This is a genomic window from Paraburkholderia nemoris (assembly GCF_905221015.1).
In the GTDB taxonomy this organism is placed as follows: domain Bacteria; phylum Pseudomonadota; class Gammaproteobacteria; order Burkholderiales; family Burkholderiaceae; genus Paraburkholderia; species Paraburkholderia nemoris.
On sequence record NZ_CAJNBO010000007.1, the window covers coordinates 287,564 to 334,947 of the forward strand.

At 60.6% G+C, this 47,384-nt stretch carries 38 protein-coding genes, 2 tRNA genes, 1 rRNA gene and 3 pseudogenes (1 of these 44 cut by a window edge); 21 read left to right on the top strand and 23 right to left on the bottom strand.

Going from position 1 to position 47,384, the window contains the following annotated elements; all coding sequences use genetic code 11:
• On the bottom strand, nucleotides 1-890 hold the 5' portion of the coding sequence (locus tag KHO33_RS13605) for an AraC family transcriptional regulator (protein ID WP_054036937.1). The gene continues 127 nt to the left of window position 1, outside the view; 890 of the gene's 1,017 nt are visible here — the first part of the coding sequence; it begins with the start codon at nucleotides 888-890; its stop codon lies off the left edge, out of view.
• A 366-nt stretch (nucleotides 891-1,256) separates the two neighbouring features.
• Between KHO33_RS13605 and KHO33_RS13610 the strand changes: the two genes are divergently transcribed.
• The 3 genes and pseudogenes from KHO33_RS13610 to KHO33_RS13620 all read left to right on the top strand — a co-directional run.
• The gene (locus KHO33_RS13610; protein ID WP_200565787.1) at nucleotides 1,257-2,024 is read left to right on the top strand and encodes an SDR family NAD(P)-dependent oxidoreductase; all 768 of its coding nucleotides are present in this window, start codon (nucleotides 1,257-1,259) and stop codon (nucleotides 2,022-2,024) included.
• Between the two features lie 152 nt (nucleotides 2,025-2,176).
• Nucleotides 2,177-3,385 carry an acetyl-CoA C-acyltransferase gene (locus tag KHO33_RS13615; RefSeq protein WP_054037010.1) on the top strand — a complete coding sequence of 403 codons (1,209 nt, stop codon included), beginning with the start codon at nucleotides 2,177-2,179 and terminating at the stop codon, nucleotides 3,383-3,385.
• 78 nt (nucleotides 3,386-3,463) lie between these two features.
• Nucleotides 3,464-3,743: pseudogene (locus KHO33_RS13620) on the top strand (FAD-binding protein); the annotation flags it as partial.
• A gap of 373 nt (nucleotides 3,744-4,116) precedes the next feature.
• Here the strand turns inward: KHO33_RS13620 and KHO33_RS13625 are convergent.
• Nucleotides 4,117-5,559 carry an ISKra4 family transposase gene (locus KHO33_RS13625; RefSeq protein ID WP_054036939.1) on the bottom strand — a complete coding sequence of 481 codons (1,443 nt, stop codon included), beginning with the start codon at nucleotides 5,557-5,559 and terminating at the stop codon, nucleotides 4,117-4,119.
• Nucleotides 5,560-5,631: 72 nt separating this feature from the next.
• Between KHO33_RS13625 and KHO33_RS13630 the strand changes: the two are divergent.
• Nucleotides 5,632-5,994: pseudogene (locus KHO33_RS13630) on the top strand (DDE-type integrase/transposase/recombinase); the annotation flags it as partial.
• A gap of 264 nt (nucleotides 5,995-6,258) precedes the next feature.
• Here KHO33_RS13630 and KHO33_RS13635 read toward each other — a convergent pair.
• Nucleotides 6,259-7,221 (bottom strand): 2-hydroxyacid dehydrogenase, encoded by a 963-nt coding sequence (locus tag KHO33_RS13635; RefSeq protein ID WP_154564037.1) that lies wholly within the window; start codon nucleotides 7,219-7,221, stop codon nucleotides 6,259-6,261.
• A 310-nt stretch (nucleotides 7,222-7,531) separates the two neighbouring features.
• Here KHO33_RS13635 and KHO33_RS13640 point away from each other — a divergent pair, with 310 nt between their 5' ends.
• The 5 genes from KHO33_RS13640 to KHO33_RS13660 all read left to right on the top strand — a co-directional run bounded on the left by KHO33_RS13640 (nucleotide 7,532) and on the right by KHO33_RS13660 (nucleotide 12,881).
• Nucleotides 7,532-8,290 carry an SDR family oxidoreductase gene (locus KHO33_RS13640; protein ID WP_054036942.1) on the top strand — a complete coding sequence of 253 codons (759 nt, stop codon included), beginning with the start codon at nucleotides 7,532-7,534 and terminating at the stop codon, nucleotides 8,288-8,290.
• A gap of 55 nt (nucleotides 8,291-8,345) precedes the next feature.
• A complete protein-coding gene (locus KHO33_RS13645; RefSeq protein ID WP_200565788.1) occupies nucleotides 8,346-9,662 on the top strand; it encodes an MFS transporter in 1,317 nt (438 codons plus the stop codon).
• Nucleotides 9,663-9,688: 26 nt separating this feature from the next.
• Nucleotides 9,689-10,078 (top strand): VOC family protein, encoded by a 390-nt coding sequence (locus KHO33_RS13650; RefSeq protein WP_054036946.1) that lies wholly within the window; start codon nucleotides 9,689-9,691, stop codon nucleotides 10,076-10,078.
• Between the two features lie 108 nt (nucleotides 10,079-10,186).
• Nucleotides 10,187-11,431, top strand: coding sequence for a citrate synthase (locus KHO33_RS13655; protein ID WP_200565789.1), 1,245 nt, complete (start codon nucleotides 10,187-10,189; stop codon nucleotides 11,429-11,431).
• Between the two features lie 808 nt (nucleotides 11,432-12,239).
• Nucleotides 12,240-12,881 carry a glutathione S-transferase family protein gene (locus KHO33_RS13660; RefSeq protein ID WP_236062712.1) on the top strand — a complete coding sequence of 214 codons (642 nt, stop codon included), beginning with the start codon at nucleotides 12,240-12,242 and terminating at the stop codon, nucleotides 12,879-12,881.
• Nucleotides 12,882-13,082: 201 nt separating this feature from the next.
• Here KHO33_RS13660 and KHO33_RS13665 read toward each other — a convergent pair whose 3' ends face one another.
• On the bottom strand, nucleotides 13,083-13,340 hold the full coding sequence (locus KHO33_RS13665) for a DUF4148 domain-containing protein (RefSeq protein ID WP_054036950.1): 258 nt from the start codon (nucleotides 13,338-13,340) through the stop codon (nucleotides 13,083-13,085).
• A gap of 138 nt (nucleotides 13,341-13,478) precedes the next feature.
• The gene (locus tag KHO33_RS13670) at nucleotides 13,479-14,423 is read right to left on the bottom strand and encodes a LysR family transcriptional regulator (RefSeq protein ID WP_054037016.1); all 945 of its coding nucleotides are present in this window, start codon (nucleotides 14,421-14,423) and stop codon (nucleotides 13,479-13,481) included.
• A gap of 184 nt (nucleotides 14,424-14,607) precedes the next feature.
• On the opposite strand from KHO33_RS13670, the gene KHO33_RS13675 reads away from it, so the two are divergent.
• From KHO33_RS13675 to KHO33_RS13690, 4 genes are all read left to right on the top strand, one after another.
• On the top strand, nucleotides 14,608-15,531 hold the full coding sequence (locus KHO33_RS13675; RefSeq protein ID WP_151049221.1) for a dihydrodipicolinate synthase family protein: 924 nt from the start codon (nucleotides 14,608-14,610) through the stop codon (nucleotides 15,529-15,531).
• A gap of 241 nt (nucleotides 15,532-15,772) precedes the next feature.
• Entirely contained in the window at nucleotides 15,773-17,215 is a 1,443-nt protein-coding gene (locus KHO33_RS13680) for an MFS transporter (protein WP_054036953.1), read from the top strand.
• 187 nt (nucleotides 17,216-17,402) lie between these two features.
• Entirely contained in the window at nucleotides 17,403-18,476 is a 1,074-nt protein-coding gene (locus KHO33_RS13685) for a porin (RefSeq protein WP_054037018.1), read from the top strand.
• Between the two features lie 186 nt (nucleotides 18,477-18,662).
• On the top strand, nucleotides 18,663-19,397 hold the full coding sequence (locus tag KHO33_RS13690; RefSeq protein ID WP_054036955.1) for an IS6 family transposase: 735 nt from the start codon (nucleotides 18,663-18,665) through the stop codon (nucleotides 19,395-19,397).
• Nucleotides 19,398-19,490: 93 nt separating this feature from the next.
• On the opposite strand, the gene KHO33_RS13695 is transcribed toward KHO33_RS13690, so the two are convergent.
• The 7 genes and pseudogenes from KHO33_RS13695 to fdnG all read right to left on the bottom strand — a co-directional run bounded on the left by KHO33_RS13695 (nucleotide 19,491) and on the right by fdnG (nucleotide 28,769).
• A tRNA-Sec gene (locus tag KHO33_RS13695) sits at nucleotides 19,491-19,583 on the bottom strand.
• A 57-nt stretch (nucleotides 19,584-19,640) separates the two neighbouring features.
• Nucleotides 19,641-21,557, bottom strand: coding sequence for a selenocysteine-specific translation elongation factor (gene selB, locus KHO33_RS13700; protein ID WP_200565790.1), 1,917 nt, complete (start codon nucleotides 21,555-21,557; stop codon nucleotides 19,641-19,643).
• Nucleotides 21,554-22,984 carry an L-seryl-tRNA(Sec) selenium transferase gene (selA, locus tag KHO33_RS13705; protein WP_200565791.1) on the bottom strand — a complete coding sequence of 477 codons (1,431 nt, stop codon included), beginning with the start codon at nucleotides 22,982-22,984 and terminating at the stop codon, nucleotides 21,554-21,556. Before selA ends, selB begins: the two co-directional genes overlap by 4 nt.
• 16 nt (nucleotides 22,985-23,000) lie before the next feature.
• Nucleotides 23,001-23,999 carry a formate dehydrogenase accessory protein FdhE gene (fdhE, locus tag KHO33_RS13710; protein WP_054036959.1) on the bottom strand — a complete coding sequence of 333 codons (999 nt, stop codon included), beginning with the start codon at nucleotides 23,997-23,999 and terminating at the stop codon, nucleotides 23,001-23,003.
• Nucleotides 24,000-24,108: 109 nt separating this feature from the next.
• Nucleotides 24,109-24,774 (bottom strand): formate dehydrogenase subunit gamma, encoded by a 666-nt coding sequence (locus KHO33_RS13715; protein WP_054036961.1) that lies wholly within the window; start codon nucleotides 24,772-24,774, stop codon nucleotides 24,109-24,111.
• The gene (fdxH, locus tag KHO33_RS13720; protein WP_200565792.1) at nucleotides 24,761-25,693 is read right to left on the bottom strand and encodes a formate dehydrogenase subunit beta; all 933 of its coding nucleotides are present in this window, start codon (nucleotides 25,691-25,693) and stop codon (nucleotides 24,761-24,763) included. The genes KHO33_RS13715 and fdxH overlap by 14 nt, the downstream gene beginning before the upstream one ends.
• A 9-nt stretch (nucleotides 25,694-25,702) precedes the next feature.
• Nucleotides 25,703-28,769: pseudogene (fdnG, locus tag KHO33_RS13725) on the bottom strand (formate dehydrogenase-N subunit alpha).
• A 254-nt stretch (nucleotides 28,770-29,023) separates the two neighbouring features.
• On the opposite strand from fdnG, the gene selD reads away from it, so the two are divergent.
• The 4 genes from selD (at nucleotide 29,024) to KHO33_RS42610 (ending at nucleotide 32,519) form a co-directional block, all read left to right on the top strand.
• The gene (selD, locus tag KHO33_RS13730) at nucleotides 29,024-30,088 is read left to right on the top strand and encodes a selenide, water dikinase SelD (protein ID WP_200565793.1); all 1,065 of its coding nucleotides are present in this window, start codon (nucleotides 29,024-29,026) and stop codon (nucleotides 30,086-30,088) included.
• Nucleotides 30,089-30,228: 140 nt separating this feature from the next.
• Nucleotides 30,229-31,296 (top strand): tRNA 2-selenouridine(34) synthase MnmH, encoded by a 1,068-nt coding sequence (mnmH, locus tag KHO33_RS13735; protein WP_200565794.1) that lies wholly within the window; start codon nucleotides 30,229-30,231, stop codon nucleotides 31,294-31,296.
• 29 nt (nucleotides 31,297-31,325) lie between these two features.
• Nucleotides 31,326-32,381, top strand: coding sequence for a permease (locus KHO33_RS13740; protein ID WP_200565795.1), 1,056 nt, complete (start codon nucleotides 31,326-31,328; stop codon nucleotides 32,379-32,381).
• A 3-nt stretch (nucleotides 32,382-32,384) separates the two neighbouring features.
• The gene (locus KHO33_RS42610; protein WP_266212432.1) at nucleotides 32,385-32,519 is read left to right on the top strand and encodes a hypothetical protein; all 135 of its coding nucleotides are present in this window, start codon (nucleotides 32,385-32,387) and stop codon (nucleotides 32,517-32,519) included.
• A gap of 6 nt (nucleotides 32,520-32,525) precedes the next feature.
• Here KHO33_RS42610 and KHO33_RS13745 read toward each other — a convergent pair whose 3' ends face one another.
• The gene (locus KHO33_RS13745; protein WP_200565796.1) at nucleotides 32,526-33,836 is read right to left on the bottom strand and encodes an MFS transporter; all 1,311 of its coding nucleotides are present in this window, start codon (nucleotides 33,834-33,836) and stop codon (nucleotides 32,526-32,528) included.
• Nucleotides 33,837-34,088: 252 nt separating this feature from the next.
• On the bottom strand, nucleotides 34,089-34,832 hold the full coding sequence (locus KHO33_RS13750; RefSeq protein ID WP_054036973.1) for a GntR family transcriptional regulator: 744 nt from the start codon (nucleotides 34,830-34,832) through the stop codon (nucleotides 34,089-34,091).
• Between the two features lie 155 nt (nucleotides 34,833-34,987).
• Here KHO33_RS13750 and KHO33_RS13755 point away from each other — a divergent pair, with 155 nt between their 5' ends.
• Entirely contained in the window at nucleotides 34,988-36,286 is a 1,299-nt protein-coding gene (locus tag KHO33_RS13755; protein ID WP_054037020.1) for an MFS transporter, read from the top strand.
• 2 nt (nucleotides 36,287-36,288) lie between these two features.
• Nucleotides 36,289-37,224, top strand: coding sequence for an amidohydrolase family protein (locus KHO33_RS13760; protein ID WP_200565797.1), 936 nt, complete (start codon nucleotides 36,289-36,291; stop codon nucleotides 37,222-37,224).
• Nucleotides 37,225-37,269: 45 nt separating this feature from the next.
• On the opposite strand, the gene KHO33_RS13765 is transcribed toward KHO33_RS13760, so the two are convergent.
• The 8 genes from KHO33_RS13765 to KHO33_RS13800 form a co-directional block, all read right to left on the bottom strand.
• Nucleotides 37,270-37,346: transfer RNA gene (locus KHO33_RS13765), tRNA-Val, on the bottom strand.
• A gap of 112 nt (nucleotides 37,347-37,458) precedes the next feature.
• On the bottom strand, nucleotides 37,459-38,949 hold the full coding sequence (locus KHO33_RS13770) for a M81 family metallopeptidase (RefSeq protein WP_054036975.1): 1,491 nt from the start codon (nucleotides 38,947-38,949) through the stop codon (nucleotides 37,459-37,461).
• Complete coding sequence (locus KHO33_RS13775) at nucleotides 38,946-40,226, bottom strand: Zn-dependent hydrolase (RefSeq protein ID WP_200565798.1); 1,281 nt, start codon at nucleotides 40,224-40,226, stop codon at nucleotides 38,946-38,948. Before KHO33_RS13775 ends, KHO33_RS13770 begins: the two co-directional genes overlap by 4 nt.
• 33 nt (nucleotides 40,227-40,259) lie before the next feature.
• Complete coding sequence (locus tag KHO33_RS13780) at nucleotides 40,260-40,961, bottom strand: ABC transporter ATP-binding protein (protein WP_200565799.1); 702 nt, start codon at nucleotides 40,959-40,961, stop codon at nucleotides 40,260-40,262.
• Nucleotides 40,958-41,725 (bottom strand): ABC transporter ATP-binding protein, encoded by a 768-nt coding sequence (locus KHO33_RS13785; protein ID WP_200565800.1) that lies wholly within the window; start codon nucleotides 41,723-41,725, stop codon nucleotides 40,958-40,960. Before KHO33_RS13785 ends, KHO33_RS13780 begins: the two co-directional genes overlap by 4 nt.
• Entirely contained in the window at nucleotides 41,722-42,801 is a 1,080-nt protein-coding gene (locus KHO33_RS13790) for a branched-chain amino acid ABC transporter permease (RefSeq protein ID WP_054036981.1), read from the bottom strand. Before KHO33_RS13790 ends, KHO33_RS13785 begins: the two co-directional genes overlap by 4 nt.
• Nucleotides 42,798-43,658 carry a branched-chain amino acid ABC transporter permease gene (locus tag KHO33_RS13795; RefSeq protein WP_054036982.1) on the bottom strand — a complete coding sequence of 287 codons (861 nt, stop codon included), beginning with the start codon at nucleotides 43,656-43,658 and terminating at the stop codon, nucleotides 42,798-42,800. Before KHO33_RS13795 ends, KHO33_RS13790 begins: the two co-directional genes overlap by 4 nt.
• Before the next feature lie 72 nt (nucleotides 43,659-43,730).
• On the bottom strand, nucleotides 43,731-44,939 hold the full coding sequence (locus tag KHO33_RS13800; protein WP_200565801.1) for an ABC transporter substrate-binding protein: 1,209 nt from the start codon (nucleotides 44,937-44,939) through the stop codon (nucleotides 43,731-43,733).
• Between the two features lie 273 nt (nucleotides 44,940-45,212).
• Here KHO33_RS13800 and KHO33_RS13805 point away from each other — a divergent pair, with 273 nt between their 5' ends.
• Together KHO33_RS13805 and KHO33_RS13810 are read left to right on the top strand one after the other, a co-directional pair.
• Nucleotides 45,213-46,058: a FadR/GntR family transcriptional regulator gene (locus tag KHO33_RS13805; RefSeq protein WP_054036984.1), complete on the top strand. Its 846-nt coding sequence runs from the start codon at nucleotides 45,213-45,215 to the stop codon at nucleotides 46,056-46,058.
• A 398-nt stretch (nucleotides 46,059-46,456) separates the two neighbouring features.
• Nucleotides 46,457-46,921, top strand: a complete 465-nt coding sequence (locus tag KHO33_RS13810) for a hypothetical protein (protein WP_054036986.1) — start codon at nucleotides 46,457-46,459, stop codon at nucleotides 46,919-46,921.
• A 196-nt stretch (nucleotides 46,922-47,117) separates the two neighbouring features.
• On the opposite strand, the gene rrf is transcribed toward KHO33_RS13810, so the two are convergent.
• Nucleotides 47,118-47,230: ribosomal RNA gene (gene rrf / locus KHO33_RS13815) — 5S ribosomal RNA — on the bottom strand.
• Nucleotides 47,231-47,384 lie beyond the last annotated feature (154 nt).

Genomic DNA, 47,384 nt, shown 5'->3' on the forward strand with positions numbered 1-47,384 from the left:
CTGCTGGAAAACAACTCGATTGCGATGTCACGGCGCAATTCGTCTTTCAGTTGCCGGTAGTTCGTGCCTTCGGCCAGCAGGCGGCGTTGCAACGTGGCCGCGGATAGATTCAGCAATCGCGATAGCGCGTCGAGGTCCGGCCAGTCGTCGGGGGCCTGGTTTCTTAGTCGGCGCCTGACCTGGGCCGTAGTGCTCGATTCATTGCGATACTTGACCAGGATATTGGCTGGTGCATTTTCCAGGAACACACGCAGGCTCGCTTCCGTGCCGGACAGTTTGAGGCCGAGGAAACTGCGATCGAAGCGGATCAGGGTCTCCTCTGCTGAGAACGTCACATCCTCGCAGAAGCGCATGCGGTAGTCGCTGTCATCGATTGGTGGGGAGGCGCGAAACCGCATCTCGATCAGTGGGATCCGTCTGCGTGCGAGCCAGCATGCAAGACCGTGCACGAGGATGAACCACGTCCCGTAGGCAAAGAGTCGGCGTGTCCGCCCATCGTCATGCAGGATGATCACCGCATGCTCGCCTTCGCAGCGCAACTCCCCGTGAATGTCGTCGAGAACCGCGCGCAGGAACTTCAGCATGCGACGCAGCGCGTGTTCCAGATTGTCCGCATCCAGCACCGCGTGACACATCAGAGCGTAGCTACCCCGGCGCAGCGCGTGGCTGTCGAGACCAAAGAACTCGTCGTCCATCAAGTCGGCCAGAGCCGACCACAGGCGCGAAAAGGCCAACGCCGGCACACGGGCTCTCGGCGCATTCAACAATTCCGCCGCGATTCCAGCGTGCTGGAGGACGGCCGACACATCGAGATTCCGTTGTGTCGCCGCGAGGATTGCCTCGCGTACCAGGCTGATAGAGGTTGTGCCCTTGTCTTGAGTGTCATTCATAGTCAGGCGTACCCACAGAAAGTGTGGTGATGTTAATCGCTGCCGGGCGCAAGTCAAACCTGCTACCCGACTGAGCGCGGGCAGTCATCGGCCGAAGAACGCTGGCGGGCGGCCCATGCCCCGACCAATATGTCCGACGAGCACACGCATGAAGAGGTCTATGGGCATGTGCGTACGCCCGCCTGCCGCTTACCATGGCCGCTCAGTTCGTTGTCGCGAGTGTGGCACTGTTGGCCAAGGTCATACAGCATGGCGGCCATATCACGTGAACCATGCAAGAGGCATCCATGGCTTCGGAATCCAGAGCTTCCGGCGAAGCACGGGCCGGGCCGTTGCGCCTCCGGATCATTATTTTGGGAGACAGCAGTGCAGATTCAACGTAAAGGATTCGTCGTCACGGGTGGCGGCTCAGGGCTCGGCGCGGCCACGGCGCGCCGTCTGGTGGCGGGCGGCGCCTCGGTGCTGCTTGTAGACCTGGACCAGGACACCGGTACTGCGCTGGCGGCGGAACTGGGCCGCAATGCCCACTTCGCCAAGGCCGACATATCCGATGCAGCCAGCGCGGAGCGTGCGATGGCCGCGTTCCGCGACACCTTCGGCACGCTGCATGGCCTGATCAATTGCGCAGGCGTTGCCCCCGCCGAGAAAGTGCTCGGACGCGAAGGCCCGCACCGGCTAGAGAGTTTCGCGCGCACCGTTCAGGTCAACCTGATCGGCGCCTTCAACATGGTACGGCTGGCCGCAGCCTGCATGGCCGCGAACATGCCGGAGACCGATGGTGAGCGCGGCGTGATCATCAATACTGCTTCAGTCGCCGCGTTCGATGGCCAGATCGGGCAAGCAGGCTATGCGGCCTCCAAAGGCGGTGTCGTGGCCATGACGCTGCCTATCGCGCGGGAATTGGCCCGCGATGGCATTCGCGTGCTTGCGGTCGCGCCTGGAATCATGGAGACGCCGATGCTCAAAGGCATGCCCACCGAGGTACAAGACGCCCTTGGGAAGATGGTCCCCTTTCCCGCGCGCCTTGGTCGGCCAGAAGAATTCGCGGGCCTTGTGGTGCACATCCTCGAAAACACCTACCTCAACGGCGAGGTGATCCGCCTTGATGGCGGCATCCGTATGGCGGCAAGGTGAACTCGGCGTCTGGAGTGCACGTCATTGTTCCGGCTACCGCCTTGCTTGAGTTAGGCAAGTCGCCGAAGCCGGAAGGGCTCGGATAACCCGCGGACTGCCAAACTTTCCCCACCCCCTGCAACGCCGCCGCGCAGCGGCGGATGGAGACTCGCATGCCCATTTCTTCGACTTCAGATGATCCCGTCGTTATCGTCGGTGCCGCACGCACAGCGCTAGGCGGCTTCCAGGGCGACTTCGCGTCGCTGACGGCGCCGCAACTCGGCGCCAGCGCCATCCGTGCCGCATTCGATCGCGCAGGGCTGCAGCCAGAGGCGGTAGACGAGATGCTCATGGGCTGCGTGCTGCCCGCCGGCCTGGGGCAGGCACCCGCACGCCAGGCGGCGCTGAGAGCCGGTTTGCCGCTTTCGGCGGGTTGCACCACGATCAATAAGGTCTGCGGCTCGGGTATGAAGGCAACGATGCTTGCGCACGATCTGCTGCTGACTGGGAGTCAACAGGTGATCGTGGCCGGCGGCATGGAATCCATGAGCAACGCGCCCTACCTGTTGCCCAAGGCCCGCTCGGGCCAGCGCCTGGGACACGGCCAGGTACTGGACCACATGTTCTTCGACGGCCTGGAGGATCACTACGGCCTCGCCTCCCCTGGCCGCCTTATGGGCACCTTCGCCGAGGACTGCGCGCGCCACTTCGGTTTCACGCGCGATACACAGGACGCCTTTGCTTCCACCTCCACGCTGCGCGCGCAACAGGCGCAGCGTGACGGCTTGTTGCGGTGGGAGATCACGCCGGTGGCGGTGCCGGGCCGCAGCGGCGAGAAACTCGTCGACGAGGACGAGGCGCCAGCGAAGGCAGAACTGGCCAGGATCCCCAGCCTCAAACCCGCCTTTGGAAAGGACGGCACAGTCACAGCGGCGAGTTCTGCCTCGATCGCCGATGGAGCAGCGGCCGTGGTGCTGATGCGCCGCTCCACCGCGCAAGAGCGTGGTTTAACGCCGCTGGCCATTATCCGCGGGCACGCCACACAGTCTCAGGAGCCGGCCTGGTTTACCACTGCGCCCGTGGGTGCGATCCAGAAGCTGCTAGCCAAGGTCGGGTGGCAGTCCGACGATGTAGACTTGTGGGAAATTAACGAGGCATTTGCAGTGGTTGTCATGGCCGCCATGCGCGAACTATCGCTTCCTCACGAGCGCGTGAACGTGCATGGAGGTGCTTGCGCGCTGGGTCACCCGATCGGCGCAACGGGCGCGCGCCTGGTCGTGACGCTCCTGAGCGCACTCCGCCAGCGCGGCGAGACGCGAGGCGTCGCGAGTCTGTGCATCGGTGGTGGTGAGGCCACGGCGCTGGCAATTGAGATCGTCTAAGCAATATGATCGGCGCTTCGGAAGTACGGCGAACCCACCGTTCGCGCAGCCTATCGGGTTTGAATTCGCACTCATGGGTTGCTGAAGCCCCTCGCCGGCAAGCTGACCGCCGCACTTGGCGCGTCGCACGCAGCGGTCGACACGCTACGTTCAGAGGAGGTTGGCCAGACCCGCAAGATTGTTGCACCGCAACCGTACATCGCGCTTGGATTCTCGGGCGCGATCCAGCCGCTGCGGGCATGATGAACTCGAAGATGATCGTGGCGATCGGGAGGACGAAGAAGCGCCGATCTTTGGCGGGGCCGAGTACGGCCTCGTCGACGATCCGTTCGCGACGGACTTTATGGATGCACTTTGATTGCGCTTGAGTTGCAACTCTTGGATTCTGAATTCGCTGGAGTACGCCGATGGTTGCACGGGAAAGATCGCTCCGTAAGATTGTTAATATGTGGCTCGGTTCGGATGCAGGCTCGTCTCGGGTGACTCGCATTACGCGCACACGTTGCAAGGCGTGGCGTTGCGTTTGCGTTGAGTCCGAGGGTGAGCAACGCTCCTTGAAGATCATGTTCTTCCGGCACGACGACGGTTGTTGGTTTGTCTTTCCACCAGCACCCCGGCGCCCTGCAATGGGGGTTGCGGTGCACGCCGAAAATCAGGAAATGACCCGCCAACAATGAACCTATGGGCTCCGCGGTGATTCATCTGAAGGGCCCATATGTTGACGGAAGCCGTTAAAAAGACTGGGAAGTTCGTTGCCAATGCCACGTAACACGTCGCTGTCCAATCCACGGAAACTGTCGTCGCGCGAGTTCGTGGAATTCCTGGTTCAACAACGCGACGCGCAATTGCACGACACTGTGTGCGTCCACGCGACTCCAGCGCATATGCTGACTCTTGCACATTCGACGGCCAACGATTCGATTAATTGACGATTCGACGAAGCCGGTGGAGATTCGTCCTCCCGCACGTTGCCATGTGCGATAGTCGATCAGCGACTCGGCGTTGCTGCCGAGATACGTGACCACATTCGAGAGGCTATAGCTCGCTTTCCTTACTTGGCCGCTCACTGCTTGATCTCGTGTCTCACGTAGATCAAGCAAGTGAGCAAGTCGAGCTGAAAACTGCTGCCAGGCGGCAGTACGTCCGACCCAAACGTAGTGGCGGAAGCGGACAAACAGATCCCACAGTTCAAACGCTGATCCACTGTCCGTGAGTCGCCCATATGCCAGAGGCGCGATAGCCAGCTCAACGCGTCGCAACATGCGCCCGATGTGTGCCCAATCAAGAATCCACTCGTTATCGTATGGGAGATCATTAGCGACGCCGGCCAGGTCCCGAGCTCCATCAGTCAGGACAACGACTTCATTAGGATCCCCGTATCCGCTGTCCTCGAGGAATCGTGCCATTTCTTGATTCAGTCGCCTGGTGCGCGGCATGGCGGAAGCCCACACTCGTGGCTGCTTACCGGCTTGGCCCAAAGCAGCAACGACGACTGCGATCGACGACGGCCGGTTCCCGGCTTCTGCGCGATTTTCCTTGCCGGAACCCTTGCGATTGCAACGTGCGCGACGGACATAGCCGACGTCAATGCCAAGCTCCGCAATCGGCTTTTCCGTCTCGCACCACCGACGCACCGGTGGTGCGTGCTGTATTGATTTTCCGATGGCCACCGTGTGGTTGCGGATGGTTACATGATTGTCGCGACCGGAGGTGGGTAGCAGAAGGTCCATGACTGCCTTGGCCTGCCGATAGGGCATCGCGGCGCCAAGCTCCGCGTGCAGCCATCTCAGTTCACCGGTACTTGCCTCCGTCAGGTAGCCCTTGAGCGGAGAAACATATCTAGAGCCGTCAGCACCGCAATTGCAGGCCTTCGATCGTTCACGGCAATAGTAAACCTTTCCTAGCACGGTCTTCAGATCCGAGCAATGATTATCATGCAGACGACGCTGGACGCCGCAATCCACACAGGATCTATGCGAGGCGCAAAAACGTTCGATCTGCTCGACAACGAACTCCTGCTGCACACAATTGAGCAAAGACTTGCCTTCACTGAGTGACAGTCCCACGTCTCCTGGCGTCTGGTCGTCGATGGGCCTGTGCAACCGCATGACCTCAACCCGCTTTACCACACTCCCGTCGCCGTTATCGAACTCAAGAATGACCGAGCATCGCACGGTGGCTCCTGGGTCTCGTCGTTAGGGATACGATACCCCGCGGTGCGCTCGTCTCCCAGCCTTTTTAACGGCTTCCACCAACAGTTGCTGCATTCAAACCCGGTGCCGCGCAAAATCGTGACTGACCAGCTGCGCAGCTATCCGGCGGCGAAGGCTGACATTCCCGAGCTCGCTCAGGTGAAGCACGTTTTCGTCAAGGCGGCTGCACGCGTGAACAACCGTGCCGAGAACAGTCACCAGCCGACCCGCAGGCGCGAACGCCAGATGTGCGGCTTTCGCGATGAGCGTCGCACGCAGGCGTTTCTCTCATGCTTCTGCGTGATCCGGCAGCACTTCGCGTTGCCCTGACATCAAATAAACGCGGCATGTCACCGTGCCGCACTCAAAGAACGCTTCGCCACATGGCATGGCTGGACTGTTGCTGCCGCAGCATAGAAAGTTATCTGATAAGGATAACTACTCTTGATCCACACAGGTAGCCTGCGCCCGCCAACTTGAAAGAGCCGTCGAGTAACATGTGTAGAGAGTCGCAGTTTTTTGTAGTTTTGACAATACCGGGTTGATGCCGATCAACCTCATGAAAATCGGAAAACGGCGGCACGCTCAAGAACGCTGCAGCGGTGGCCAATCATGCGTCGATGCGTACCACACCGTTTTTTGACCGGCGTCGCAACGTTACTGTCCCGATGAGGGCGAGCCTTAGACAGGATTCGAGGCGGGCCGCCCTTCCAGCACGGCGGCGACATTATCCAGCGCCGTAAAGCCCATCTGGTCGCGGGTCTCAATCGTTGCGCTGGCCATATGCGGCGTCAGGAACACATTGTCGAGTTCAGCGAAGCGCTTGTCGACATTGGGCTCATTCCGGTACACATCCAGACCCGCGCTGAATAGATGACCCGAAGTCAGGGCGTCATAAAGCGCATCTTCGTCCACCAGGCCGCCACGCGCCGCGTTGACAAAAATTGCGCCTGCGGGAAGGAGTCCAAACTCTCTTTTCGTCATGAGTGGAACGGCTCCGCCCGGCACGTGCAGCGTGAGTACCTGGCAGTGCGGCAGCATTTCGTCGAGGGTGGCATAGAAGGTCGCGCCATTCTCCACCGACGGACCCGCACGGTGCATGTCCGTGTAAATCACGCGCATGCCGAATGCCTGCGCACGCTTGGCGACTGCCCGTCCAATACGCCCGAATCCAACGATGCCGAGCGTCTTGTCGTTCACTCGCGTACCCAGCATCTCGGTCATGCCGAACGATTTGCCCCATCCGTTGCGCATGATCCGTTCGTATTCTGACGCGCGACGACACGCAGCCAGCAAGAGCAGCATGGAGAAATCGGCCGTGCACTCGGTCAACGCATCAGGTGCGTTCGTGACGACGATTCCCCTTTCACGGGCCGCCGCTACATCCATGTGATCGAAGCCCGCGCTCGCGTTCGCAATGATCTTGACCGTCGAGGGCAGCGCGGCAATGTGTTCCGCCTGCAGGCCGGATTTTTTCCCGATGAGTACGGCCGGCACATCGTGCTTCTTGCAGAAGTCGACGACAGACCACGAGTCCATATCGGCCTCGGTCACGAAGGCATGGAATTCGGCTGCGGCGCGTTTCGCCACGGCTGTGGGAACCCTTCGCGCAATCAACAGGCTGGTGCGTTTATCTTCCGACATGGTTTTTCCTTTGGTAGGCAGACGTCGAGAGACTACGAAATCGCAGACCGGACCGTCAATGTTGATTGGATGAATCAACTCCTCGATAACGATTAGCCCCTTATTGTTCGCGGTGCCTGCGCGTTGCGATTCGTTTCCGTCTTGCCCCTCTTCCATCTTGCTCGCGGCAACACGCGCATCAGGAAAACCCTGATACGATCCCGGTCCACAAAGCCCTCGGATGTTGATTCAATGAATCAAGATTGCTCACCGCATAGCGCGGATGCAACTCTCTTTCCCGTGTTCAATTGAATCGTTGAGAGGAAGTCAAATGTCTGCATCAAAGAAGTTCGCAGCCGTTACGGGCGCCGGCTCCGGCATCGGCCGCAGCGCCGCCCTTGCGCTCGCCCACGCGGGATTCGCCGTCGCGCTGATCGGGCGCAGAGCTGAGCCGCTGCTGGAAACGAAACAGGCCATCGGCATTGCCGGCGGAGAATCACATGTTTTCCAGGCCAACGTTGCCGACGCCGCGTCGGTCCAGCACGCATTTTCGCAGATCGTCGAGGCATTCGGCCGGCTCGACGTGCTCTTCAACAACGCAGGCCGCAACGCGGGGGCCGTCCCCCTTGAGGATTACGAGGTCGATTTCTGGAACGACGTCGTGGCCACCAATCTGACCGGCGTCTTCCTGTGCGCTCGGGCAGCTTATCGACTGATGAAAGAACAGTCCCCTCAAGGCGGACGAATCATCAACAATGGATCGATCTCAGCCCACTCGCCGAGGCCGCATACCATCGCCTATACGGCAACGAAACATGCGGTCACCGGCATCACCAAATCGATCGCGCTGGACGGACGCGCGTTCAATATCGCCTGCAGCCAGATCGATATCGGCAATGCGGCCACATCGCTCACGGAACGCATGAACCGCGGTGTACTGCAAGCGGACGGACGCATGGCGCCTGAAGCAAGAATGGATGTGACGCACGTCGCGAATGCCGTCGTGCATATGGCCAGTCTTCCGCTCGAAGCCAATGTGCTCAACATGACCATCATGGCGAGCGCGATGCCGTTCGTCGGCCGCGGATAAATCGCCCTCACGCCTAATATAAGAAGAACAACCGGCCAATGTACTGGAGACACCGATGAAATTCGTAGAGGAACAAACATTGTCGGCGCGAAACCCGGCTTACGCGGATACCACGAAGCGCTCCAGGGTGCGATACATCGTGCTCTCGATGCTGCTCGCGGCAACCATCCTCAACTACGTGGACAGGTCGGCGCTCGGCATCGTCGCGCCGGGCCTCTCGAAAGGCCTCGCGCTGGACAAGATGCAGATGGGCGAGTTGTTTGCTGCGTTCGGCCTCGCCTACTCTATCGGGCTGGTGCCCGGAGGCATACTCACCGACATTCTCGGCTCGCGTGTCGCTTATGCGCTGTCCCTCCTCGGCTGGTCGTTCGCCACGCTGACGCAAGGTCTCGCGACCGGCTATCACATGCTGCTCGGCTCGCGGCTCGCCATCGGCGCGCTGGAGGCGCCGGCTTTCCCTTCGAACGCGCGCGCCGTGACGTTGTGGTTTCCCGCCCGCGAGCGCGGCTTCGCGACCAGTGTCTATGTCATGGGGCAATACATCGGCACGCCGTTGTTCACCGGCCTGTTGCTCTGGATTTCCGCCGCGTATGGCTGGCGCATGGTCTTCTACGTCACGGGCGGCGTCGGCATTCTGTTCAGTCTTCTCTGGTACCGGGTTTATCGGGATCCGCATCAGCACGCGAGCGTAAATACCGCCGAACTTCAATACATCAACGACGGCTCTACGGCTGCGCGCAAGCCCCGCGAGAAGTTCGATTGGCGTATGGCGCTCAAGCTGCTCAGTTACCGGCAGATTCTCGCCATATGCATCGGCAAGTTCTGCAACAACACGTTGCTTGTCTTCTTCACCACGTGGTTCATGACCTATCTTATCGAAGCGCGTCACATGTCGATGATCAAGGTTGGGATCTTCCAGGCACTTCCTTTTATCGGCGCGACGGCCGGCATTCTCCTCGCGGGCTCCCTCTCAGACTTTTTCATCCGGCGCGGGGTGTCGATTTCCACTGCACGCAAGACGCCGCTCATCATCGGCACGCTGCTGGGAGCATCGATCGTGCTCGTCAATTTTGTCGAGTCGAACGAGGCGGTGATCGCCATCCTGACTATCGCGTTCTTCGCGCAAGGTGTCGGGTCGATGTCGTGGGCCGCCGTTTCCGAAATCGCGCCGCGCCAATACGTGGGGCTGACCAGCAGCATCACCAGCCTCGCGGCCAACATTGCGGCCGTTACGACACCGCTCATGATCGGCTATATCACTCACCACACCGGCAACTTCTACTGGGCGCTCAACCTGATGGGCGCGATATGCCTGCTCGGCGCGCTCTCGTACTCCGTGCTGCTGGGGAAGCTTTCCCGCATCGAACTGTGACGTTTTTGAATATACGGTGAAATCGAATGATTGAATTCAAGTGGGACCATCTGCAACTGTGCTCGGCGGACGCCGAAGCCACTGCCGAGTGGTTTGCGCGCTGCCTGAACGCCGAGATCGTGCGTCGCCCGGGGCGGGTGGATTTGCGCATCGGCAGCATCAACCTTTTCATCACAGCGCTGGCGGGCGCGCAAATCGGCCGCGTCGGTGGCGAGCGGAAACAGGGCATCGATCATTTCGGTGTGGTCGTGGACGATCTCGATGCCGCGTTCGAGCATTTGTCGCGCTGCGACGCGGAAATCGTCGAGCCGATCAAGCAGGTCCGCCCCGGCGTGAGGGGCTGCTTCGTGCGATCGCCAGGGGACATTCTCGTCGAGATCCTTGAGCGGCGACCCGCCGAGATGACTTTTACCTGAAAAGACGTCAATATTGATGCTCGATCGGTTGCGCTCGCATGCACGGCGCGATCCGCATCGTAACGGCTCTGCTGCCCGTTCCGCTGCATCAACTTGCTTGGCCATCCCATGCGAAACTGGATCACGCTGACTGAAGCGGCTCGACAACTCGGCGTGCAAGCGCAGACTATCTATGCGTACGTCAGCCGAGGCAACATCGCGGTCGTGCCGGATCCGAATGACCCGCGCAAGAGCCTGTATCGTGCGGAAGACGTGGCCGGCCTGTGCCGCAAAAAACAGGTTGGACGCAAGCGCGAGGCGCTCGCCGCCGGGACTATATTCGGCACCGAGCCCTGCATTTACAGCGGCATTACCACCTTCTCGAAAGGTCGGCCGTATTACCGGGGACGGGATAGCATCAGGCTGTCGGACACGGCGACGCTCGAAGACGTGGCGGCCATTCTCTGGAATGCGCGCGAGCCCGTTTCCTTCGAAACCGGTGAAATGCTGCTACAGGGCGACGAACGAGGCAGGCAATGCGCGTTTACATCGCTGGCGGCGCTCGCGGCCTGCGGGCACTCGACCCTCGGACGCACGGACAGCGCACTCCATGTCGAGGCTGGCCGCCTCGTGGCACTCATCGCGCAAGCGTTTGGCGCGCGCTGTGATGGGAATGCACAAACGACACATGAACGGCTCGCGCTCGGCTGGAGGCAAGACCGCGATGGCGCTGAGCTTATCCGCCGTGCCTTGGTCCTTGTGGCCGATCACGAGATTACAAGTTCGGCGTTCGCCGCCAGGATTACCGCCTCCACCGGCGCGTCGCTGCCGGGATGCCTGCTTACCGGACTCGCGACTCTCTCCGGCCCGCTGCACGGCGATGCGTCAGGCCGCGTGCGGGCCGTGTTCGACGACGTCGGAAGGCTCGGTGCGGAACACGTCGTTGCCCATCACTTGCAGTCGGCCATTCCGATCCCTGGGTTTGGACATCATTTGTATCCAGACGGCGATCCGAGGGCGGCCGCATTGCTCGAAGTGCTGATTCCGCCCCAGGAGCTCATGTCGTTCGTCAACAAGGTGATTGAGCTGACTGGGCTCAAGCCAAATATCGACGTTGCGCTTGCGGCCCTGGCGGCTCAGCTGGCGTTGCCGCGCGATGCATCGTTCGCGTTGTTCGCAACAGCCCGGAGCGTGGGTCTGCTCGCGCACTGTATTGAGCAACTCCGGGTGAGCAAGGTCATACGGCCACGAGGGCGCTATACCGGGCCCGCGCTCGAAGACGCCGCCCCCGCCTCGCCAGCAGAAGGCGGCGAGAATACGGTCGATCCAGTCACGCTCGACAAGAATCGCGTATTCAAAACGGTTGGGCGCTGAGAAGCCCGTCAAACCGGATCTTTCCCGAAACAAAATAATCTCGACGCCAGTCGGCTCTCGCCGAAAGGGTTCTGGTGCAAACAGGTGGTGAAGCCGAGACGTCTCCAATATATAAGGATACCTTATTGATTGAACAGGATGGCGTTCCAAACGGCAGGTACAGCAGTTGTTGAAGATCGCTAAATCTGCTAGCGGTGCCCATAGAGGCGCTAATGGTGTCCATTAATTCTGCTAGCGGGGCTTTTCCAGCGGTACACGAACACTTTGGCCGGAACGACTAACTAGGAGCAGCATGACATTGCGGTTGTCGCCCTCCAAACACGTATTTGATTAGGAATCCCGCATACAGCAGAAAATCCCGTCCTTTATAGCGTTTTCGTCCACCTCAAAAGATTGGCACCGCCTGAATATCCCAATAAATTGACCTTCGTCAATCTCCCTTGCCGCCGCCTGTGGCTCGCGGACCTGTCGCGTCGATCGGAGCCACATTAGCCGAATTAGAAAACATGACGAACGCGCTAGCAGAATTAACGAACATCCTCCTGCTCACCCGTTGCGGGAACGCAACGGGTGACACTACTGGCAATCTTCCCCCGTCGCCATGCCTGGCGGGCTCCGCGACTCATCTCCTATTAGCAAATTCTGTGGACATCGCTAGCAGAATGAACGGACGACAACACCGGCCAAGATCGTCAACAATGTTGCAGCATGCCGATGAGGAATGGCCGTGCCGAAAATTGCGGGTCCCACGGTCCATTGACGTAACCTGTCGTTTTCGCGCCCTCTCATGCGCGACTGGAGCGATCGTGTGACGACAACCGAAGTGGTGAAACTTTACGGCGCCGCATGGAGTGTGTATGTGCGGATCGCTCGCCTGGCTCTGGAAGAGAAGCAGATCAAATACAGTTTGGTTGAGGTAGATGTGTTCGCAGAAACCGGCGTTCCACAGGAGCACTTGAAGCGTCACCCGTTCGGTCGCATTCCGGCCTTCGAGCATGGCGATTTCCATGTTTACGAGACAGGCGCAATCGTTCGCTACATCGACGACGCTTTCCCCGGGTGCAAGCTGCAACCGACAGATCCGAAAACTCGCGCCAAGGTAAACCAGATTGTTGGAATACTGGATGCCTATGCGTATCGAACTCTTGTTTGGGACATATACGTTGAACGCGTGGTTTCAACTCGCGAAGGCCGGCTAGCCAATGAGCAGACGATTGCCGCCGCGCTGCCGCGGGCCGCTTTATGTTTATCTGAGTTGAACCGTCTGTCCGATGACCGGGGGTTCCTGATCGGCGGTGGCGTGACACTTGCGGATCTGTACGCCGCTCCGATCTTCGCGTGCTTCATGCAGGCTCCTGAAGCCGTTTCACTAGTGGAAGGATGCGAAAAACTGATCTACTGGTGGCAGCGATTCGCCATCCGCGACAGCATGTCCCGGACGCGGCCGTGATCAGCCGCGTGCGGCACGCAACGGCCAGGAAGGGACGCTCGCGGTTGTCGGCATCTTGACGTTCGAACGGCAGTTCGCCTCCGGGAGGCGTCGCTCAAGCTGTGGTGCTCAGCCCGTGCGAGGGATCCTGTTTCTGGCGCTGGCAGGATTCGGCGCACCGACACAACGCGTGCCGGCGCTTCGGCCAGAGAACAGTAAACATTAGCGTCGCTGTGTGCCGGATTGATTCGCGGCCTGACGCAGCGACGAAGTTTGTTCAGCTTGCACTCGGGTTTCGGCCTTCTGCAGCCTGACCGGGTAGTCCACATCAACAGAAAGCGGGTTGTAGCCAGCTTGTTCGAGGTTGGCGAGTTCGGCGCGTACTTGTGCGCGCGTGAGTGGCGCCTCGTTTTGAGCGAACGAAGTAATTGGAGCAGAGGCGAGCAGGGCGAGAGCAGCCGTCACGAAAATCTGTTTCATCACATACCTACTTTCTGGCGTCGGGTCATCTGAAGTACTGCTAGAAGCCTCAAAGTATATGCGCCAGAATCTAGGTATTTTCCCTTATTCTGACAATACTACATTGCGAAAGGCACAATTCTCCGCGGCTGAGAACCCTCAAATAGACTGCAAGAAGGCGGTCGACACGCCCAACTGAAGATCTGAGGAGAGATTGCGCGACCGTGCGATCTCCTTGGTGAGTTGCATTACTGTGCGGCACGCCACCGTCAGTTCGCCGTGAGGCGACATGGCCAGCGCAATGAAGCGCGGCACGGACGGTTCGACCACCATTGACGCCTGCAACCGGCATTCCTTTTCCAGGTTGGCAATCGCGTAAGGTCCGAGCAACCCGTAGATGCCGCCATCGGCCACGATGTGCCCCTGCAGACTCAACGAGTCGGCTTCTGCCGCGAAATTCAGGGAGACCTGGTGTTCACCGGCAATTTGTTCGAGCCGGTCGCGCCAGCTATTGGGGCGGCAGAAAAAGACCAGGGGAATCCCGTCGAGCTTCGAAAATTCAATGGTGGGATGTTTGGTCAGAAGATCGCCCTCCGCGCCGACCAGGTAGGTCGCTGCCTCAACCAAATACTCGTCACCGTCTTTCGGCGTCGGGCTATTTCTAAAAAGGATGGCGAGGTCAACACTACCGTTTTCCAACCACGTATCCAACAAAGCCCCCTGACCCTCGCGCACCTGTAACTGCACCAGGGGATAACGTTCTCGAAGGCGATGGTAGAGCGTGCTGACCAGCGGATGAGCGGTGGAGGGCAAGATCCCGAGCCTGACTACGCCAATCGGTTCTCCCGCGGTACTGCGGATGTCGTTGGACAACTGTTCCGTGCTGGCCAGCCACGTCCTGACGCGCGGGGCGATCCGCGCCCCCAGTTCCGTCAATATCACGCCGCGCCCTGTCCGCTGAAACAAGCGGCCGCCACAGTACTGCTCCAGTTCAACAATCTGGCGGCTGATATGCGGCTGACTGGTCCCGTACGCCACGGCCGCCTTGCTCAAGCTTCCAAGCTCCGCCGCATCGATGAATAGCTTCCAAGCCGCGTAGTCCACCGCCCCACCCTCCGACAAGATATGTCGATCCAGTATAGCTGAAATGCGTGATTGAGCAGTTCTCGCATGGGCCGTCCATCCCTACACTGCAACGCATGCACCGTTGTTCCCAGCTTGATGCGAAACGAGCAGCGGGCTCTCCTCTGCGGAAAGAGGAGCCGAAAAGCTCACATTTGGAGACGTCATGAAAGCGATCGATCTGCGCGGTTTGGTCCCGGCACCCGTTACCCCCTTCACCCGCGATGGCGCGGTGGACCATGCAGCAATTCAAAGACTCGGTTCTTGGCTCGGCAGCATCGAAGGCGTTAAAGGTCTGACGGTGCTCGGCCACGCTGGCGAAGGCACGTTCATGACGCAGAAAGAACAAGCTCAAGTCATCGAAAGTTTTGTTAAGTCCGTCGACGGCAAGATTCCGGTCATCGCCGGTATCACGCTCGAAGGTACGCAAGTCGCAGTCGACGAAGCGAAGCGAGCGGTGGAAGCCGGCGCGTCCGCTGGTCTGGTGTATCCGTCGCACGGCTGGCTGCGCTTCGGTTACCAGAAGGGCGCACCGCAAGACCGCTACCGCGCCATCTACGAAGGCAGCGGCCTGCCGCTGATCCTGTTCCAGTACCCGGATGCCACCAAGGCGACCTACAACCTCGAAACGCAGCTGGAAATCGCCGCACAACCGGGCGTGTTTGCAATGAAAAACGGCGTGCGCAATATGCGTCGCTGGGATGTTGAGATCCCCATCATCCGTCGCGAGCGTCCGGACCTGCAAATCCTGACCTGCCACGACGAATATCTGCTGCACACGATGTTCGACGTTGACGGGGCACTCGTCGGTTACGGCGGCCTGGCTCCCGAGCCGCTCATCGAGCTGATCAAAGCAGGCAAGGCGAAAGACTACCAGGCCGCGCGCGCGATCCACGATCGCCTGCTGCCCGTGACGCGTAACGTGTACCACCGTGGCTCGCACATGGAAGGCACCGTGGCACTCAAGCATGGCCTCGTGGCCCGCGGCATTCTCGAGCACGCTACCGTGCGCTCGCCGCTGCTGCCCCTCGCAGAAGGCGCGGACGTTGAAATCGCCGACGCACTGCGTTCGGCAGGCCTCGTCGACTGACGCGGAAACTGCGCATTCATAGCCGTTATGACGATAGCGAAGCGTTGCCCCGCTTTGCTATCCGCTTTAAGCCGCAAGGGCGACGCACGAAATACCCGTTTCAACGCGTCGCTCATAACAGGATCGGGAAACGACCAAATTAGGCTCCAGCGTCGCGACACAACAAGAAAGAAACGCGACCGGTGCTTCAAAACAAGAAGAAATCCGAGGGCCCATAAAATGCAGCTTTTCAGGAGACAGCATGAATACCCCTTCGACCGCCTATGGCGTCGGCGTTGGTCAATCCCCGAGCGAAACGCGCCCCTTGAGTGAGCAATTGCGTGCGGCAAACCTGCTGTTTCGCATTGAGAATGTGCCGTTCTGCAAGTGGCACACGAAGGCACGCATCATTATGGGCAGCGCGACCCTCTTTGACGCATTCGACGCCCTCTCGCTTGCTTTCGTGCTGCCTGTACTGGTGGGTCTCTGGCATCTTTCTCCCGCCCATATCGGCGTACTGATCGCCTCAGGCTATCTCGGCCAGGTCGTAGGCGCGTTGGTGTTCGGCTGGCTTGCTGAGCGCGTCGGTCGCGTGCCTAGTGCAACGGTAACAGTCGGTGTGATGTCGGCCATGAGCGTCGTATGTGCTTTCACCGGCAGCTTCCATATGCTGTTCCTGATGCGTTTTCTGCAAGGCATCGGCGTGGGCGGAGAAGTGCCCGTGGCGGCCACGTACATCAACGAGCTGTCGCAAGCACATGGCCGGGGACGTTTCTTTATTTTATATGAACTCATTTTCCCGCTGGGTCTGCTTGCAGCCGCGCAGTTGGGTGCGTTCATTGTCCCCCGCTTTGGTTGGGAGTACATGTTCCTCATAGGCGGACTTCCCGGAATCGTGGTCGCGATCCTGATCGCGCGCCTTCCAGAATCGCCGCGCTGGCTCATTTCGAAGGGGCGTTTCGATAAAGCTGAACGGATCATCGAACGGCTGGAGGCAAGCACGCCGAAGCGCAGCCTCGACACGAAGACGCAGAAAGCCGAGGTCGACGAGCGCGTGGTGAGACTCCTGAACGGCCTGCAGTCGAAGCAGAAGGGCTCGTGGAAGGAACTTTTCTCGCCGTTCTACCGTGGGCGCACCATCGTCGTGTGGTTACTTTGGGCGACCTCCTACTTCGTCGCGAACGGCATCAACAACTGGCTGCCGAGTCTCTACAAGACGGTCTACCATCTGCCGCTGCAAGAGTCGCTTCACATGGCGTCCATCTCCAACGTCCTGAGCACGTGCGGGGTGCTTGCCTGCGCGTTGCTGATTGATCGGGTCGGGCGCCGCCGCTGGACAATGGCCTGCTTCATCATCAGCGGAATCCTGCTTGCCGCTCTGGGCATTCATGGAGCAGGTAGTGCCTGGTCGGTGATGTTGCTGGGATCGTCGGCATATGCGGTGATGGCAACCACAACCGTACTGTTGTACCTGTACACCCCTGAAATCTATCCGACCCGGATGCGCGCGATCGGTACGGGCCTCGCGACATCCTGGCTGCGAGCCGCTTCTGCTGCCGCGCCCGCGATCGTTGGCGTCGTATTGACGGGTAAAGGCATCGCCGCGGTATTCATCCTGTTTGCCGTGGTCAGCGCAGCGGGCTTCTTTGTGGCTTCGCGAATGGTGGAAACGACCAATCGCGCGCTCGAAGAGATCTCCCCGTAACCGCTCGCATCCCTTGTCGCTCCTTCTCCTGATATTGACTCAAGGGAAGGAGCCTCCGGCTCGCAACACCTTTAATTTCAGCGCGACAGGTTCGCAGATAGCGACAACGCTCCCAGACGCTCCGTTCGTAGTGCTGATCGGATGTCGGTGTAGGTCGCATATAAAAAGATGAATGGAGACAACCGAAATGAAAAAGGCACAACGGATCATGGCCCGCGCTTCGATACGGAACGTTGCAGGCACACTTGGCGTAACAGCGATGCTAAGCTCGGGCCTCGCATTGACCTCCGTCGGCGCCCGCGCCGATAGTGGTTCCCAAGTCCAACTGTATGGGATCGTCGGCACCTATGTCGGCAGTGTCAAACGTAGTGACACGCCGCAATCCACGGTACTCATGGGAAGCGGCGGATTGACCACTTCATTCTGGGGAATCCGCGGCAAGGAAGATCTGGGCGGTGGTGTCAGCGCCATCTTCGCTCTGGAGAGCTTCTTTCAACCACAGAATGGCGCGCAGGGCCGCAGTGCGGCGGACCCGTTCTTTTCACGCAATGCGTACGTGGGCTTTCAAGGTGACTTCGGTCAGTTGACCTTCGGGCGCCAAAGAAATCCGACCTATACGGCCGAATCCCTCATCAACCCGTTCAGTTCGTCGACGGTCTTTTCTCCGCTCGTCCTTCAGACGTTCGTGACCAACTATGGCGGCACGATCATCGGCGATACGGTGTGGAATAACACCGCCAAGTATACAACGCCAGACTTTAAAGGTTTCGGCGCAACGGTGATCTATGGCCTCGGTGGCGTTGCGGGGTCGCCCGGCGTCGGTAACCTCGGCGTTCACCTGAATTATCAAGGTCACGGGCTTACGGCCGTGCTCTCTGGCCAGCGTGTACGGTACACCGCAACGGGGCCGGTCGGCGCGCAGTACGCCTACCTCGCGGGCGCAGCGTACGACTTCAAGGTCGTGACGCTTTATGGAGCGTGGGCGATGACAAGTGACGTGAGTACGCCTACAGGCAGCCACACCTACGAGGCGGGTTTCTCCATCCCGTTCACACCGTCCGATTTCCTGCTCGCCGAGTGGGCGCGGACGCAACGGTCGGGACCGACCCCTGCGACCAACGGCTTTCGCAATACGGCGTCTCTCGGCTATGACCACTTTCTCTCGAAGCGGACAGACATCTACGCGATTTACACCTACGACAAACTGAGCGCTCGCCCCACCGGCAACACCTTTGCGATCGGCGTTCGACACACGTTCTAGTTTCGGGCCCGGTCGGTGAGCCGCTCCTCGATTGGAGGCAGTGGACGATTCCAGCGGGCCCCCAAAGCACCCTGCAGACGGGCATGCGCCTTCGATGAGCCTGCACCGAGATGGCGGGTGCTCGGTCGGTGCTAACTCTGCCCGCGGCGTTGTCACGGTAGCTGGTCGGGCTGGTAGAGTGATGCGATGAAGACAACCACGCCGCTGTACCATCGCCATCGATTCCCGGGCGCCGTCATCAGTTGCGCCGTTCGCTGGTATTTCCGGTTTCAATTGAGCCTGCGCGACATTGAAGAGTTGCTCTTCGAGCGCGGCGTAATCGTCAGTTATGAAACAGTCCGGCGCTGGTGCGACAAATTCGGCACCGGCTTCTCACATCGCGTCAAGGCTGCTCGTCGCAAGCCAGGCACCACGTGGCATCTGGACGAGGTATTTGTGACGCTACGCGGCGAGCCTTATCTACTGTGGCGGGCAGTCGATCAGCATGGCGCCGAACTTGATATCCTGCTGCAGAAGCGGCGCGACAAGGCCGCGGCGAAACGGTTCTTCAAACGTGTACTGGCGGCTTGTCCTGAGGTGCCGCGCAAGATTGTCACTGACCAGTTGCGCAGCTATCCGGCGGCGAAGGCCGAGATCCCTGAACTGGAAAACGTGAAGCACGTTTTCGTCAAAGCCAGCGCCCGAGTGAACAACCGAGCCGAAAATAGTCATCAACCCACGCGCGAACGCGAGCGCCGCATGCGTGGTTTCCGCGATCCTGAACGCACGCAAGCGTTCCTGTCGAATTTCGGACCGATCCGGCAGCACTTCGCACTGAAGCGACATCTACTACGTGCGTCGCTCCACCGCAAACAACTCGGCGAGCGCTTTGCCGCGTGGCATCGTTTCACCGAGCTTACCCGCAATCCGTCCGGCTTTTAAGGAAAACTTCGTCCATCGCACTACTGCGACACGAAAACTTAAATGTGACAGCGCCTTACAAAGATATCGGAACGGCCCGGAAGCCATGCCGGGCGGAAGGCAGCCGGAGTCGAACCGACCTGACAGCGTCTGACGCCCTCAACTGGATTTGAAGTCCAGCCGCACCACCGGATGCGAATGCCTTCCTACGGTGATTGAACAAATTGAACTACCTGAACCACGCCCTGCAACTCAAACACTGAATCAGATCAGATCGAGCCAACGACTATCCGTGCGCATCAGATGCAGGCCACGGTGGAAGCGAGTATATCCAACCCGGTCGAAGAATTCTAAAAGCTGGATCGCGCGTTTTCGCCCGAGCCCAGTGACATCGCGAAACGGTGCGGCCGCTACCGTACCCGCATTCTTTTGCGCTTCGGAACCCGCCATCAAAGCCAGTTCGCGAATCACCTCATGGTGATAAAAGAGGTCGCGCACAACCTGAAAAAGCTCGCCTTGGCGCGCGAGTTTGCGCAGTAACTGCCGCACGCGGTCTTCGGATACGCCGTGTGCATTTGCCAGATCACGCACCCAGGGCGGATCGAAACGACCGTCTTTCAGCGCCGGTAGCAGTACTGCCGCGAGTGCGCGATCGGCATCGTCGAGTGTCACCGCGTGGTCCGGCAGATGCAACCACGGCCCGCGTCTCGCGATCTCGCCGCGCGCCGCCGCATCGTCGACCAGGGCGCGCCACAATGCATCGTCGACGAGAGGCGCAGCCATTCGGCGTAAGCGTGATACATCCGGGCCGAGTTCATCCGGTGAGCGTTCGTGGTACTGCTTTAGTGCCGTGATCAGCCGCATATTCAAGGCCCGCCAAGACGCATCGGCGATCAACAACGCGTCATTACCGCCGGGGAGTTCCACCACGCGCGTGTCAGATGGCAACGCGAGCATGGCCGCCTGCATACCCGCCAGTCGTTCCAGCAACGAACGAGACAATCCATGCGGCGCCCTTGCCAGAAGCGAATCCAGAGCGCCGGTGTCGAGCATGACCTGAATCGCATCGAGCCACGCCAGTCGCTCAGCCGAGCGACGCTTGCGCGAAGGCGCAAACGGATCGAGTACATGACCGCCACCAACCGTGCGATTAGCCTGAGCATTGCGCACGACAAAACGGTCGCCAGGAAGCGCACACACCGGCCGTTCGAACACGAACTGCACGCGCGCCCGCTGACCTGCGCCAAGCGTCTCGCCATCGAGCAACGCGACATGCGCAACCTGATGCTGCGTGCCCAGATGCACATGCAGCGGCGCCCAGTGCTCCAGCGTCAACGGTGCATCAGCGAGCAGCGTCAGCATCACGTCGATGCGTTCTGAGGCTTCTGACAAACGTGGAGCGACGATCCAGTCGCCGCGATCGATTGCGCTCTTCTCGATGCCCGCCAGATTCAACGCACAGCGCTCACCTGCCCTTCCACTCTCGGCCGGACGATTCTGCGCATGAATGCTGCGCACGCGCACCGGTTGATTTTTCGGCGCGAGCAGCATCGTGTCGCCTACCGTCACGCGTCCCGACACGACAGTTCCCGTCACGATCGTGCCTTGGCCCGAGAGCGTAAACACCCGGTCGACCGCGAGACGGAACAGACCGTCGTCGCGCTTCATGCGCCACGCTGCTGCCGCTGCGTGCAGATGCGCTTTCAACGTGGCCACGCCAGGATCATCTTCACGCGTCGCGCAGGTGTCGAACACGGGAGCGTCCTGCAGCACGCTGCCACTCAGAAACGCTGCCGCCTCGTCATGCACTTCCTGCAACCGCACAGCATCAACGCGATCTATCTTGGTCAGCGCGACGGCGCCGCGCTTGATGCCGAGCAGTCCCACAATCGCCAGATGTTCGCGCGTTTGCGGCATGACGCCATCATCGGCGGCGATTACGAGCAGCGCGAAATCGATCCCGCTTGCGCCGGCGGTCATCGTATGGACGAGCTTTTCGTGGCCGGGCACGTCGATCAAACCGAGCACGTCGCCGTTGTCGAGCGGCACATATGCATAGCCCAGTTCGATCGAAATGCCGCGCGCCTTTTCTTCCTTGAGTCGATCAGTATCGACGCCCGACAACGCTCTCACCAGACTCGTTTTACCGTGGTCGATATGTCCGGCCGTACCTACGATCATGCCTGCACGTCCTTCAATTGCTCGAGCAACTGCGCTTCGTCGGCGGCTTCGAGACAGCGCAGATCGAGACGCAATGCGTCGTCTGCAATCCGGCCGATGACCGGCCGCGCCATCTCGCGCAAGCGCTTCTCGAGCGCAAGCAATTGACGGCCGCCGCGCTTGCCGTCGGCGGTCCTGACCACAAGGCCGTAGCTCGGCAGCACATCGACAGGCAATGCGCCGCTGCCGATCTGGCTGAACATGGGCTCGGCCACGACGACGTAGCAATCGCCGGCCACACGCTGCAACGCAGGCTGCACCCGCTCCGCGGTGAGCCGGATGTCGTCGCCCGGTCGCGTGAGCAAACGCAGCGTGGTGAGCCGCTCAGCGAGTTTTTCCGGCGCGCGATACATCTGCAGTACAGGCTCCAATGCCGCGAGTGTCAGTTTGCCGACCCGCAGCGCGCGCTTGAGGGGATGCTTCTTGATTTTGGCGATCAGATCACGCCGCCCGACGATCAAACCCGCCTGCGGGCCGCCAAGCAGTTTGTCGCCGCTGAACGTGACGAGGTCGGCGCCGGCTTCGATGGTTTCGCGCACCGTCATCTCACGCGGCAAGCCCCATTGCGTCAGATCGACCAGCGTGCCACTGCCGAGGTCCACCGCAACGGCAAGACCGCGCGCGTGGGCGAGCGGCGCGATGGCGTCGACCCCGACCTCTTTCGTAAATCCGCTGATCGCGTAATTGCTCGTGTGGACTTTCATCAGCAGCGCGGTTTGCGGACCGATGGCTTCGTCGTAGTCCTTCAGATGCGTGCGATTGGTGGTGCCGACTTCGCGCAGCCTCGCGCCCGCGCGGCTCATGATGTCGGGAATGCGAAACGCGCCGCCGATTTCAACCAACTCGCCACGCGACACGATCACTTCTTTCTTCGACGCTAACGCGGACAACGTGAGCAACACTGCTGCCGCATTGTTGTTGACCACGGTCGCCGCTTCGGCTCCGGTCAGCTCGCATATGAGTTCGTCGATCAGATCGTCGCGATCACCGCGCTTGCCGGTGCCGAGATCGAACTCGAGGTTGGCCGGTTGCGTGAGCGCCTTCATGACGGCTTGCACCGCTTCGTCAGGCAGCAATGCGCGGCCGAGATTGGTATGCAGCACGGTGCCGGTCAGATTGAAGACGCTGCGCAAGCGGGCCGCGTTGCGGCGGCGCAGCGTGGCCTCGACGGTGACCTGTAGTTGCGCGATATCGAGCGCGTTCACCGACGCATCGCCGGACTGCGCGCTGACGCGCCAGGCGTCGAGTGCGTCACGCAAAGCACCCAATACCTGCGTACGGCCGAACTCGGTCAGCAACGCCGCAAACTCAGGCGACGCCATCACCTTTTCTACCGACGGCACACGCGCCATCAGCGCCCGCAATTCAGAGCCGGTTACATCGCTCACGAGGCAATCCTCATTCTCAGTCGGACTCGCCGGAAGAATCATCAGCCGCAGGTTCGGCCTGTTCCGGCCAGAGCCACGGATGCGGCGACGCGCGCCGATAACCTTCCGCTCCCATCAGCAGGTCCAGCGTGAGACTGGCGAGATCGTCCGCGAACGGCTCGAAATCGTAGTCCTTCGACTGAATGCCGATCTTCCGATAAGTATGGCATTCGTCGCACGACTCCGCCTTCAAGGAGGCATTCTTTGAATCGGCTTCTCGCGTGGCCTCGTCGGCGTCCTGCGAGCCGACTGCGTGATAGGCAATGCCTTTGGTCGAATCGCAGTTCGAACATTTCGCGCGGACCATGTGCCACTCCGTCGCACACAGGCCGCATTGCAGGTAGCGGTAATTGTCGTACGCACCGCCCACGCGCACCATGCTCGCCACCGGATGCGATCCACACACGGGACACAAGCCCAGCGTCTCGATGTACGGCACCTCACGCTTGTCGATGTCGGCAGCGAGGTCGGTCCATACGACTTGCAGCGCGGCCATGATGAATGGCGCGCTCGCCGGATCGACTTCCTCGAAGCGCTGCGCGAAGATCGCGTCGGCCTGGATGTCGAGCGTGGCCTGGTCCAGCGTTCGCAGCTTTTCAATGAGCGCTTCTAGCGGCGGCGTGAGCGGGCCGGCGGCTTGCACCTTGTCCAGCAACTGCAGCAACACGTCGTGCCACGCGGGGTCGCGCACGCCGGAAAGCGCTGGAATCAGCGGCATGGAATGCTGCTGTGCACTCGCGATCAACTCGGCGCTGGGCGGCCTCGCCTTGAAGCCGGTGATCACGGCTTGCTGCGCGTCCGCCAGCACGGCCATCAGACGCAAATAGCCGGCGATCGGATTGCTGAGCGCCGCCAGTTGGCGCAGCCGCGCGGCGCGCGCCGAAAAGACCGCCAGCCGTTCCGGCGTACGGATGCGGGGAATCGCCGTGTGGTCGAGCGATTCGATATCGCCGGCCTCAAGAATGCGTTGAACCAAAGTATCGACCTCTGAAAACTGCGCTAAAAACTGAAGAGCCGCCGCAGTTCGTCGAACAGGGGCGGCGGCTCGGGGTGCGTGGCAAATTGCGCCACGCTAGTTGCCGATCCTACTTGCCGATGATTTCCTTGAACCAGTTCGGATGATGCTTTCTCGCCCAGCCGTAGGTCACCGTCCCGCGCGTCATCGCACCGATCGAGCCCTTGATCCACAACGCCGCATAAATATGCACGACGATGCCGACGATCAGCACAAACGCAGCCGCAGCATGAACCAGCGCCGCGAGGCGAATGATCTCGATCGGAAAATAGAACGAGAAATAGCGCCGCCAGATCACAATGCCGCTCGCCAGCAACAGCAGCAGGCAAATCACCATAGTGAAAAATAGCAGCTTTTGACCGGCGTTGTATTTCCCAATCGCAGGGAGTTTTTCCTCACGATTGTTGAGCACATCGTCGATCTGCCTCATCCACTGGATGTCGGCTTTGTCCAGATAGTTGTGATGCCAGAAGCGCAACGCAAGAATCAGGAACGACAGGAACATCACACAGCCGACAAACGGATGCAGAATCCGCGTCCATTGCCCGCCGCCGAAGATCGCGTACAGCCACGACATCGCCGGATGAAACATGGCGAGACCGGAGAGCGCCAGCAGAACGAACGTGATGGCCGTGATCCAGTGATTCGTCCGTTCATTCGGCGTGTAGCGCTGGATCAGGCTGTTGCCCTTCACGTCTTTCAGCACAACGTGCTCGTGATTTTCAGCGTGCTTCATCGGATGCCTCCCGCGAACGGCGTGCTTCATCAGCTTCGTGCTGTGCTTCGGCTTCTTCCGCCTCCGTCACCTCGTTCGGACCGACACGGGTGTAGTGGAAGAACCCTGCCACCGCAGCAAACGCGATACCTGCCAAAGCCAGCGGTTTCGCCAGACCTTTCCATAGGTAAACCATCACGCTGATCTTCGGATTCTGCGGCAAACCGTGATACAGGTTGGCTTTATCGGCGTGATGCAGCACGTACATCACATGCGTGCCGCCCACGCCGGCAGGATCGTACAAACCGGCGTTCTGGAAACCGCGCTCCTTCAGATCGACAATCCGATCCGCCGCCTGCTGCTTCATGTCCTCCTTGGTGCCGAACATGATCGCGCCGGTCGGGCAAGTCTTCACGCACGCCGGCTCCTGACCGACTGCCACGCGGTCCGAACACAGCGTGCACTTGTACGCGCGGTTGTCCTTCTTCGAAATACGCGGCACGTTGAACGGGCAACCGGTAATGCAATAGCCGCAGCCGATGCAGTTTTCCTCGTGAAAATCCACGATACCGTTCGTGTACTGCACGATCGCGCCCGGCGAGGGACAGGCCTTCAGACAGCCCGGATCCTCGCAGTGCATGCAGCCGTCCTTACGGATCAGCCACTCGAGATCGCCTTCGGTGTTCTCGTACTCCGAGAACCGCATGACAGTCCACGAATGCTCAGACAGATCGCGCGGGTTGTCATAGATGCCGGTGGTCGTGCCGATCTCGTCGCGCAGATCGTTCCACTCCATACAGGCCGTCTGACACGCCTTGCAGCCAATGCACTTCGATACGTCGATGAGCTTGGCAACCGTGCCCGTCACCGGCTCACGCACTTGCGGTTCGGGCAAGGTCGTGGCCGAGAGGCGTTTGATATCCAGTGATTGCAGTGCCATCTCTTTTCCTTATGCCTTTTCGACCTTGACGAGGAACGACTTGAATTCCGGTGTTTGCGAATTCCCGTCGCCCACGGAAGGCGTCAGCGTATTGACGAGATAGCCCGGTTTCGCGAGCCCCTTGAAGCCCCAATGCAAGGGCAAGCCGACCGTCTGGACCTTTTTCCCTTCGATCATCAGCGGTTTGATCCGCTTGGTGACGAGCGCCACGGCGATGATGTGTCCGCGATTGGACGACACCTTCACGCGATCCCCCGCGACCACGCCCACCTCCTTCGCCAGATCCTCGCCGATCTCCACGAACTGTTGCGGCTGCACGATCGCGTTCAAACGCGTGCTTGGTCCAGTAGTGGAAATGCTCGGTCAGACGATACGTGGTGGCCGTATGCGGGAAGTTTTCATGCGTGCCGAAAGCAGCCCGATCGTCCGGGAACACGCGCGCCGCCGGACTGCTGACGACCGCCTTGTTATTCGGATGCAACGGGTTATAGCCGAGCGGCGTTTCAAACGGTTCGTAGTGCTCGGGGAATGGCCCCTCCACCAGACCGTCGCGCGAGAAGAAGCGCGCCACGCCCTCCGCATTCATGATGAACGGATTCATGCCGTTTTCAGGCGGCTCGTCCACCTTGAAGTCGGGAATGTCCGCACCGCTCCACGTCTTGCCGTTCCACGCGATCAGCTTGCGCGTGGAGTCGAACGGTTTGCCGCTGACGTCGCACGAAGCGCGGTTGTACAGAATCCGCCGGTTCGCCGGCCACGCCCACGCCCAGTTCAACGTATTGCCGATACCAGTCGGGTCCGAGTTGTCGCGACGGCCCATCTGGTTACCCGCCTGAGTCCATGCACCGCAGAAGATCCAGCAACCGCTCGCGGTGCTGCCGTCGTCGCGAAGCTGCGCGAAGCCGGCCAGTTGCTCGCCCTTCTTCGCGAGCACCTTGGTTTTGTCGGTGGCGTCGGTCACATCGGCGAGCGCCTTGCCGTTGAACTCCATGGCGATTTCTTCAGGCGTCGGGCTTTCCGGATCGGAGTAAGGCCAACTCATCTTGAGAATCGGATCGGGATACTTGCCGCCGTTCTCCTTATAAGCCTTACGAATGCGCAGCCACAGCCCCGACATGATCTCGAGGTCGCTCTTCGCTTCGCCCGGGCCATCCGCGCCCTGCCAGTGCCACTGCAACACGCGGCTGGAACTGACCAGCGAGCCGCGCTCTTCGGCGAAACACGTAGTGGGCAGACGGAAAACTTCCGTTTGAATCGTCGACGGATCCACGTTGTTAAACTCGCCGAAGTTCTTCCAGAACTCCGACGTTTCGGTGGCGAGCGGATCCATGATGACGAGCCACTTCAGCCTGGCCAGACTCGCGCCGATCTTCGCCTTGTTCGGCGCCGCGGCGAGCGGGTTGAAGCCCTGCGCGATGTAGCCGGTCATCTTGCCTTGATTCATCAGCTCGAAGACCTGCAGCATGTCGTATGACTTATCGAGCTTCGGCAGATAGTCATAGCCGAAGTTGTTCTCGGCGGTCGCGTTATCGCCCCACCACGACTTCATGAAGCTGACGTGAAACGCGCGGTAGTTGCGCCAGTAGCTCAACTGGTTCGGCCGCAACGGCTGGCTCGCGCGCTTCGTGATGAAGGTGTCGAAGTCCTGCTCGGCTTCCATCGGCAGCGTCATGTAGCCCGGCAACAGGTTCGACATCAAACCCAGGTCGGTCAAACCCTGAATGTTCGAGTGACCGCGCAGCGCGTTCATGCCGCCGCCCGCAATGCCGATGTTGCCCAGCAGCAATTGCACCATCGCGCCGGTGCGGATGATCTGCGCGCCGATCGAGTGATGCGTCCAGCCGAGCGCGTACAGGATCGTGCCGGCACGCCCCGGAACAGCTGTGGACGCCAGCATCTCGCACACCTTGAGGAATTTGTCCTTCGGCGTACCGCAGGTCCGTTCGACCTGTTCGGGCGTATAGCGCGAGTAGTGCTGCTTCATCAGCTGGTAGACGCAGCGCGGGTGCTGCAGCGTCGGGTCGATTTTGGCGTAACCGTCGTCGCCGATCTCGTAGTCCCACGTGCTCTTGTCGTAGCTGCGTTTATCCGCGTCGTAGCCGGAATACAGGCCGTCCGTGAACGAGAAATCCTCGCGCACGATGAACGGCATATCCGTGTAATTCTTGACGTACTCGTGCTGAATCTTGTCGTTGGTGAGCAAATAGTTGATCACCCCGCCCAGGAACACAATGTCCGAGCCGGTGCGAATCTGCGCGTAGTAATCCGCGACCGAGGCCGTGCGCGTAAAGCGCGGATCGACCACGACCAACCTTGCCTTGCGATGCGCCTTCGCTTCCGTGACCCACTTGAAACCGCACGGGTGCGCTTCGGCCGCATTGCCGCCCATCACGAGAATCACATCCGCGTTCTTGATGTCGACCCAATGGTTCGTCATCGCTCCACGGCCAAACGTCGGGGCAAGACCTGCCACCGTCGGGCCGTGTCAAACACGTGCTTGATTATCGAATGCGAGCATGCCAAGACTGCGGACAGTCTTGTGCGTCAAATATCCCACTTCATTGCTACCGGCCGATGCTGCGAGCATGCCGGTGGTCAGCCAGCGGTTGACCTTCTTGCCGTCTTCCGTCGTCTCGACGAAATTGGCATCGCGGTCTTCCTTCATCAGTTTGGCGATACGATCGAGCGCGTCTTCCCAGGAAATCCGCTTCCATTCATTCGATCCAGCCGCGCGGTACTCCGGATACTTCAGACGGCTCGGACTGTGAATGAAGTCGATCAGGCTCGCGCCCTTCGGGCACAACGTGCCGCGGTTCACCGGATGATCGGGATCGCCTTCGATGTGGATGATGCTGGACTTTGCATTCTTGGCGTTGTCGCCAAGTCCGTACATCAGGATGCCGCAGCCCACCGAACAGTACGGGCAGGTGTTGCGGGTTTCGGTTGTGCGCGACAGTTTGTACTGACGAACCTCGGCCAGCGCGGGTGCCGGAGAGAAGCCCATGAGGGCCAAACTTGATCCGGCGAGCGTGGTGGCGGAGACCTTCAGAAACTGTCGCCGGGACATGTGGGTCATGTAATGGCCTCGGCTCTTTTTGGGATACTAATAACGATTATAGAGGCCGATATGAAGTCCTGCAGCCAGACTGCCCATCTCTTTAAAGTTGTTAAATATGAAGCGCTGCAGCCGGTTTAACGGAAGCAGCACTATTCCTCTTGCATCAGTTGATTGCGTCCGCAACGACCCGCGCCGCGGGCGCCCGCTCTCCAGCGCCGCGCGCGAACAACCGCCATAATGTGGTCATTCGAAGCCTGAAATCCGCGCCACACATGACCGACACCCTCCCCGCCGCAAACCCTTCGCCCCGCCTGACCAGCCTGTCGCACGGCGGCGGCTGCGGCTGCAAGATCGCTCCTGGCCTGCTCGCCGACCTGCTCAAGCGCAGCGCGCCGCTGCCGTTCTTTCCCGACCTGCTGGTCGGCAACGATACCGCCGACGACGCCGCCGTCTACCGGCTCAACGACGAGCAGGCGATCGTCGCCACCACCGATTTCTTCATGCCGATCGTCGACGACCCGTTCGACTTCGGCCGCATTGCTGCAACCAATGCGCTGTCCGACGTCTACGCCATGGGCGGCAAGCCGATCATGGCGCTGGCGATCGTCGGCATGCCGATCAATGTGCTGCCGCACGACGTGATCGCGGCGGTGTTAAAGGGTGGCGAGTCCGTCTGCGCCGAAGCCGGCATTCCTCTCGCCGGCGGTCACTCGATCGATTCGATGGAGCCCATCTATGGCCTCGTTGCGATCGGCGTGGTCGATCCGCGGCGTGTCAAACGCAATGCCGGTGCGCGGGCGGGCGACGTGCTGATCCTCGGCAAGCCGCTGGGCGTGGGCGTGCTGTCGGCGGCGTTGAAAAAGGATCGGCTCGATTCAAACGGCTATGCCGCGATGATCGCGGCCACGACCAAGCTCAACCGGCCGGGCGCCGCGCTGTCCACGCTCGACGGCGTGCATGCCCTCACGGACATCACCGGTTTCGGCTTGCTGGGCCATACGCTGGAATTGGCCCGCGGTTCGAATCTGACCGCCCGCGTGCGCTATGCGGATCTGCCCTGGCTGCCGGACGTGGTCAGCTTCGCGGAAGCCGGCATTTTTACCGGCGCTTCGGGGCGCAACTGGGACGCTTACGGCAAGGACATTGTTTTGCCTTCCTCATTGCCGTCGACGGCCCGTACCCTGCTCACCGATCCGCAAACCTCCGGCGGCCTGCTGGTTTCATGCGCGCCGGAAGTAGTCGACGAGGTGCTCGCCCTGTTCCGTGCCGACGGTTTCCATGAGGCGTGCGTGATCGGCGAAATGGTCAGCGGAGACAAGCAAGTCGAAGTTAGCTGAGTCGCGCGCGGGTTTCATCGGCGAGGCGAAGTTAGGCGAGGCGCAGGTCCAGAAAGCAGGGCTGCGCGGCTCGCCAGCCGGTATTCACCGCGCATGCGATAATTTCGCTTCCCCCGCTGGTCCGTTTCGTCCGTAACCCCTTGAAAAACCTACTCGTCAGCCTCGATCAAGCCGGTGATTTCGATGAAATCATCGACGTGCGCACGCCTCTGGAATTCGCCGAAGACCACATCCCCGGCGCGCTCAACGCACCTGTGCTGAGCAACGAAGAGCGTGTTCTGGTCGGCACAACTTACAAGCAGGTCTCACCGTTCGAAGGCACGCGGATCGGCGCGGCGCTGGTTGCGCGCAACATCGCGCACCACCTGGAAACCACCTTCGCCGACCGGCCACGCAACTGGCGGCCGCTAATCTATTGCTGGCGCGGCGGGAAACGTTCGGGTTCGGTCACGACGCTGTTCAATATGATCGGCTGGCCGGCACGTCAGCTGGATGGCGGCTATAAAAGCTATCGGCGCGCGACGCTGGACACCCTCGAGACGTTACCGAAGAAGTTCAACTACATCGCACTAGTGGGCCCGACCGGCAGCGGCAAGACGCGCCTGCTCGAAGCGCTGCGCCGGGCGGGCGCGCAGACGCTGGATCTCGAAGCGCTGGCCGCCCATCGCGGCTCGCTGCTCGGCGCATGGGCAGGAATTGAGCAGCCGTCGCAAAAGCTCTTCGACACGCTGCTGGTGACCGCCCTGCGCACATTCGATCCCAAACGGCCGGTGTTCGTCGAAGCGGAGAGCCGGCGGATCGGTTCGATTGCGCTGCCGCTCGCGCTCCTCGACACGTTTCATCAGGGCGCTTGCGTCGAAGTGCTATCGAGCCACGAAGACCGCGCGGCGTTCCTGCTGCATGACTATGCGCATCTGTTCGACGATCCTGAATCGTTGAAAGCGCAGTTGCAGAAGATGATCGGTTTGCATAGCCGCGAACGTGTCACGGCATGGCAACACCTCGTCGATGAAAATAGCCAGGCCGAGCTCGCGCGCGAGCTGATCGAACGGCACTATGATCCAGCGTATGCGCGCAGCAGCCATCAGCATTTCGTGCAATTACCGCAGGCGTTGCAAATGAATTTTCGGCCCAACGACGCCGATGTCGTTGAGCAGGCAAAAGCCCTGCTTGCCCAACTCGATAACAGCGCACTCGCCGTCATCTGACTAAAAACTAACGTTCAAGACCATCCACTATGCAATCAACCCTTCGGCAGCCCCGTGTCGCCCTCGGCTGGATCGTGTTCCTGCTGATCGCCGTCGTCGGACTCTTTTATGTGAAGTGGTTTCCGTACTACAACCGGGCGTTCGTCGCCGCGAGTCAGCATTCCATCGGCAAGTCGATCCTGATGGGCACGGCGTCGAGCGCGCCTGCGGCCTCGTGGCAGGCCGCCTTCGATTACGCGCTGGCCTACGGCAAGGCGATCTGGCAAGCCATGGTGCTAGGGCTTCTGCTGGGCTCGGCGGTGCAGGCGCTGATTCCGCCTCAGTGGGTTGCACGCGCGCTCGGCCGGACCGATTTCAGCAGCGTGGTGAAGGGCGGCCTGATGTCGTTGCCGGGCATGATGTGCACGTGCTGCGCGGCGCCGGTCGTGGCCGGCTTGCGCGCCCGTCAGGCCGCACCGGGCGCGGCGATCGCGTTCTGGCTGGGCAATACTGCTTTGAACCCGGCCACGCTGATTTTCATGGGCTTCGTGCTCGGCTGGCAATGGATGGGCTTGCGGCTCGCCCTCGGCCTCGTGATGGTGTTCGGCCTCGGCTATCTGGTGAACCGCATGGTCACGCCGAAGGAAGCCGAAGCGTCGCGCGAAGCCATGGCGCAACTCGTCACCACGGATGACCCAGGCACTGCGTTCACACGCTGGGTGAAAATCCTCGGAACAATGACGCTGCGGCTGATTCCCGAATACATTGTCCTGGTGCTGATTCTCGGCGCCGCGCGAGCATGGCTGTTCCCGCACATCGGACCCAGCATCGATAACAGCCTGCTGTGGATCGTCGCTTTGGCGATCGCCGGAACCTTGTTCGTGATTCCGACCGCGGGCGAAGTGCCGATCATTCAGGCCATGCTCTCCTTCGGCATGGCCGCCGGTCCGGCTGGCGCATTGCTGATGACGCTGCCGCTGATCAGCGTACCGTCGATGGCCATGCTTGGGCGCTCGTTCCCCAGGCGCGTGCTGACGGTGGTGGCGCTGGCGGTCGTGGTTTGCGGGGTGGTCAGCGGGTTGCTGGCTATTGCATTGGGGTTTTAAAGCATGAAACGTATTGCAGCATTTGCAGCGACGAGCTGGTCGGCCGCAGCCCTTCTTTACTTCGGACAGCATTCGGTAGCGCTGATCGTGGTAAGCGGGGTTGTCGTGCTGGCCGGCTTCGACCTGCTCCGTCCCTGACGCGATCTACGTCGGACGAATCGTCGCCGACTCGAGCGTCGTCCTGCGACGCGCGCCGATCAGCGCGGCCAGAGCCGTGCCGATGCCCAACGCAAACAGGCACGCCGTCGGCACCAGCATCGGCGCGACATGGCTGTGCGCCACCTTGCCGACATAAGGCATCAGGTTCTGCCCGGCAAAGCCGCCGAGATTGCCGATCGCATTGATTGCCGCCACGCTCGCCGCGGCCCTTGCGCCGGAGAAGAACCGCGGGGGCAGCGACCAGAAGCACGGATAGAGCAAGGGGATGCACGCCCCGCCCAGACACAGCGCAGCAAAACGCAGCGACGCCGTCGGCAGAACGAGACTCGACGCAAAGCAAACGACGCCGATGCCGGCCACCACGCTCATCGCCTTCAACACGACGCGCTCACGCTTGAGCTTGCCGGGCAGCCACAGCAGAAGCAGTGTCGCGAGCGCCCACGGAATCATGTTCAGCAGACCGTTCAGCGACGACGACACGCCATCGCTTTTCAGCAGCGTTGGCATCCAGTAGGTCACCCCGTATAACGACGTCGACATCAGCATGTACGTCAACGCGAACATCAGAACCTTCGGATCGAGCAACGCGCCCCAGGGCCGCGTCGCCTTGGCGTCATCCGACGCTTCGCGCTTGAGCGCGGCGATGACGACGTCCTTCTCCTGCTGCGAAAGGAACGGCGCCTCCTGCACCGAATTCGGCAAGAATTTGAGCGCGACGAACGCAATCAGAATGGCGGGAATGCCGGTGGCGATAAACACCCACTGCCAGCCCGCGAAGCCCCACGTGCCGCCCAACGTCAGCAGAAGACCGCCGACCAGCGAGCCCAGCATGTTGGCGAGCGAACTGCCCAGCGTGAAGAACCCCAGCACCTTGGTGCGATAGCTTTGCGGGAACCACTGCGTGAGGTAGTAGATGACGCCGGGATAAAAGCCGGCTTCGGCAACGCCCAGCGCGAAGCGAAAGGAATAGAAGACGGGCAGCGAGCGCGCGAACGCCATCAGCACCGTGACCACGCCCCAGGTCATCATGATGCGCGCGAGCCAGGTCCGCGCGCCGAAGCGATGCAACGCCAGCGTGCTGGGGACCTCGAAGATGAGGTAACCGATGAAGAACAGCGAGGCGCCCAGCCCGTATGACGCTTCCGTCATGCCGAGGGCGTGCACCATCTCCAGCTTCGCGAAACCGACGTTCTGGCGGTCGATAAATGAAATCAGAAACATGACGATCAGAAGCGGCATCAGCCGCCACGCCATCTTTCTCATTACCTGCTGCTCAAATCCTGCCTGCGTAGACATGTCCGCTCCGGTTTTCTCGCCGGCCGCCTTCGATACTCGCTTCGCGGCATGGCAGCCGCTACGTCGAGGGACATTGAGGGAACGGCCAGATTGATGTAGTCATATATATGTTTATATGAACTGGCATCGGACACCATGGGGTGATACCCGGATAGGCGCGTGCGTCCCCAGCGATCCTGGCGGCGCTGTGTTCAAAAAAGCGGGATGAGGTTGAAGCGGATCAACTCCGCGGCATTCCAACGGGTCACCGACTCAGCGGATTTCCACCTGGTACTGAAACGTCGTGGCGGCGCCGCGCGTGCTACGCCATTCAAACGGCGTGCCTGCGAAATCTGACGCAACACGCTGGACCTGAATGACAGGGCTGCCGACCGCTACGTCGAGCAGCGAGGTATCGTCGGATGTGGCTTGTTCTACTCTTAAGATTTCCGTAGCGGACGCCACGATCTGCCGGCAAAGACGCTCATACAACGGATACAGCAAGTCCTCGAAATCGCCGAGCGGCAACGTGGCTAGGGGTTCGAAACGCGCACGCGGCAACCAGATTTCTTCCGACAGAACCGCCTGGCCTTCGATCAGGCGCACACGCGAGAGGTGGATCGCTTTCTCAGAGGCTTTCATGCCCAAAGTCGAGCGAATTTCTTCGCCGGGTTTCACGATCTCGCGCTTGAGCACGCGCGCGGTCGGCCGCACCGGCTCGCCGTCGCGCGACTTGAAACGGAAGAAGCGAAATAGCGACGAATCGAAACGGGGCCGGCGAATAAATGTGCCCTTGCCCTGGCTGCGCGTGAGTACACCGTCGACAACGAGCAGATCGATCGCTTTACGAACCGTGCCAGTGGAGACGTTATAGAACTGCCCCAACTCCGCCTCAGTGGCGATGGGTTCCTCCAGCGCCCATTCGCCCGCGGCAATCCGGCCAACCAGGTCGTCACGCAATTGCTGATAACGGGGCAACCGACCATCCGGCTTGGTCACGAAAGAGGTTGCGTCCATAGTATTCATATAGTTGTTCAGAGGAGTAACTACTGTACAACATCCCACAACGGCAACGTGAGCAAGGGTTAATACTCAATGACTTTTGGCGGCTTTGCGACCACCATTCATACAGTCATATATATGACTACATGATAAGCACGACGGAGACGGCTATGTTCACGTGGTACAAGCAAGGCACGCCCCTCGAACGCAACACCTTCTGGGGGTGCTTTGCGGGTTGGGGACTCGACGCGCTAGACGTGCAGATGTTCACCCTGGCCATTCCCGCGATCATTGCCGCGTACGGCATCGACCATACGCAGGCCGGAGCGATCAGCAGCGTGACGTTGATATCTTCGGCGCTCGGCGGTTGGATCGCAGGGGCGTTATCGGACCGCATCGGACGCGTCCGGACCTTGCAGATGACGATCCTCTGGTTCGCCGGTTTCACCTTTCTCTGCGCGTTCGCACAAAACTTCCCGCAACTCCTGGTTCTCAAGGCGTTGCAAGGATTCGGATTCGGCGGAGAGTGGGCGGCAGGTGCGGTATTGATGGCGGAAACCATTCGCACCGAACACCGCGGCAAGGCGATGGGTGCCGTGCAAAGCGCCTGGGCGGTCGGCTGGGGCGCGGCCGTGCTGGTGTATGCCGCGGCGTTCTCCTGGTTGCCGTCGGACACCGCATGGCGCGTGATGTTCGCCGTCGGCCTCGTGCCGGCCGGCCTGGTGCTATTCGTCCGGCGCAATCTGAAGGAGCCGGCACGCGTCGCGCCGGCAAGCGCTGCTCCCAAGGTCTCGGTGCTCGGGCAGATAACCCAGGTCTTCCAGCCGCGTGTGCTCCGGACCACCGTGATCGGCGCCGTGCTGGGCACCGGCGCGCATGGCGGGTACTACGCGATCATGACCTGGCTGCCCACCTTCCTCGCCAAAGAAAGGCACCTGTCGGTTCTGAACACCGGTGGCTATCTGGCGGTCGTCATCGTGGCTTTCTGGTGCGGCTGCATGGCGAGTGCCTATCTGCTCGATCGTATTGGTCGGCGGCGCAACGTCGCCCTCTTCGCGTTCTGCTGCATCGTTACGGTTCTCGCCTACGTGATGCTGCCGCTGACCAATACGCAAATGCTCGTACTGGGCTTCCCACTCGGCCTGTTCGCCGCGGGCATCCCAGCGAGTCTCGGCCCGCTTTTCAACGAGTTGTACCCGGCTGACATGCGCGGCACAGGCGTCGGATTCTGCTACAACTTCGGACGGATCGCCTCGGCGGGCTTCCCCGTGCTCGTCGGCTACATGAGTCATTCGATGTCGCTCGGTATGGCAATCGGAATCGACGCGGCCATTGCTTACGGTCTCGCGATGATCGCTGTGTTGCTGCTTCCTGAGACGCGCGGCAAACGTCTGCGTGGCGTGGTGCCTGAATCGGCACCCGATGCCGTCGACAACGCGCGATTGACCCTGGACCCGCCGCGGGGCTGACCATGAGTACTCCCGTATCCCTCGCTCAGTCTCACTCCTGCCGCGTGGACACCCACGCGCACGTCTTCGAGAGAGGCTTGCCGCTCACGGATAGCCGGCGCTACGCGCCTGCCTACGACGCAACGCTCGATGCGTATTTGCAACTGCTGAACACGCACGACATCGGGCGTGCGGTTCTGGTGCAGCCGAGTTTTCTCGGGACGGACAATCGCTACCTGCTGCAAGCACTGTCGCAAGACACGCATCGCTTAAGGGGCGTCGCGGTCGTTGCGCCCGATGCTTCAGAGGAAGCGCTGGCCGAGCTGCATCGTCAAGGCGTAACCGGCATACGGCTCAATCTGATCGAGCAGTCGTTGCCGGATCTGGGCGCGAAATCGTGGACGCCGTTGCTCGAACGATTATCAAGGCTGGGTTGGCACGTCGAACTGCACCGGAATGCGCAGGACCTGGCACCGATGCTCGACCGCTTGCTCGAAGCCGGCCTGCCCGTGGTCGTCGATCATTTCGGACGCCCCGACCCGGAGAAAGGTATTCACGATCCTGGCTTCAAGACCTTGCTCGGTTACGGCGGAACCGGCCGCGTGTGGGTCAAGGTCTCGGGCGCGTACCGATGTGCGGTTCCGGGTTCGGGTTTTGTGCATGAGGCGACGAGCCAGCTTGTCGAACACTTCGGCGCTGAGCGGCTGATGTGGGGGAGCGACTGGCCCCATACTCAGTACGAACAGGTGATGAACTACGGCCAGTCGTTATCGACGCTATTGGAACTCGGCCTGGATGCGGCGATGGTTGACGCGATTCTATGCACGACCCCCGCGTTGTTTTACGGATTCGAACAGCGAACGAATCACGCTGTGGCTAAATACGGGCAATACGAAGGGGAGAAACGGACAGGACAGCCGCACGATGATGAAGTGCGACGATGTGATGCGAGAACATGACAGTAGGCGAAAGCGGAGCCGCTTTCGTCTACGTCACATATGCGTTGGTAGGCTCGATTGGATTCGAACCAACGACCCCCACCATGTCAAGGTGGTGCTCTAACCAACTGAGCTACGAGCCTTTAGAGGCGCGAATTATAGAGACTCCGGACGCGTCGCACAAGCCCTGCAGGGCAAGTATGTTTGCCGACACGTGTCCGTCGGTTCGTTGCGTGGTTCGTCGTTCAACTCGCTTCAGTTCGTCAACACCCACTCGGTCTGCGCGTCCAGCGGAAAAACCGGTCGCTTCACGTGTTCGAACTTGAACAGCCCGTAATCCGAACTCGTCACGCCACGGCTATCGCACTCCACCAGGCCGGCGGCGATCGGCACAAAAACCGGTCGGCAGTACATGCGTGATTTGAGCAACAGGAAACGCGCGCGGCGCGGATCGATGCCGACGCTCTCGAATACGCCGAGGTCCCATGGTTCGTGCGTGCGCTCGGTCATCACGAGCTTGATCGTACCGGTGTCGAGCACGGCCGCGCGCCCCATGAACGCACGCTGGCCTGTATAGGTCGGACCACTGATCACGTATTCACCATCGGTCAGCGCACGCACTACCCCGGTGACGGCAACCGGTGGCCGCGGCGTCACCGCGCTGCTTGCAACCTTGTTGCCTATCGTCACCGTCACCGTGCTGCCGACACCCGCGGCCATCAGCGCCGCGACGGCCTGCGGATCGCACAATGGGCCGCTTACGACCCCTTCGAGCTTCTGCTTAAGCGCTTCCTCGAGCAGGTCCATCGTGTCGCACGTGCCGCCCGACATGCAGTTGTCGCCGTGATCGAGCAACAGCACCGGTTTGTCCGCGCCCTGTGCGAGCGCTGCGGCGTGTGCGACCGACTCCGCCAGCGGCGCGCTGCGATAAACGAAATCCTCGCGCTCGTTCCAGATCTGTCGCGCGATGCGCTCCGCAACGGTTTCCGCTTGCGCACGCTCGCCGTTCGCCACTACCACGACGCTGATACATGGCGCCTTGATATCGGCGAGCGAGAAGCCGGACAGCACCGACACGGCAAGCACGCCATCGACCTCTGCCGCGCGTGCGGCGTCTACGGCGCGCTTCATCGCGTCTTCGGCCGTCGCGCTGCGCAGCGTATGCGTGAGCAGCGGCGGCTGGCGCCATGCGATCACCGGCTTCGCCCTGCCGTGGACCAAATCGAACAACAGACGCGCCGCATGCGCGCCGGTCTCGTACATGTCGACGTGCGGATAGGTTTTGAAACTGACGATCACGTCGGCGTTGTCGATCATCTTCTGCGTGACGTTGCCATGCAGATCGAGTGCGACTGCAATCGGCGCGTTCGGCAGCGCGGCGCGCACGCGTTCCAGCAAATCGCCTTCACCGTCGTTCGTATTCTCGGCGACCATTGCGCCGTGCAGGTCGAGCATCACGGCATCGCAATCCGTTGCGGCCGCAACGATTGCATCGCAGATCGCGTCGTACGCGGCGGCTTCGACCGGTCCGCTCGGATTCGCCGATGCGGAAATAGGTGTCACGATCCCGGCATGCTCGCGCTCGGCTGCATCGATGAACGCGGCCATTGCCGTCTGCATACCCTTGTTCTCGTTGAACGCCTCTTCGCCATAGCTCGGGCCATTGCGACCAAACGCTGCAAGCGGCGTGGCCACCGGCGAGAACGTGTTGGTCTCGTGGTTCATCCTTGCAATCAGGACTTTCATGCTGCCGTGCCCTCCGCCGTTTGCGCGGCGTTCAGCATCGCCTGCAATAGCACGTTGCAGCCGGCTTCCAGATGGTCCGCGCGCGCGTCTTCGATTTCGTTGTGGCTGATGCCGTCCTTGCACGGCACGAAGATCATGGCTGCGGGGGCGACGCGTGCGAGATAGACGGCGTCGTGGCCCGCGCCGCTGATGACACCCATCGACGAAAAGCCGAGCATGTCTGCGCCCTGCTGAACCGCGGCGACCAGATCCGCCGCGAACGGTTGGGGTGGGAAATACACCACTTGTTCGACGTCGACCGAGATGCCGGCCTTCTCACCCGCAGTTGCGCAGGCAGCGCGTAGTGCGGCATCCATCTCGGTGAGCGAGGCATCGTCAGCGGCCCGCAGATCGACCGTCAGGGTCACGCGGCCTGGAATCACGTTGCGCGAATTCGGATGCACGTCGAGCCAGCCGACCGTGCCGCGTCCATGCGGCGCGTGATCGAGGGCAATGCGATTCACCGCGTGAATCAGATCCGCCGCGACGAGCAATGCGTCGCGGCGCAGTTCCATCGGTGTAGGCCCAGCGTGCGCTTCCATGCCGTGCACTGTCACGTCGTACCAGCGCTGACCTAACGCGCCTTGTACGACGCCGATCGTCGTGTCATGCGCCTCCAGCACCGGCCCTTGTTCGATATGCGCTTCGAGATACGCGCCGACTGCATGGGGCTTGCCGCTGTCGCCCGCATAACCGATTGACGCAAGCGCGTCGCCCACCGAAACGCCCTCGCGATCGCGTTGTTCGAGCGCATGCTCCAACGTGAACGCACCGGCGAACACGCCCGAGCCCATCATCACCGGCACAAAACGTGAGCCCTCTTCATTGGTCCACACCGCGACTTCCAGCGGCGCGAGCGTCCGCACGTTGGCGTCAGCCAATGTGCGCAACACTTCAAGACCAGCCAGCACGCCGTAATTGCCGTCGAACTTGCCGCCTGTGGGCTGCGTATCGATGTGGCTACCGGTCATCACCGGCGGCAGGTCGTCACGCAAACCCGCGCGACGCGCGAAGATATTGCCGATCGCGTCGATCCGCACGCTGCAGTCAATCTCCTTCGCCCACGCGATAAAGAGGTCGCGCGCCTCGCGATCCAGGTCAGTCAACGCGAGCCGGCATACACCGCCTTTTTCCGTCGCGCCGATTTGCGCGAGTTGCATGAGACTGTCCCAGAGCCGTGCGCCGTCGACACGCAGATCAGCGAGCGTCGCGACGGTTGTTGATTCATGAACTTGCATCGATGCTTCCTCGTAATGAAGACAGCGTGGGCATCAGACGACGCCCACGCCCAGATAACGGTCCTTGATCGAATCGTCGGCGGCGAAGGATGCGTTATCGCCTTCGTAGACGATCACGCCTTGTTCGATGATGTAGTGACGATCCGCGAGTTGTGTGCAGACTTCCAGGTTCTGCTCGACCAGCAGAATCGCGACGCCCGCTTCACGGATCAGTTTGAGTTGCGCGACGATCTCTTCGACGATCACTGGCGCGAGACCTTCAACCGGTTCGTCGAGCATCAGCAATCGCGGATGATTCATCAACGCACGACCGATCGCGAGCATCTGCTGTTCGCCGCCGGAGAGTTGTGCGCCACCGTTCGTGCGCCGCTCTTTCAGGCGCGGAAATATGCGGTAGATGTCGTCGAGTTGCCACGGCGAATCCTTGCGCGCGCCGAGCCTTAGGTTTTCTTCGACGGTCAGCAAACGAAAGACACCGCGATGTTCGGGCACGAAGCACGCGCCGCGCGAAGCGATCTTGTGCGGCGGCATGCCACTGATTGTCATGCCGTTGAACGTCACCGTACCGCGCTGCGGTGTGACGACGCCGGCAACGGCCTTGAGCGTGGTCGACTTACCTGCGCCGTTACGGCCCAACAGCGTGACCGTCTCACCATCGCTGATTTGCAAGGACACACCTTGCAGGATGTGACTCTTGCCGTAGAAGCCGTGAATTTGCTGGACGTCCAGAATCATGCGCGGCCTCCAGTGATCATGTTGCCGAGATAGGCGCTGCGTACACGCTCGTCGCCGCGAATATCGTCCGGGCGCCCTTCCACCAGCACGCGTCCCTGCTGCATGACGGTGATCGTGTCGGAGATGTCCATCACGATGCCCATGTTGTGTTCGATCAGCACGACGGTGTAATCGTCGCGCAGGCCACGGATCAACTGCTTCATGTCGTCGAGGTCGTCGATGCCCATGCCGGAAGTCGGCTCATCCAGAAAGATCGCCTTGGGCCGCGCAGCAAGCGCCATGCCGACTTCGAGCCGCCGCTGCTGACCATGCGACAGCGCGCCCGCCGGCACCTCGCTAAAGCGCTGCAACGCGAGGCGTTCAAGCACACTGTCGACCGTGTCCGCGTGAGTAAGTGCGCCATGCGGCGGCGTCCATGCGTTCAACGCACGCACCGCGTCGACACCTTGCGCGGCAAGCCGCAGATTTTCGCGCACGCTCAGATTGGCGAACAGGCTCGTCACCTGGAACGAACGCGCGACGCCGCGACGCACGCGTTTATGGTCCGGCTCATGCGTCACGTCGTGACCGTCGAAGATGATCTTCCCGTCGGTGATGGGCAACGTGCCCGTCAACACGTGAAACAGCGTCGTTTTGCCCGCGCCATTCGGACCGATCACTGAGTGCACGGTGCGTGGCATGACGCGCAGATTGACTTCGGCGAGCGCCGTGAATTTGCCATATCGCTTCACCACGCCGCTCGCTTGCAGAATCGCTTCGCTCATACGCGCTCCCTGGTTGCGTGGTTGCCTGCGCTGGTGCCTGCATCGTTGTCAGCGTCGGTTGGTCGGTCGCGCCGCAGCGCCTGCCAGATTCGTTCGCCCAAACCCCATAGCCCGCGCTGCATGAAAAGGCTAACGGCGATCAGCACGATGCCGAGCAGCAGCAGCCAGCGGGGCCATAGCGTGGACAACCAGTCGGCGAACAGCACATAGAAAGCCGCGCCCAGCACCGACGCGAACAGATTGCCGGTGCCACCGATCACCGTCATCACGAGAATCATCTCGCTCGTGTGGTAATCGATATTGGACAGCGGCGCGATGCCGGTCATCAGCGCGTGTAACGCGCCAGCGAGGCCCGTCACCGCGCCGGAGATCACGAACGCCATGAGCTTGAATCGTTTGACGTCATAGCCGACTGCGGCCGCACGCGCCTCGTTGTCGCGGATCGCCAGCAACGTGCGTCCGAATACCGAGTGCGAGACACGCATCAGCAACCAGAACACCACAAGGAACAGCACGGCAACGAAAGCGTAGTACTGCCACGGCGAAGTCAACGGCACGAGTGCCTTGCCGAATAACCCCAGCGCCGGGCGTGGGATGTCGAGCAAACCGTTGTCACCTCCGGTCAGATCGGGCGTGGTGTAGGCAAGGAAGTAGAACAACTGCCCAAATGCGAGCGTCAACATGACGAAGTACGTGCCGCGTTGACGAATCGAAAACCAGCCGACGAGCGCAGCAGCAGCCCCGCCGATCACGATCGCGGCAAGGAGCGCCACGGGTATCGGCATCGCCGTTTTGGTAAGGACGAGGCCCGCGCAATAACTGCCGAGTCCGAAGAAAATGCCCTGCCCGAAAGAGAGCAAACCCGTATGACCGAGCAGCAGATTGCAACCGAGTGCGGCGAGCGCGAACACCAGTACTTCCGTGGCTAACGATCCGGAACGCAGCGTCAGCGGCAATACACACACGACCAGTAATGCAAGCAACAGGAAGCGATAGCGGTGCAATGCGTGCTTCAAGCTGCGTTGAGCCGGCCGGGAAGATGCGTCGTGAACACCAGGTTTCGAGGTATCGATCATGCTGCTCTCCCGAGCAGGCCATTCGGCCGTAGCAGCAGCACGGCGGCCATCGCGACATAAATCATCAGCCGTGCGCCTTCCGGCCACAACGTACTCATCACGCTCTGTACGATGCCGACCAGCAACCCGCCTACCAAAGCACCCAGAAAATTACCCATTCCGCCGACTACCACCACGACGAACGCGACGCTGAGCGCCTCGATGCCCATGAACGGATCGACACCACGAATTGGTGCGGCGAGCACACCGGCCAGAGCGGCAGTGGCGGCGCCCAGCGCGAACACCAGGCTGAAAACGCGCATCACGTTGATGCCAAGAAGCGACACCATTTCCGTCGATTCACTGCCGGCGCGCACCGCGCTACCGAGCCGTGTGCCCTCCAGCACCCACCACAACAGCGCAGCCAGCACGGCTGTGAAGCCGATCACAAACAGGCGGTACTTCGGATACACGAAACTGCCCCAGATCACCACGCCGTTCAGCATGTCGGGAACCGGCACGTTGTCGCCGAGCGGACCCCAGATCAAGATCGCACATTCCTGCACGACGAGGGCGAGACCAACCGTCACGAGAATATGAAACTCATGCTGTTGCGCGTAGACGTGCCGCAAAATCAGCTTCTCGACGATCCAAGCAAGCGCGCCGACGACGATTGGCACGACGACAAGTGCGGTCCAGAAATTCATCGACCACTGCATTGCCTGATAGCAGAAGTACGCGCCAAGCAGATAGAACGCACCGTGCGCGAAATTCACGAAGCGCAGCAGGCCGAACACGATCGACAAGCCGACCGCGAGCAGGAAATACAGCATTCCCACTCCGATGCCGTTGACGATCTGCAGGAGATAAACGTTCATGGCGTCCGTCTAAAGGGTGTAGCGATGGAGTGCCGCTAATGAGCGTGCCGCGTTGCCTGCGGCACGGATGCATCAAGCCATCTTGCAGCCGGTCTTGTCGAGCGGGAGGAACGACTGGCCGGAGCTCACGATATCCGCGTAGTCGTCGGCGTTTTTCATCTTGTTCTTCGCCTTGCCCTTCAACAGATAATAGTTCTTCAGTACCTGATGGTCGCCCTTGCGGACTTCCTCCGGCCCGGTCAAGCCGTCGTATTTCATCCCCTCGAGCGTTGCGACCACCTTCTTCGGATCGACTGTGCCCGCTTTCACGATGCCGTCGAGCAGGATCTTTGTGCAAATATAAGAGCCCGCGAGACTGTAGTTGGGATTGGCCTTGAACGCGGCATTGCTGCGTTTGACGAGATCGCGATTGAGCGGCGAGTCGATGTCGTGCCAGTACTGTGCGCCGAAATAGACGCCTTCGCACAGGTCCGCACCGAGCGATTCGAACTGCTCGAGGCCGGAAGCCCACGCGAGCAGAATCGTGCAATTGTTCTTCATGCCGAAGCTCACGGCCTGGCGCAACGTATCGGACGATTGCGAACCGAAGTTGAGAATCAGCAGAACGTCAGGCTTCGCGGCGACTGCATTCGTCAGATAGCCGCTGAATTCCTTCTCGTTGAGCGAGTGGTAACTATTGCCCACGTGCTCAATGCCCTTCTCCTTGAAAATCGCCTTGGCCGCGGATAGCAAACCGTCGCCGAATACGTATTGCGGCGTGATGGTGTACCAGCGTTTTGCTTTCGGCATCATCTGGATCAACGGGCGCACGGTCTGTTCGATCGCGCCGTAGGTCGGCACGGACCAGCGGAAAGTCGCGTCGTTGCAGTCCTTGCCGGTGATTTCGTCCGCACCTGCTGTGGTGATAAAGATGCCGCCGGCTTTCTGGACTTCCTTACCCATCGCCAAAGCTTCGGAGGACAAAATACCGCCAGCAAAGAAGCGTGCATTCTTCTGCTGCGCGATTTCCTGCACTCGACGCACGGCTGTCGCGGGTTTGCCTTCCGTATCGAGCGTCGTGTACGCGAGCGGTTGACCGAGTACCTTGCCGTACTGCTCGATAGCGAGCTTCATGCCGAGGTCGGCATACTTGCCGTTCGCCGCGAACGGGCCCGACATCGGCACCGGACAGGCGAACTGCAAGGTCCCGGCCTGCGCGAACGCGCTACGCGCGACCAGCGAACCCAACGTCCCCGGAACGGCCGACAACGCGGCCAGCTTCAACATATTTCGGCGATTCAAAATGACGCTCCTTAGGAAAGAGACACGCACTGACCGACTGCGAAACTGAAAGACTGCGCGAGCGACGACGAAAGCCTGCTGGCCGCCGAGAAGTTTTCCACCACACCGGCTTTGTTCTATTTATCATGATAAATAGGTTGGACTCGATCGTAGGTACAATAAATTCGAGTGTCAATAAGGCAAAATTCCTGGCGGCAGCGGCACGGCTTTCCGTGCCATGACGGGCCCGGCGGCCCGTCGAAAGCGTGCAGGACAGAACTGGGAGTAACGAAGATGACCATCGACCGCGCCAAGGCTGGCGCCGCGATTGAGATCAAGCAGCAAAAGCGCGGCGATCTGGTCGCCGAGGAGATCAAGCGGCTCATCACGGAGAAAGACCTGAAACCGGGTGACCGCCTGCCACGCGAGGTGGAACTGCAGCAGCTCTTTTCGGTGAGCAAGAGCACGATTCGCGAGGCGCTGAAGTCGCTTGAGGTGCAAGGTCTCATCAAGGTGACCACGGGCCCAAGCGGCGGCGGCATGGTGGTTGAAGTGCCGCTTGATCGCACGCTACAGCTCTTGCAGAACTACCTGTTCTTCAAGGATGTATCGATCGACGATATTTACACCGTGCGTAAATTGCTGGAGCCCGAGCTGGCGGCGGGTGCGGTGCCGCATCTGACGGAGCAGGACTTCGAGGCGCTCGAAGCAAGCATTGCGTGCTGCGACCGGCCGGCTTCGTCACATGGCGGACAGGACATCGTTCGTCAACGTCAGGAAGACGTCAATTTTCACGACATCCTCGCGGCGGCAAATCCCAATCCGTTCCTGCGGTTCAGTTGCGAGTTGATCAACGAAATGATCCGGCAATTGATCGAGTTTCGTAACGACACGCCGCAGGTCGAACATGAACGTTTCGGTCTCGCCAACGTGAAGATTCACAAAGCGATCACGAAAGCAGCGCGCGAACGTGACGTGGAGAAGGTGCGCGAACTGATGGTGGTTCACATGACCGAAGCGCCTCGCTATGTGAAGCGGATGAAGGGCAAGTTGCGTGGCCGGCTGATTCTCGATTCGGAGATTCGCCGACGCGTGAGGGCGCGCAGTGTGGCGCCGACGGATGAGCCGGATCAGGAGTGACGCCGATTTGACGGGTGCTGCGGCTGGACGGCGCGGCGCTTGCAACGGAATGTGGGTTGCTTGCCTAGATCGGAAGTGTACTAACGGTGTGTCAACAATCGACCGAACCGCCGGACACAACGGCCAGGCGGGGCCGGTATGTCCGGTCGCCATGATGCGGGACCCGGTAGTTCGAGAGGCTGTCCGATTCGATACTGCGACAAAACGAGGAGAACCGGAAAAACCGTGCAATCTAGATGAAAGCTCGGGTGCTCCGATCAATCTATGCCGATTGGCTCAAGACAGCCATCCCACCGCTTTCGACGACCAAATTGGGGTGTGGTAGCCGCGGAATAAGGGCTCAACCTTTTACCGCCCGCGCCGTTATTGCATCTGCACAGGCATAACACTGGACCGTCATGGCACAACCTATTCCGTTTTCCCGCAAAACTGGCGCTGCACGTGCTCGGCATGACAAAGCCATGCTGTTGCCCATCGCACGGCAGGTCGCCGACGACCTTGCCCTGCGCGTGCATCTGGCGCTCGACGCCTTGCGCCGGGGTGCCGGCAGCACGAGCGATGCGCAAACGCTCACGCAAGTCATGCTGTTGACGGGTTTTCTGGCTGAATCGGGTTTTGGCTCGACGACAGCCGAACAGATCGGTGCGGCGGAGAGAGCGGTGTCGGCGGTTTTCGATATCGGCCGTGAGACCGGCGAGTGGAGATTGGACAGCGCAGGGTTCGCGCTTTTCGCCGAAATCGCATCGAACTACGATCGGCAACTGCACAGCGCGCCCCTTTGGGCGATCACCGACGCCAGTGAACGACTTGACCGCTTCACCGCAGGCTTGTCGTATCAGACGCCGGTGCGGAAAAGGGCTTAAACGGATGGGATGATGCTGGACGGTGAGGGGAGTACCGTCGGCGATTTTGCGACATTACTGATAGGAATTACGCCGGCAGAGCAGGATCCCCCCGGACAGGCGTCTGACGGCGGGGATGTTTTCCGCGGCCTGTTTTCGTGCCGGTAAACGCAGAAACCCCACCTTTTCGGGGTGGGGTTTCTGGTCTTGCTGGGGAGCCTGACGATTACCTACTTTCACACGGGAATCCGCACTATCATCGGCGTGGAGTCGTTTCACGGTCCTGTTCGGGATGGGAAGGGGTGGGACCGACTCGCTATGGTCATCAGGCATGACTTGTTGTCGTACTGCGGGGTTTGAGGCCCTGGGCAATACAACCAATCTGGAAGAAGTAGTTTCTGGTGATGCTCACCAGAGGGGGTTGTGTTGTTTCTGGCACAACACTGATCACTCAACCGTGCGTGGTGTCCTGCCCCCTTCGGGG

Bases quoted from the DNA above. Each gene is read 5' to 3' on its own strand.
- KHO33_RS13615 (WP_054037010.1), top strand. From the start codon at position 2,177: ATGCCCATTTCTTCGACTTCAGATGATCCCGTCGTTATCGTCGGTGCC.
- KHO33_RS13635 (WP_154564037.1), bottom strand. From the start codon at position 7,221: ATGTCGGAAGATAAACGCACCAGCCTGTTGATTGCGCGAAGGGTTCCC.
- KHO33_RS13640 (WP_054036942.1), top strand. From the start codon at position 7,532: ATGTCTGCATCAAAGAAGTTCGCAGCCGTTACGGGCGCCGGCTCCGGC.
- KHO33_RS13645 (WP_200565788.1), top strand. From the start codon at position 8,346: ATGAAATTCGTAGAGGAACAAACATTGTCGGCGCGAAACCCGGCTTAC.
- KHO33_RS13650 (WP_054036946.1), top strand. From the start codon at position 9,689: ATGATTGAATTCAAGTGGGACCATCTGCAACTGTGCTCGGCGGACGCC.
- KHO33_RS13655 (WP_200565789.1), top strand. From the start codon at position 10,187: ATGCGAAACTGGATCACGCTGACTGAAGCGGCTCGACAACTCGGCGTG.
- KHO33_RS13665 (WP_054036950.1), bottom strand. From the start codon at position 13,340: ATGAAACAGATTTTCGTGACGGCTGCTCTCGCCCTGCTCGCCTCTGCT.
- KHO33_RS13675 (WP_151049221.1), top strand. From the start codon at position 14,608: ATGAAAGCGATCGATCTGCGCGGTTTGGTCCCGGCACCCGTTACCCCC.
- KHO33_RS13680 (WP_054036953.1), top strand. From the start codon at position 15,773: ATGAATACCCCTTCGACCGCCTATGGCGTCGGCGTTGGTCAATCCCCG.
- KHO33_RS13685 (WP_054037018.1), top strand. From the start codon at position 17,403: ATGAAAAAGGCACAACGGATCATGGCCCGCGCTTCGATACGGAACGTT.
- KHO33_RS13690 (WP_054036955.1), top strand. From the start codon at position 18,663: ATGAAGACAACCACGCCGCTGTACCATCGCCATCGATTCCCGGGCGCC.
- selB (WP_200565790.1), bottom strand. From the start codon at position 21,557: ATGATCGTAGGTACGGCCGGACATATCGACCACGGTAAAACGAGTCTG.
- KHO33_RS13715 (WP_054036961.1), bottom strand. From the start codon at position 24,774: ATGAAGCACGCTGAAAATCACGAGCACGTTGTGCTGAAAGACGTGAAG.
- fdxH (WP_200565792.1), bottom strand. From the start codon at position 25,693: ATGGCACTGCAATCACTGGATATCAAACGCCTCTCGGCCACGACCTTG.
- selD (WP_200565793.1), top strand. From the start codon at position 29,024: ATGACCGACACCCTCCCCGCCGCAAACCCTTCGCCCCGCCTGACCAGC.
- KHO33_RS13740 (WP_200565795.1), top strand. From the start codon at position 31,326: ATGCAATCAACCCTTCGGCAGCCCCGTGTCGCCCTCGGCTGGATCGTG.
- KHO33_RS42610 (WP_266212432.1), top strand. From the start codon at position 32,385: ATGAAACGTATTGCAGCATTTGCAGCGACGAGCTGGTCGGCCGCAGCC.
- KHO33_RS13745 (WP_200565796.1), bottom strand. From the start codon at position 33,836: ATGTCTACGCAGGCAGGATTTGAGCAGCAGGTAATGAGAAAGATGGCG.
- KHO33_RS13750 (WP_054036973.1), bottom strand. From the start codon at position 34,832: ATGGACGCAACCTCTTTCGTGACCAAGCCGGATGGTCGGTTGCCCCGT.
- KHO33_RS13755 (WP_054037020.1), top strand. From the start codon at position 34,988: ATGTTCACGTGGTACAAGCAAGGCACGCCCCTCGAACGCAACACCTTC.
- KHO33_RS13760 (WP_200565797.1), top strand. From the start codon at position 36,289: ATGAGTACTCCCGTATCCCTCGCTCAGTCTCACTCCTGCCGCGTGGAC.
- KHO33_RS13770 (WP_054036975.1), bottom strand. From the start codon at position 38,949: ATGAAAGTCCTGATTGCAAGGATGAACCACGAGACCAACACGTTCTCG.
- KHO33_RS13775 (WP_200565798.1), bottom strand. From the start codon at position 40,226: ATGCAAGTTCATGAATCAACAACCGTCGCGACGCTCGCTGATCTGCGT.
- KHO33_RS13780 (WP_200565799.1), bottom strand. From the start codon at position 40,961: ATGATTCTGGACGTCCAGCAAATTCACGGCTTCTACGGCAAGAGTCAC.
- KHO33_RS13785 (WP_200565800.1), bottom strand. From the start codon at position 41,725: ATGAGCGAAGCGATTCTGCAAGCGAGCGGCGTGGTGAAGCGATATGGC.
- KHO33_RS13790 (WP_054036981.1), bottom strand. From the start codon at position 42,801: ATGATCGATACCTCGAAACCTGGTGTTCACGACGCATCTTCCCGGCCG.
- KHO33_RS13795 (WP_054036982.1), bottom strand. From the start codon at position 43,658: ATGAACGTTTATCTCCTGCAGATCGTCAACGGCATCGGAGTGGGAATG.
- KHO33_RS13805 (WP_054036984.1), top strand. From the start codon at position 45,213: ATGACCATCGACCGCGCCAAGGCTGGCGCCGCGATTGAGATCAAGCAG.
- KHO33_RS13810 (WP_054036986.1), top strand. From the start codon at position 46,457: ATGGCACAACCTATTCCGTTTTCCCGCAAAACTGGCGCTGCACGTGCT.